Annotated in this window: 39 protein-coding genes (1 of these 39 only partly in view); 25 read left to right on the forward strand and 14 right to left on the reverse strand. The window is 40.2% G+C overall.

Translation table 11 applies throughout. The features are described from left to right. The 6 genes in view from ACWPKD_RS12060 to ACWPKD_RS12085 are tightly spaced (at most 12 nt apart) and all read right to left on the reverse strand, a layout consistent with a single transcriptional unit that may run on beyond the window. Positions 1–337, reverse strand: partial view of a DUF58 domain-containing protein gene (locus ACWPKD_RS12060; RefSeq protein WP_455412926.1) — the beginning only. It extends 995 nt beyond the left edge of the window; 337 of the gene's 1,332 nt are visible here — the first part of the coding sequence; its start codon is at positions 335–337; its stop codon lies off the left edge, out of view. Further along, positions 337–1,347 (reverse strand): AAA family ATPase, encoded by a 1,011-nt coding sequence (locus ACWPKD_RS12065; RefSeq protein ID WP_455412927.1) that lies wholly within the window; start codon positions 1,345–1,347, stop codon positions 337–339. Before ACWPKD_RS12065 ends, ACWPKD_RS12060 begins: the two co-directional genes overlap by 1 nt. Before the next feature lie 12 nt (positions 1,348–1,359). Next, positions 1,360–2,556, reverse strand: a complete 1,197-nt coding sequence (locus ACWPKD_RS12070) for a DUF4350 domain-containing protein (RefSeq protein ID WP_455412928.1) — start codon at positions 2,554–2,556, stop codon at positions 1,360–1,362. Next, the gene (locus ACWPKD_RS12075; RefSeq protein WP_455412929.1) at positions 2,557–3,297 is read right to left on the reverse strand and encodes a DUF4129 domain-containing protein; all 741 of its coding nucleotides are present in this window, start codon (positions 3,295–3,297) and stop codon (positions 2,557–2,559) included. It abuts the gene before it with no gap. After that, complete coding sequence (locus ACWPKD_RS12080; RefSeq protein ID WP_455412930.1) at positions 3,290–4,240, reverse strand: hypothetical protein; 951 nt, start codon at positions 4,238–4,240, stop codon at positions 3,290–3,292. Before ACWPKD_RS12080 ends, ACWPKD_RS12075 begins: the two co-directional genes overlap by 8 nt. After that, positions 4,224–5,204, reverse strand: a complete 981-nt coding sequence (locus ACWPKD_RS12085) for a stage II sporulation protein M (RefSeq protein ID WP_455412931.1) — start codon at positions 5,202–5,204, stop codon at positions 4,224–4,226. Before ACWPKD_RS12085 ends, ACWPKD_RS12080 begins: the two co-directional genes overlap by 17 nt. A gap of 21 nt (positions 5,205–5,225) precedes the next feature. Between ACWPKD_RS12085 and ACWPKD_RS12090 the strand changes: the two genes are divergently transcribed. Together ACWPKD_RS12090 and ACWPKD_RS12095 are read left to right on the forward strand one after the other, a co-directional pair. Beyond that, positions 5,226–5,969 carry an RDD family protein gene (locus tag ACWPKD_RS12090; RefSeq protein ID WP_455412932.1) on the forward strand — a complete coding sequence of 248 codons (744 nt, stop codon included), beginning with the start codon at positions 5,226–5,228 and terminating at the stop codon, positions 5,967–5,969. A 1-nt stretch (position 5,970) separates the two neighbouring features. Beyond that, positions 5,971–6,573, forward strand: coding sequence for a trimeric intracellular cation channel family protein (locus ACWPKD_RS12095; RefSeq protein WP_455412933.1), 603 nt, complete (start codon positions 5,971–5,973; stop codon positions 6,571–6,573). Positions 6,574–6,683: 110 nt separating this feature from the next. Here the strand turns inward: ACWPKD_RS12095 and ACWPKD_RS12100 are convergent, their stop codons facing one another. After that, positions 6,684–8,462, reverse strand: coding sequence for a T9SS type B sorting domain-containing protein (locus ACWPKD_RS12100; RefSeq protein ID WP_455412934.1), 1,779 nt, complete (start codon positions 8,460–8,462; stop codon positions 6,684–6,686). A gap of 127 nt (positions 8,463–8,589) precedes the next feature. Between ACWPKD_RS12100 and ACWPKD_RS12105 the strand changes: the two genes are divergently transcribed. The 6 genes from ACWPKD_RS12105 (at position 8,590) to ACWPKD_RS12130 (ending at position 16,039) form a co-directional block, all read left to right on the forward strand. After that, complete coding sequence (locus tag ACWPKD_RS12105) at positions 8,590–9,567, forward strand: GNAT family N-acetyltransferase (RefSeq protein ID WP_455412935.1); 978 nt, start codon at positions 8,590–8,592, stop codon at positions 9,565–9,567. Beyond that, positions 9,564–10,643, forward strand: a complete 1,080-nt coding sequence (locus ACWPKD_RS12110) for a DegT/DnrJ/EryC1/StrS family aminotransferase (RefSeq protein WP_455412936.1) — start codon at positions 9,564–9,566, stop codon at positions 10,641–10,643. The genes ACWPKD_RS12105 and ACWPKD_RS12110 overlap by 4 nt, the downstream gene beginning before the upstream one ends. Before the next feature lie 5 nt (positions 10,644–10,648). Continuing rightward, a complete protein-coding gene (locus ACWPKD_RS12115; protein WP_455412937.1) occupies positions 10,649–12,133 on the forward strand; it encodes an oligosaccharide flippase family protein in 1,485 nt (494 codons plus the stop codon). Beyond that, complete coding sequence (locus ACWPKD_RS12120; protein WP_455412938.1) at positions 12,126–12,881, forward strand: acyltransferase; 756 nt, start codon at positions 12,126–12,128, stop codon at positions 12,879–12,881. The genes ACWPKD_RS12115 and ACWPKD_RS12120 overlap by 8 nt, the downstream gene beginning before the upstream one ends. A gap of 112 nt (positions 12,882–12,993) precedes the next feature. Next, entirely contained in the window at positions 12,994–13,965 is a 972-nt protein-coding gene (locus ACWPKD_RS12125; RefSeq protein ID WP_455412939.1) for a hypothetical protein, read from the forward strand. 1 nt (position 13,966) lies between these two features. Beyond that, on the forward strand, positions 13,967–16,039 hold the full coding sequence (locus ACWPKD_RS12130; protein WP_455412940.1) for a S8 family serine peptidase: 2,073 nt from the start codon (positions 13,967–13,969) through the stop codon (positions 16,037–16,039). A gap of 30 nt (positions 16,040–16,069) precedes the next feature. Here the strand turns inward: ACWPKD_RS12130 and ACWPKD_RS12135 are convergent, their stop codons facing one another. Beyond that, positions 16,070–16,954, reverse strand: a complete 885-nt coding sequence (locus tag ACWPKD_RS12135) for a glycosyltransferase (protein ID WP_455412941.1) — start codon at positions 16,952–16,954, stop codon at positions 16,070–16,072. A 48-nt stretch (positions 16,955–17,002) separates the two neighbouring features. Between ACWPKD_RS12135 and ACWPKD_RS12140 the strand changes: the two genes are divergently transcribed. From ACWPKD_RS12140 to ACWPKD_RS12150, 3 genes are read left to right on the forward strand one after another with little or no spacing between them, the layout of a single operon-like run. Then, positions 17,003–18,097 carry a glycosyltransferase gene (locus ACWPKD_RS12140; protein WP_455412942.1) on the forward strand — a complete coding sequence of 365 codons (1,095 nt, stop codon included), beginning with the start codon at positions 17,003–17,005 and terminating at the stop codon, positions 18,095–18,097. 10 nt (positions 18,098–18,107) lie between these two features. Then, positions 18,108–18,509 (forward strand): sugar 3,4-ketoisomerase, encoded by a 402-nt coding sequence (locus ACWPKD_RS12145; RefSeq protein ID WP_455412943.1) that lies wholly within the window; start codon positions 18,108–18,110, stop codon positions 18,507–18,509. Further along, entirely contained in the window at positions 18,509–19,597 is a 1,089-nt protein-coding gene (locus tag ACWPKD_RS12150) for a glycosyltransferase (RefSeq protein WP_455412944.1), read from the forward strand. The genes ACWPKD_RS12145 and ACWPKD_RS12150 overlap by 1 nt, the downstream gene beginning before the upstream one ends. Here the strand turns inward: ACWPKD_RS12150 and ACWPKD_RS12155 are convergent. After that, on the reverse strand, positions 19,594–20,445 hold the full coding sequence (locus ACWPKD_RS12155; protein WP_455412945.1) for a hypothetical protein: 852 nt from the start codon (positions 20,443–20,445) through the stop codon (positions 19,594–19,596). The genes ACWPKD_RS12150 and ACWPKD_RS12155 overlap by 4 nt on opposite strands. A 70-nt stretch (positions 20,446–20,515) precedes the next feature. Between ACWPKD_RS12155 and ACWPKD_RS12160 the strand changes: the two genes are divergently transcribed. Beyond that, positions 20,516–21,640 (forward strand): hypothetical protein, encoded by a 1,125-nt coding sequence (locus ACWPKD_RS12160; RefSeq protein WP_455412946.1) that lies wholly within the window; start codon positions 20,516–20,518, stop codon positions 21,638–21,640. Further along, on the forward strand, positions 21,637–22,455 hold the full coding sequence (locus tag ACWPKD_RS12165) for a 2OG-Fe(II) oxygenase (RefSeq protein WP_455412947.1): 819 nt from the start codon (positions 21,637–21,639) through the stop codon (positions 22,453–22,455). The genes ACWPKD_RS12160 and ACWPKD_RS12165 overlap by 4 nt, the downstream gene beginning before the upstream one ends. Before the next feature lies 1 nt (position 22,456). On the opposite strand, the gene ACWPKD_RS12170 is transcribed toward ACWPKD_RS12165, so the two are convergent. Further along, the gene (locus ACWPKD_RS12170; RefSeq protein ID WP_455412948.1) at positions 22,457–23,140 is read right to left on the reverse strand and encodes a cell division ATP-binding protein FtsE; all 684 of its coding nucleotides are present in this window, start codon (positions 23,138–23,140) and stop codon (positions 22,457–22,459) included. Between the two features lie 230 nt (positions 23,141–23,370). Between ACWPKD_RS12170 and ACWPKD_RS12175 the strand changes: the two genes are divergently transcribed. The 10 genes from ACWPKD_RS12175 (at position 23,371) to secDF (ending at position 41,031) form a co-directional block, all read left to right on the forward strand. Further along, the gene (locus ACWPKD_RS12175) at positions 23,371–26,385 is read left to right on the forward strand and encodes a tetratricopeptide repeat protein (protein WP_455412949.1); all 3,015 of its coding nucleotides are present in this window, start codon (positions 23,371–23,373) and stop codon (positions 26,383–26,385) included. A 158-nt stretch (positions 26,386–26,543) separates the two neighbouring features. Next, entirely contained in the window at positions 26,544–28,286 is a 1,743-nt protein-coding gene (locus tag ACWPKD_RS12180; RefSeq protein ID WP_455412950.1) for a TonB-dependent receptor, read from the forward strand. Positions 28,287–28,367: 81 nt separating this feature from the next. Next, positions 28,368–29,408, forward strand: a complete 1,041-nt coding sequence (locus tag ACWPKD_RS12185) for a carboxypeptidase-like regulatory domain-containing protein (RefSeq protein ID WP_455412951.1) — start codon at positions 28,368–28,370, stop codon at positions 29,406–29,408. A gap of 14 nt (positions 29,409–29,422) precedes the next feature. Continuing rightward, positions 29,423–29,872 carry a hypothetical protein gene (locus ACWPKD_RS12190; RefSeq protein WP_455412952.1) on the forward strand — a complete coding sequence of 150 codons (450 nt, stop codon included), beginning with the start codon at positions 29,423–29,425 and terminating at the stop codon, positions 29,870–29,872. Between the two features lie 25 nt (positions 29,873–29,897). Then, positions 29,898–31,547 carry an amidohydrolase gene (locus ACWPKD_RS12195; RefSeq protein ID WP_455412953.1) on the forward strand — a complete coding sequence of 550 codons (1,650 nt, stop codon included), beginning with the start codon at positions 29,898–29,900 and terminating at the stop codon, positions 31,545–31,547. Positions 31,548–31,873: 326 nt separating this feature from the next. Beyond that, positions 31,874–33,505: an asparagine synthase B gene (gene asnB / locus ACWPKD_RS12200; RefSeq protein ID WP_455412954.1), complete on the forward strand. Its 1,632-nt coding sequence runs from the start codon at positions 31,874–31,876 to the stop codon at positions 33,503–33,505. A 503-nt stretch (positions 33,506–34,008) separates the two neighbouring features. After that, the gene (gene gyrB / locus ACWPKD_RS12205; RefSeq protein ID WP_455412955.1) at positions 34,009–35,949 is read left to right on the forward strand and encodes a DNA topoisomerase (ATP-hydrolyzing) subunit B; all 1,941 of its coding nucleotides are present in this window, start codon (positions 34,009–34,011) and stop codon (positions 35,947–35,949) included. Continuing rightward, positions 35,921–36,952, forward strand: a complete 1,032-nt coding sequence (locus ACWPKD_RS12210; RefSeq protein WP_455412956.1) for a DUF6588 family protein — start codon at positions 35,921–35,923, stop codon at positions 36,950–36,952. The genes gyrB and ACWPKD_RS12210 overlap by 29 nt, the downstream gene beginning before the upstream one ends. A gap of 49 nt (positions 36,953–37,001) precedes the next feature. Beyond that, on the forward strand, positions 37,002–37,937 hold the full coding sequence (locus ACWPKD_RS12215) for a malate dehydrogenase (protein ID WP_455412957.1): 936 nt from the start codon (positions 37,002–37,004) through the stop codon (positions 37,935–37,937). A 133-nt stretch (positions 37,938–38,070) separates the two neighbouring features. Beyond that, on the forward strand, positions 38,071–41,031 hold the full coding sequence (gene secDF / locus ACWPKD_RS12220; RefSeq protein ID WP_455412958.1) for a protein translocase subunit SecDF: 2,961 nt from the start codon (positions 38,071–38,073) through the stop codon (positions 41,029–41,031). Between the two features lie 342 nt (positions 41,032–41,373). Here secDF and lgt read toward each other — a convergent pair whose 3' ends face one another. The 4 genes from lgt to folE all read right to left on the reverse strand — a co-directional run bounded on the left by lgt (position 41,374) and on the right by folE (position 44,911). Further along, positions 41,374–42,294 carry a prolipoprotein diacylglyceryl transferase gene (gene lgt, locus ACWPKD_RS12225; protein ID WP_455412959.1) on the reverse strand — a complete coding sequence of 307 codons (921 nt, stop codon included), beginning with the start codon at positions 42,292–42,294 and terminating at the stop codon, positions 41,374–41,376. Between the two features lie 131 nt (positions 42,295–42,425). Next, positions 42,426–42,650 carry a membrane protein insertion efficiency factor YidD gene (gene yidD / locus ACWPKD_RS12230; RefSeq protein WP_455412960.1) on the reverse strand — a complete coding sequence of 75 codons (225 nt, stop codon included), beginning with the start codon at positions 42,648–42,650 and terminating at the stop codon, positions 42,426–42,428. Between the two features lie 63 nt (positions 42,651–42,713). Then, positions 42,714–44,195, reverse strand: a complete 1,482-nt coding sequence (gene cysS, locus ACWPKD_RS12235) for a cysteine--tRNA ligase (RefSeq protein WP_455412961.1) — start codon at positions 44,193–44,195, stop codon at positions 42,714–42,716. A gap of 44 nt (positions 44,196–44,239) precedes the next feature. Continuing rightward, positions 44,240–44,911 carry a GTP cyclohydrolase I FolE gene (folE, locus tag ACWPKD_RS12240; RefSeq protein WP_455412962.1) on the reverse strand — a complete coding sequence of 224 codons (672 nt, stop codon included), beginning with the start codon at positions 44,909–44,911 and terminating at the stop codon, positions 44,240–44,242. A gap of 440 nt (positions 44,912–45,351) precedes the next feature. On the opposite strand from folE, the gene ACWPKD_RS12245 reads away from it, so the two are divergent. Both ACWPKD_RS12245 and ACWPKD_RS12250 read left to right on the forward strand, forming a co-directional pair. Beyond that, positions 45,352–45,780 carry a hypothetical protein gene (locus ACWPKD_RS12245; protein WP_455412963.1) on the forward strand — a complete coding sequence of 143 codons (429 nt, stop codon included), beginning with the start codon at positions 45,352–45,354 and terminating at the stop codon, positions 45,778–45,780. 6 nt (positions 45,781–45,786) lie between these two features. Beyond that, positions 45,787–48,828: PKD-like domain-containing protein (locus ACWPKD_RS12250; RefSeq protein WP_455412964.1), on the forward strand; the 3,042-nt coding region annotated here is incomplete at its 3' end.

Consider the following 48,828-nt stretch of genomic DNA (forward strand, 5'->3'; position numbering starts at 1 on the left):
GTTTGATCTCAAAATTCCTCATTTGGAACTGGAACGGAATCTCATCAATCACCTTAGTGAAAATCTTAAACGAATACTGATTGCTGATTTTGACAAGAATAGTGTTCTCATCACCGTTGGAGAGTTTTTCAGGAGTAGTGCGCGAGGCTTTTATCTCTTGTTTTGTGGCAAATAAAAGTAAAATGTCGATAGCAGTAGCTGCTAAAAACATATATAAAATAAGCCAAATGACTTTGTAAAGGCTCGGGAAAAAATAAGCAAAAACAAATCCTGCCATGATGCCCATCAGCACATAGAAAAAGAAATTGTTTAAGTATAAGCGTTTAAAAAACTGCATTAGCGCGGAATTTCTACGGTATCGATAATCTGACGGATAATTTCTGTGGAGGTAATGCCTTCCATCTCTCTTTCCGGGGTTACTACAACACGGTGTTGTAAAACAGGAACTGCAGCGTCTTTAATGTCTTCCGGTGTTACAAAATCTCTTCCTCGTAAAGCGGCAAAACCTTTCGCAGCATTTAAAATGGCAATGGAGGCACGCGGTGAAGCTCCTAAATACAAGAAGGCATTTTCACGTGTATTCATTACAATTTTCGCGATATATTCCACCAAATGGCTTTCAATCATGATCTGTTTTACCAATTTCTGATAACTGCTGATTTCGGTTCTTGATAATATCTTACGGATGTTTTCCAGTTTGTTTTTGTCCTGAAGTGCATTTTCTTTCTGAAGGATGTTAATTTCTTCTTCAAGATTCGGATAACCGATACTGATTTTGAAAAGGAAACGATCCAACTGGGCTTCCGGTAAACGGTACGTTCCTTCCTGCTCAATAGGGTTTTGGGTTGCGATTACCAGGTATGGGGTTTCCATAGGATAAGCGTGACCGTCAACGGTAATCTGGCGTTCTTCCATTACTTCGAAAAGCGCAGCCTGTGTTTTGGCAGGAGCACGGTTGATTTCATCGATCAGGACGAAATTGGAAAAAACAGGACCTTTTTTGAATTCGAATTTCGATTTCGATAAATCAAAAACCGAGGTTCCGATAATGTCGGACGGCATCAGATCCGGTGTAAATTGAATTCTACTGAAATTCAGATCCAAAGTTTTAGACAATAATTTAGCGGTTATGGTTTTGGCCACACCGGGAACACCTTCCAAAAGTACGTGCCCGTTGGAAAGAACGGCCACCAAAAGCTGGTCGATCATTTTATGCTGTCCCACGATTACCGTGCTTAATTCGGCTTTGATTTCGTTCACGCTCTGTAAAAGCGGGCCAAGGTTGATTCTGGTTTCGAAGTTTACACTTTCGGTTTGTGGCTGATGGTTATTTTCAAAAGTATCCATATTACTTTAATTTTATTTCTGAACTAGTTTTTCAATTGCTTTACTGATCTCGATTACATCATTTTCTGAGCTTTGCAGGTTGTTCCTGTGTTTTTTGATCAGACGTACTGCGTTTTCAATATCGGTTTTGTCTTTTCCGGTTTTCTGATGTAAACGATTGACAAAGGTTTCATCAAGGTCAAATGTATCGATTAAATAATCGGTACGTATTTTTTCAAGGAAATAGATGATTTTTTTACCGATGATGTTATGATGGTCACCCTCCTGAAGGTATAAATTCCCAATGGTTTTGGTGAAATCTACCGTTGTGTTGGTGAGCGGTATTTTTATAGGGATGATGCGTTGGCGGCGTTTCGCATTAAAAATCATAAAGGTCAGCATGCCCAGCAGGAAAAGGTACCAGGCCCATTTTAAAGCCGGCTGGCTCAAAATGTAGCGCATCGGTGAGCTGGACACGGTTTCGTTATTGAAATTCTTTGCCTGCCAAAACAGTTTTCCTTTCGGCAGATGGGATAAAATGTTGGCGCAGTATTCCGGATTTTCTTTCTTAAGTAAATAGTAATTTGAAAACGCTGCCGGTTGGGTGTGAAGGTAAAAGTTACCGATACCCCGTGGGATTTTTATAAAATTGGCATGCTTGACCGTATCCATTTCCTGATGTCCTAAAACAGTAGTGGTCAAGGTGTCGATCTTATTAAAATAGGAAAGGCTGTATCCTTTTTCGAATATATATTTTTGGCCTTTAAATACGTTATCGGTTAAGGTGAAATGCACGCTGTCGCCCATATAATACTGGTTCGTGAAATCGAAACCGAGTGAGTCTCTTAAAGCTTCCGGGAAATCTTTCATGCTTAGGAAAACCGAATTTCCGTGTTCGGCAAACCAAATAAGTTCGTCGATGGAACTTTTGTCGAGTTCACTGTTTTCGGAAACCATCAGAATATTTCCTTTTACGGTATAAACCGAATCTTCATAATTGTATTTGTCCAGGAAGTATTCATAAGGCGTCTTTCCGAAACGAACAATGGAATCTTTCGGGAAAAGATGTTTAACCTCTTTATCAAAAACATAAAGCCCAAATGGGATTTTGTCTTTGGTGGCATAAGTTGGTGTCCAGTCAATCGGTTTGGGACGGTTGGCATCCACGACAATAATCCCGATAATGATCAGCACCAGAAAAGCGATATATATTTTCAGTGTTCTGTTCATTTATAGGGAATTAATGGTTTTAACAAAGGCAGTTTCGGCTTTTTCAAACAAAGCATCATCGATGGTAAATTCACCATACCAGCTGTAATCGTAGATATAGGACAGGTATTGGAATTCTTCTTTCAAAGAAAGCTTTTGTATTTCGTATAAATAATCGCTGTTGGTTTTTTCAATGTCCCATTCGATTACACCGTTATCTGACATTTTTTTCAACAACCATAAATAATAGTAGCGGATGGAAAGGCGGTAATTGTTAGCTTGTTTGCTTTTTTCGATAAAGGTTTTGAAATCGATATTGTGGATGTCTTCCTCGTGAACATCCGAACTGTGGATTTTCTTTTTGGACGATTTGCCGAAAATCCAACCTCCTTCTTTGTTGATGATCGCCTTTACGATGAGATAGACCACAAAACCTACCACCAAAAACGCAAGTATCCGTATAAAAATATTCAAAGCAGATCCAGTTCCATCGCCACCAAAAGAAAAAATACGGTCCAGCCAATGTGCGAGCCAAGCTTTAAAACGATCCCATTGCGTAGGATCTTTAACAACGGTTTCGTAAATAAATTCGTTGGAACGGTAATCGTTCTGGAAGTTTTCACGGAACTTTTTGGGCTGAATCGGTTCTTCCGAAGAAATATAGATTTCCTCGGTTTCAACCATATCCAATGAATCCTTTTCCGTTTGCGCGAAAACAGTTAAGGAAAAGAAAACCAGTATGTAAATTATAAACTTATTCACTTGGGGTACCTATCAAATCCATTTCGTTTCTATACGAGTTGTTTTCATTTTCTTCACGGATGCTGTAATAAATAATACCCTGGTTGACCAAAATGAAATTCTGAAAAATAAAATTCATCAGAAAAGATAAAACCATGGTAATGCTGAACATGATCATTAAAAATGAAATTTGTTCACTTCCGGGGCCAACACCATTCTGCGGATCCAAAGAGGTAAACATCGAAAAAATCCCAATCAGGTAAGGAATCATCGAAACAAACCCGACTACAATCTGAACGATCATATACATCACGGCAGTTGAGCCTACACTGGGCCAGAATTTCTGTTTAAGAAGCCTGAAACCGTTGCCTAAAGCATCAAAATAACCGTTATCTGTAGAAATATAATCGTAAAAACTCAATGAAAACCAACACATAAAGGCCGGAATTACGATCATCAGTAACGGAATACCAATGATAATAAAAACAAGGGCAACACTTAACATCATCACCAGAAACATCACAGGTAGCATCACAAAAAACGAAGCAATAAAGAAGATAATGATTTTACCGATTTTGCTTTTCATCACTTTGATGATGTCTGCGGTCTCAAAACTTGCGCTTTTTTCCAAAAGTTTTAGATAAGCCACCGGAAAGGTGAAACTTAAAAGACTTAGAAAAACCGCAACAATACCTGCTAAAATACATAATCCTATCAATACTGTAAGATTGTTGTTGATGTACTGATCTATATTTCCGGGATCGCCAACTCCACCATTGATATTAGAAAGCAAACCGTCGAAGATAATCTTCATCAGGAAGTAAACCAATACCAGTAATACCAGTAAAATGCCTCCGTTGATAATCAGGTAATTGCGAAAATAATGTTTACCATGCATCTTAAAAAATGCAAAGGTATCACCGACCAATTCACTGAAATTCCTTTTCTTAAAGAGTTGAAACATGGTTTTTACGGTATTTTCGGTTAACAATAAATGGATAAATCAAAAAATAATAGGAAATAAAAGCCAGAGTTCCCAAAATTATCGCAACGTTCAGTACACGCGGCATATCGATGGAATAGCGGGTGATAAACCCTTCCAGAAAACCCGCCGCTACCGTGAAAGGCATAGTGCTTAAAAATATTTTCATGCTGTTTTTAAAACCTATTTTAAAAGAATGCATGCGGGAAAAAGTTTTCGGGAACAGGATGCTGGCACCCAACATGAATCCGCAGCCTGCTTCGATTACCATACCGAATATTTCCATGGCTCCGTGAATCCAGATCCCGCGAACGCTTTCCCAAAATACGTTTTCTTTGTAGAAAAAGTATTGGAACGAGCCCAGCATGATGGAGTTTTGGATAAGGACGAAAAAAGTACCGATACCGGCGAAGATGCCATAAATGTAACATTTGGCGCCGACAATAAGGTTATTTAACGTAATACCGATAAAACTTCCCCAGTTGCTCCCGCTCTTGTAAACGGCCACCGGATTTCCTTTTTCGATGTTTTCCAAGGTCATGTTTACATAGGCATCGCCCATAATCAAACGTACGAAGGTAGCATCATTGTGTGCGGAAATCACTCCGATTCCCACGCACAGAAAAAACAACAAAAAGGCATAAAGTACATATCTTCGGTATTCATAAACCAAAAGCGGTACTTCGGTTTTAAAGAAATGAACCAATCGGTTGGTTTCCTCTCTTTTGGTTTTGTAAATTTTCTGGTAAATCTGAGAAGCCAGATAGTTCAGGTAGACAACTGTTTTGCTTTTCGGGTAGTACGTTTGTGCGTACGACAAATCATTCACCAAATGAATATACAAACTCGCTAATTCATCGGGATTTTTTTTAGCTTTGCCAAAAATAGCCTGTTCGAATTCAAGCCATTTTTCCTTATTTTGTTTTATAAACGCAACTTCTCTCATAAAGAGGCTAAAATATAAAATATGTCAGAATTATCGATAACCACAACCCAAAATGTGAATATAAATTTCACGGCAGCTTCCGTAGGCGACAGACTGGTGGCACAATTGCTTGATATAGTGATTAAAGCTGCGTATGTGATTGTGGTGTATTTTTTGTTTTTTTATCTGATGGGGTTGAATGAATTTATGGATAAAGCCGATGATTGGTCGGTGTTTGCTATCCTGATGCTTTTCGGATTGCCGTTGATTTTCTATTCATTAGTGCAGGAAAGCTTAATGGAAGGCCAGACATTCGGAAAAAAAATAATAAAAATCAAAGTGATCAAGCTGGACGGCTATCAGGCCGGTTTTGGTGATTATCTGATCCGTTGGTTGTTTAGGCTTATAGAAATCAGCATCGGTAGTGGGATTATCGGATTGATTGTCATGGCCGTAAGTAGTAAAAATCAGCGTTTAGGAGACATGGCTGCCGGTACTGCGGTTATTTCCCTGAAAAACAATATCAACATCAATCATACGATTCTTCAGGAAATACAAGACGATTATGTTCCGACTTATCCGTTGGTGATCCGTCTTTCCGATAACGATGCCAGAATCATTAAGGAAACCTTTGAATCGGCTTTGAAAAACAAAGATTTCAAACTTATCTATAAACTCGCGGAAAAAATCGAAGCGGTAACTGGAATAAAGCCCCGGCAATCCTATGATTCCGAGTTTATCAGAGTGGTTTTAAAAGATTACAACTACTACACCCGCAACATGTAATATGTTTGAACTGCTTGACATATTAGGTACTATGGCTTTTGCGGTTTCCGGAGCGCTTACGGCCATGAATAAAAAGCTCGATCCGTTTGGGGTTTTTATCATTGCCTTTGTAACTTCGGTAGGAGGCGGTACGCTTCGGGATACGCTCATCGGAAGGACTCCGGTAGGCTGGATGACCGATTTAAACTATGTTTACGTAATCATATTGGGCTATTTTCTTGCCGTTATTTTCAGAAAAAAGTTAGACCGCTTCCGAACGTCTATGTTTTTGTTTGACACTATTGGTTTGGGGGTTTTTACCCTTATCGGTTTGGAGAAGGGCCTGGCTATTAACCTGCATCCGGTTATCTGTATAGCTTTAGGTACCATGACGGCCTGTTTTGGAGGCGTTATACGGGATATATTGTGCAATGAAATTCCGGTGATCTTCCGTAAAGAGATTTATGCCACGATTTGTATAGTAGGCGGAGGGTTTTTCTTTTTGATGAAAGCGCTTAATCTGCCTCAGGATTTACTCTATCTGTTAACCTCGATTTTGATTATTGCCATCCGCTTAATGGCTGTGATTTTTCAGTGGTCACTCCCGACTCTCGATCGTAAATAAGATGTTGATTTGGTTATTGAGATTCAGCCTTTAGCTTGTGATTTTCGTAATTGAACTAGAAAAACCTTGATGCCGAAATTTTACGGTTTTATTATTTCGGTTAAACCGTTTTAATGGTTGAGGTACAAATACCCTGTCATGGCATCCGGATAATTCGGGTCGTTCAGTTTTAAAACATAGAAATAGGTCCCGTCCGGAGCCTGGTTATCCCCAACACCGTTTTTAACATAGCCGTCCCAGTCAGGGATGTTGTTGTTGCCTGTCCAGATATGTCTTCCCCAGCGGTTGTAAATCAATAATTCAAAATTAACGAATATGTCCCGTAAACCGGCAATAAAGAAGGTGTCGTTAAGGCCGTCACCATTAACGGATACGGCGTTGTAAACCGTTGGTGGGCAATTTTCGGTCAGCAATAAGAATGAAGTTGTAGCATAACAAAATTCGTTTTCAATGCGGACAAATATTTCATGAGGCGTAGTTGTTGCATAGTAATTGAAAATCGAAATAATGGCATTTTGATCCAGTTGAGCATCCTCAAGGCTTTCGTGGAAGGTTACCACATCTGCAGGATTTACTTTAATACTCTGTTCGTAAGCAGAAAAATCAAAATAAGCTGCTGTCAGACCCAGGTTACACATGGTAAGGTTTGCCGGCTGATTGAAAGCGGGGGATATATGAAGGCTTATGTTTTCAGTATCACGGTTATTGGTTTCGACAAGTTCTGTAATTAATCCGTTTGGATCGACAACAATAGTCAGGGTGAAATCAATCGGGATATGGCTTGGAATCGTGATGATTTGTGAAAGTGCCACACTTTCTCCGATCTGTAAAATAGCCGGAGTTAGGTTTTCGGCAATCAGCTCGCCGTCTGCATATATGGCAATTTGGGTTCCGGCAGGAAGCGGATCGGTACTGTTTACATTATAAACCGTATAGTTAAGCGGAATTTGCCGGCTATTGCATTCCAACTGATAATTGTCTATTGAAACCGTTGCATCCGGAAGCTGGCTGTTAAGTTTTGTCACTACAGTGTTGATCATGATGAAATCCTGCCAGGACGAAAGCGTTATGGTGGCGTTCGTATTCCCGACATCAATATAATCGTCTATGGCATAAATGTCCAGATCCATGTTGTACAATGTGGAAGAATTGGTAACGGAATTGGTTCCGTTGAACACATTGTCGGCAGGGTTTAAGGCATTACTCAGAATCTGACCGTTAACGGAAAATGTTTCGGTAGGTAAGCCAACGTCGCCTTCCCAGGCAATGAATCCGGCTCTGGCATCCTGGTTGTCCAATACGTACAAATTGGTCAAGTTGATTTCCAGTTCTTCCGGAACCCCCTGTAACCCGTCATATACATTAATTTGGTTTAAAGGCAGGCTGCTGTTTTCATAAATGATCAGTATCGCCCATCCAGCAAAATTGGTCTTTCTGGAAAAATGCAAGGCCTCAAACGCGGAAATATCTAAATTGGAAAGGGTGTAATCGCCGTTCCCGGTAGTCTGTACATAAGTTGTAATATCCTTAAAAGCACTGAAATACGTAAAAGTATTTGGCGGAAATTCTCTTGAATAGGAAAAAGTCCGGTCCGGTGTTGTGGGAATACCGTTAAGATCAACTTCAAAATCTCCGTCACCGCTACCGGCCCAATACAGATACGCTTTTAAAACGGTATTGCCCGGAGCCAGATTAAGGTTTGCCGTCGAAGAGGTATTGGTTACATAAGTCGGTGACGGATTGTTTTCACCGGTATTCATGGTGTTTCCCACGAAAGTGAAATCATAACGTCCTCCAAATTGACTGTATAGGGTTACATTCTGAGCGGATAAAGATTCAGAAACAAGGAGTAAAAGCAAGCTAAAAAAACAAAGTAATTTTGTCTTCACTTATAAAATAGTTTTTTTAAAAGTAACAAATTGTTTGATTATAAACATAATAAAACCAATTAAAAATCGATTTATTTTTGTGAAAATTGTGTCAAAATTAGTACTTTTCCAAAGTTTATAAGTGCCTGTGAAAAATTACACTGTCCGAAAATATCAAAAATCCGATTACGCGCTCTGGAACGATTTTATCAATCAGGCCAGAAATGCCACTTTCCTATTTCACCGTGATTTTATGGACTATCATGCTGACAGATTTGAGGATTTTTCCCTGCTGGTTTTTGAAGAGGATTCGTTACTGGCGGTTTTGCCGGCCAATAGTGCTGATGGCGCCGTTTTTTCTCATCAGGGCCTAACATATGGAGGTTTGGTGACTTCCGGAAAAACAAAGCTGAAAACCACACTTTCCCTTTTTAAAAAGATATTGGAATATCTGGAAGCGGCTCAGGTACAAAAACTGTACATGAAGGAATTTCCTTTTTTCTATACTGATAAACCGTCGGATGATTTGAAGTACCTGCTTTTCATAACCGAGGCAAAATTGTATCGGAGAGATCTGTTGACTGTTCTGGATTTGTCTCAGGAACTTAAATTATCGAAAGACCGAAAAGAAGGAGTGAAACGCGGGCAGAAAAACAATCTTGAAGTCAGGGAAACAAATGATTTTACAGAATTCTGGACTAAAATCCTTATTCCTAATCTTGCGCAGAAACACAACGTGTCACCGGTGCATTCCCTTGAAGAAATAACGCTTCTGAAAGAAAGGTTTCCTGAAAATATACATCAGTTTAATGTTTATCACGAAGGAAGTATTGTAGCCGGAACCACTATTTTTGAAACGAAAAGCACGGCACATTCACAATACATTTCTGCCGTTACCAATAAAAATGAATTGGGGAGCCTTGATTTTCTTCATCACAAGCTGCTTTCGGAGGTTTTTGCCGCTAAAAAGTATTTTGATTTCGGGATATCGAACGAAAATCAGGGAAGAAATATTAACGAAGGACTGCTGTACTGGAAGGAAACTTTCGGCAGCGGTTGGGTTAGTCAGGATTTTTACGAAGTGGAAACTGCTAATCATAAACTATTGGAAACCGTATTACTATGATTCCATTTTTGGACATAAAAGCAATAAATAAGCCTTATGAGAAAGCCTTTCATGAAAAAATGAACAGTTTTCTTGAAAAAGGTTGGTACATTTTAGGAGACGAAGTGACGGATTTCGAAAAGGAATTTGCAGCTTATTGCGGTTCAAATTTCTGTGTAGGGGTTGGAAATGGGCTGGATGCGATTACTCTGACCTTCAAGGCTTACATCGAAATGGGCAATCTTAGTGAAGGTGATGAAATTATCGTACCGGCCAATACCTACATCGCATCAATTTTGGGGATTCTTCATGCAGGTTTGGTGCCGGTTTTGGTTGAACCGGATACTACTACCTACAACATTGATCCTAAACGGATTGAAGAAAAGATTACTTCTAAGACCAAAGGGATGCTGATTGTTCATTTATATGGGCAACTTGCAGCTATGGAGGTAATTATGAAAATCGGCTACAAGCATGATTTATTGATTGTAGAAGATGCAGCGCAGGCACACGGACTTGTTTTTAAAGGCAGCCATACCCGAACGTTCAGTTTTTATCCGGGTAAAAATCTTGGTGCTTTAGGTGATGCTGGTGCTGTGATAACCAACGACGAAAAACTTGCCAAAACCATCAAATCGCTTTCGAATTACGGCTCCCAAAGAAAATACTATAATGACTATTTAGGATTTAATTCCCGTTTAGACGAACTTCAGGCCGCTTTTTTACGTGTGAAATTATCCGGTCTCGCAGATGAAAATGATAAACGAAGAGCTGTGGCAAAACGCTATCTGCTTGAAATCAAAAATGATAAGATTACGCTTCCCTATTGGGATGGAACGGATAATCATGTTTTTCACCTTTTTGTAATTCGAACCGAAAACCGTGAAGCCTTGCAAAACTATCTTTCCGAAAATGGTATACAAACCTTGATTCATTATCCGGTGGCGCCCCATAAACAGGTTGGAATGAAAGCCTTTCATCATTTGTCATTGCCGATAACGGAGAAAATACACAATGAGGTTTTAAGTATACCGATGAGCCCTGTTTTGACTGAGCCCGAAGTGAGTGCTGTAATTCAAGCTTTAAATGCATATTAATTTTAATGTCTGAAGCTAAATCATCATATCAGCAAATTCTAAAAGCAACTTCGCTTTTTGGAGGTGTTCAGTTTTTTTCAATATTGATTTCACTGGTGCGTTCAAAGATAGTAGCTGTCTTATTGGGCCCTTCGGGAATTGGAATTCTCACACTTTTGAATGCTACCTTAGGGTTATTAAGCGGATTTACCGGTTTTGGGCTTGAGTTAAGCGGTGTTAAAAGTATTTCGGAGGTTAATTCTCAAGACAACCCGGAACTAATAGCAAAAGAAGCCGGTATTTTAAATCGATTGTGCTGGATAACCGGTTTTGCAGGAATGCTATTGACCATAGTTTTTTCGCCATGGCTTAGCCGATTGATTTTCGATTCGGAACGTTATACAATTGCCGTTATCTGGATTGCCGTTGCCTTGTTGTTTAAACAGGTTACAGGTAGTCATTTGGCCGTTTTGCAAGGTCTTAGGAGGTTGAAATATTTAGCCGAAGCGAATCTACTGGGGAATTTGATTGGGCTTATTATCACAATTCCGCTTTATTATATCTGGAAAGAAGAAGCAATCGCGCCTTCGATTACTATTGCTACTGTGACCGGTTTTCTATTCGCCTGGTTTTATGCGTCAAAACTTAAGCTGAATAATATAACGTTTTCAAATAAAGATGCTTTCAAGGAAGGAAAAAGCTTGATCCGATTAGGTTTCATGCTTAGCTTGAGCAGTTTTATTACGCTGTTTTCAGGCTATCTTCTTCAATTGTTTATTAATTACAGGTCTGGTATTGAGGAAGTCGGGTTTTATAATGCAGGTTTTGCTATTTTAAATTCGTATGTCGGGTTGATTTTTACCGCGATGGGTACCGATTATTTTCCAAGGCTTTCCGCTGTAAGCACCAATAACGAAAAGGTAAAGGAAATTGTAAACCAACAGGCTTTTGTTGCGGTTTTTCTCATCACCCCGGTGATTATCTTTTTTCTGGCTTTTTCACCGGTTATTGTCCGTTTGCTTTATTCGGTTAAATTTTATTCGATCATCCCGATGCTTACCTGGGGTATTTTGGGAATGTTGTTTCGTGCTGTTTCCTGGTCAATGGGATTTATTTTATTAGCCAAAGGCGATTCAAGAATATTTATTAAAACAGCTGTTGGGTTTAATGCAATTCAGTTGATTTTGAATGTTTTGGGTTATGTCTGGTTGGGTTTGGAAGGTTTGGGGATCAGTTTCGCGCTCTATTTTTTCATTCATTTTGTAGGAATGAAAGCAATAACGGGCAACTATTACAGCTTTCAGTTTGAAAAGGACTTTATCAGGCTTTTTAGCATTTGTGCTTCCTTGTGTTTAATTACATTTTTTGCATCATTTATAGTTCTTGACTGGCTCAAATACGCCGTTATGGGAATGATGATAATTATTTCAGTTATATTTACTTTTACAGAATTGAACAAAAAAGTTGATTTGAAAGAGGTTTTCAATAAAATCCGAAAGAAAAATGATTGATACAGCCAGGAAAATATACAGAAAGCAACGGTCTTTTTACCACAGGATGAAGTTTTATTTTTCGATCAACTGGACGAAAACACTATATTTCAATTTTAAGATGTTTCCTTTTTCTACAGCAGTGAAATTCCCGGTATATTTTTACGGCAGGGTTAAATTCAGCAGTTTAAAAGGTAAAATTGAAATTGATGCTCCAATCAAAAGCGGGATGATCGGTTTCGGGCAGACTTATGAAATGACTACCGTTTCCAAAGGAACTGCCGAGATTTTTCTGGCAGGTACAGTAATATTCAGAGGACATGTCCAATTTGGAAAAGATTATTTTGTTTACGTAGCTCCTTCGGCTGTTTTTTCTATGGGCCATATGGCCTCTTTAGCTTCCAACGGAAAAATAATCTGTGTCCATTCGATTTATATGGGGGATTGGGCACGAATTGGTTCCGAATCACAGGTTATCGACACTAACTTTCATCAAATGATAAATACACAAACAGGCGAGCGTTATCCCGTGACAGGCTCTGTTATGATAGGAAGTTATAATTATATAGGAAACAGGGTTTCGGTTATGCAGGGTGCCAACACACCTTCTTTTTGTACCATAGCTTCAAATAGTTTATGCAACAAGGATTTTTCGGATTCCGGTGAAAACATCCTCATTGGCGGTATCCCGGCAAAACTCCTTCAGACTAACATTTCCCGCGACTGGGAGGGAGAACAGGAGGCTTTGAACAGCTTTCTTTTGGTCTAATTTTCAAATCATAACATTTAATAACATTTTTTTATTTTTTTTGTAATCTTTTTTTTATAATAAATTAAAGATGATTTCTACTTTTGTAGGAATTAACAAATAAAATATAAAAATGAAAAAAGTTTTAATTGTATGCTTTTTAGCAGTTTTTTTTAATGCCAATTCTCAAATCAGCACAGCTACCGGAGGTGCAGGGAATGTATTGCCAAACAACCCTACTTCTAATACCAATGTAGGTATCGGAACCGATAATCCACTTGAAAAATTGGATGTAAGAGGCTCTGTAAGAGGTGAAAAAGGGATTTTTGATGGTGCTTTACCTAACGGAACACCAAGAGTCAATAATGATGATTTCGTGGTTTTGGCAGCTGGAAGTAAAATTGGTTCCGGAATTGGTTATGAGAAGACAAGAATGTTAAATTTCTTTGATTTTCCGAGCCCAACTGCGGGTACAAACACAGGATCTATAGCTTATTTTGGAATTGAGGACAGAAATGATTTCGGACGATACAGAATGGTTGCCCATACAGGCGGAAGTACAATGATGTATTTGATGAATAAGACCCAACAGGAATTTTTCAAAGTAAATGACGACGGATCTGATAACATTTACATGCAAATGGGTAAACCGAATTCAAGATTCATTATCGGAGGATATGCAGATTATGTACCGGGGTTAAGCCATAAGTTGGTTGTTCAGAACGGTAGTGCTTTAATCGAAGGGAATGTGATAACGAATTCTAATATCGGAATCGGAACTTCAAGTTTTGTTGATGGAAATGACACTTACAGATTGTCTGTTGACGGTGCAGTAAGAGCGGAGAGAGTTAGAGTATATACAAGCTGGGCAGATTTCGTTTTTGAACCGCAGTATAAGTTGCCAACACTTAAAGAAGTTGAGGCACATATTAAAGAAAAAGGACATTTAAAAGATATTCCTTCAGCAGCCGAAGTTGAGAAAAACGGTATTGATTTGGGAGAAATGAACAAACGTTTACTTCAGAAAGTTGAAGAATTGACGTTGTACATGATTAAAATGAATGAAGAAATTGAATCTTTAAAAAAACAAGTAAATGAGAAGTAACATGAAAAAATTTTTAATTGTTTTCTGCTTACTTTTTGCTTTGCTTTCCTTTTCACAGAATAATGGGGTTTACTCTTATTACCTGACTTTAAACGATCATAAAAAGGCACCTCAATTTGAAAGAATCGACGGTATGTTGGTCTATCAGGGAACTGATGAAAGCGTAAGTAAAATTTTTTCCAAATATGAGCTAATCAATTTTGAGCAGGCATTTCCGTATGCAATTGACAGAGCGGTTTTAAACGTATTTTTTGTTGAAACCACAAGTGGGGAAATGGTTCCGGAATTGTTAAGCGAATTGAGTTCGGATTACAGAGCGGCAGAAGACATCAGTAAGAGAAAAATAGATTTTTTATACTATCCGAATGATTATGGTACAACCAGTATGGTTCCGAATTTAGGAGCTGATGTTTCCAGAAAAGAATTAGACTATCACAAAGCTCCTCAGGCATGGGACATTACAAAAGGAAGTCCGAAGATTAAACTGGGAATTTCCGATACACCGCTGCAGTACGGTTTTGATGATTTCGCTGGAAAAGTAACGTTAACCAGTTCATCAACACCTTATTCCTATTCGCCCACAGCTTATTATCATGCGACATCGGTGGCGGCTCTGGCTGCTGCAAGAGGGGATAATGCACACGGCTCTGTTGGGGTTTGTATGGACTGTGATATCGTAGAAGGCGGAATGTGGATCGGTTCCGGAAGTTATGTAAACGGTGAAATTGTTTCGATCAACTCAAATTTATATAATATGGCTCGAGCAGGTGCAAGGGTGATCAATATGAGTTGGACCAATTCCGGTTATACCAATTCCACAACCTACAGTACGGTTGAACAGGCTGTGATTAACGACCTTGTAAATAATTACCGGGTTACTTTGGTTGCCGCAGCAGGTAATAAGGCATCGTTATCAACACCTCAGTCTTTTCACAGCATGACGGGTGCTAATGGTGTTCCTAACGGTGTGAATGAAACGCCTTTTGGTACATTGTACGTTTTTCCGGCTTCTTATGATAATGTTATTTCAGTATCCAGTGTAAGCCATAAAAATCCAGGAACATTGCCTATCACAGATGAGAGTCCTTCTTATTGCTGTACTTCTTCATGGTTTCCGGTTCATCTTGATATTGAAGATGCTGCCATCCGATGTGTAGGGGCACTGGATCCGTATAACCCTATGGTGGCTCCAAGAAATGGTTATTACCAAAATCAGTACAACCCTGACGGTTTTCAAAGAAATTTCACTTTGAATGATAAAGTTGATATTCTTGCAACAGGATATGGTGTTTTTGGTTATTCGGAGTGGGTTAATAGTAATGGTGCAAACCCGGCTGGTTGGGGAACATCCTATTCTGCTCCAATAGTAACCGGAACGATTGGGTTAATGTTAACAGTAAATGACTGTTTGTTTCCGAAAGAGATTGAAAGTATTCTGAAATTAACATCGAAAGATATAGAATTCAGAACCACCATTAATCAAGGTTTGGAAGGGACGATAGGTTCAGGTAAGCTGGAAATCTATCCCGCAGTTGATTTTGTGGATGAAATGAGAAAGACAAACGGAAATGCGGTAATCGATAATCATGTTTTCAACAGGTTTGAATTCGAACTTTATAAAATTAATAACAGGCTTACTATTAATGATGTTGATTTTGTAGATGATGCGAAGGCTGATTTTAAGGCTAGAAATGTAATTGAAATCACCGTTAGATCTGATTTTAGACCGAATGAAAACGGATTTGTGGATTTAAGAATTGATGAGAATATCAGTATTGACTGTACTCCGGTAGTTTTTGAGAAGAACAGCTCCGCTCCGGTAAAAGCTTCAGAGAATCTTGTTAAATCTGTTTTGTATCCCAATCCAAATAATGGAGCCTTTACAATAAATATCAACAGAAATGCTGAAAATGTTTCGGTAACGGTTTATGATATTTACGGTAAAAAGGTTTATGATTCAAATGAGAAAGAGGCAATTTTTAATTTGAATTTAGGAAATCTTGCTTCGGGTATGTATATCGTGAAGCTGCAAGGTAAATCGTTTAATGAAACTTTAAAGTTTACCAAAAAATAATTATTGAAAAGGGGAGCTTGCTCCCCTTTATTATTTTAATTGTGCCTTTAGTTTAAGCAGCAAGAGTTTAACCAACAGCCAATAATTTTTTGTTTTAAGGTTAAGGGAGATTTCATAATGAATCCTCTTGAGCAACGCTTTGTTTTCTTCCTTGGTTTTGTTGAGGTCTAAAGCTTTTTTAAGGATAAGAAAAGTGGAATAGTTCATTTTTCGTGCCCGCTTGTCACTTTTGCGGTGAAAATCCTTCGTCATAGCCGTTTTGGTGATTCTTTTTTGCACCACTACCGCATCTATGAATTCAAAGTCATAGCTTCTGGAAGCCCGGACCCAAAAGTCGAAATCTTCATAAGCCAGCTTTTCATCATAGCCGCCCAATTGCTCAAAAACACTTCGTTTTGTCATGGAAGATACCGAGCACATGGTTTCTCCGGAAAGCACTTCTTTGTACACATCGCCCGATGTTCTTTTTTCAATCACTTTCCTCTGGGAATCTGTCGGATAATAGAACGAATCAAAACGCCCGTCTTCCTGAATATTTTCAACATTGCCGTAAACCACTCCCAAATTGGGCAAACGGCTGTTTTTGAAGGTGTCAATCTGTATGGAAATGCAATCCGGAAGTAAAATGTCATCAGCCGCCAAATCAATTAAAAAATCGCCCTTTGCATATTGAAACGCTTTGTTAAAGGTTTTGGTGTTGCCTAAGTTTTTGTCATTCTTGATAAACAGCACTTCCGGGTGTTCCGAAAGCCAGTTTTCGATTACTTCCACAGAATTATCGGTACTGAAATCATCGCCCACGATAAGCTCAATGTCAGGATAGGATTGGTTAAGTACCGAATTTAGCGTCTCAACAACAAAATCCGCATGGTTGTAACACAAACAAATTACGGTAACCAAAGGCGATTTTTGCATATTTTTCGGTTGAGAGTTTTATATTTGATACGAAAATAATCAAACCGGATGACAATTCAAGGGCAGCGACCTAAAATAGCTTTGATAGGGTATCGTTTAAGCGGCGGCGGCGGCGATAGGGTAATGGCGAACCTGTCGTTGTTTTTTGATGCTCAAGGGTTTGAAGTGCACAATATCATCGTTTTGAATGAGGTGACTTTTCCTTATGCAGGCAAACTTTTGAATCTCGGCCTTCTGAAAAACGAATCCAATGGGTTTTACAATAAATGGCTTCGTCTGAAAGCGATAAAAAAATACCTCGATCAGCACCAATTCGACTTTATCATCGATTTCCGTTTCAGGATTAAGCCGATTCAGGAGCTTTTGTTGTCCCGGTGGATTTACAAGTCCAAGACGATTTTTACCGTGCACAGTTACCTGATTGATCATTATATGCCGAATACTTCATGGCTAACCCGATTGATGTACGGTTCCTGTCTGGCCAATGTTGCGATAACGGAGCAGACTAAAAACCTGATTGAAAAAAAACACCGCCTGAAGAATGTTGTAACGATTTACAATCCGGTTCCCATTGAAGAAATCTGTCAAAAAGCCACAGAAGAACTTTCGGTTGCTTATGATTATATTGCGGCCGTAGGGCAATTTGAAAGCCCGGTAAAGCAGTTTGATGTATTGATTGACTGTTATGCGAATTCGATTTTACCAAAGAAGAATATCCATCTGATACTCATAGGCGACGGCGATTTAAAGCCGAAACTGATGCAACAGGTTCAGGCGCTGAATCTTTCAGAATTTGTTCATTTTGTCGGATATCAGACGAATCCGTTCAAATATCTTAAGCAGGCAAAATTTACGGTTTTAAGCAGTGCCAATGAAGGATTGCCGATGGTTTTGCTGGAATCCTTAGCCTGTGGGACCCCGGTTGTGGCTTTTGACTGTGATTCAGGCCCCAGAGAAATTATTATCGATAAGGAAAATGGTCTTTTGGTTGAAAATCAGAACAGCGAAAAACTCACAGAAGCGATGGGTCTGATGGTTACCGATGAAAAATTATATGTACATTGCAGGTCAAACGCATTAGCGTCTGTCCGGAAATTTTCTTTGGAGGAAATCGGGAAACAATGGCTCAGCTTGTTGAAATAATACCTAATGAATGACGACAATACAAGATTGTAATATTTTAGAACTTCCTGTTGTAAACGATGTCAGAGGAAATTTGACTTTTGTGCAGGAAGGTTTTCTGCCTTTTAATTTCAAAAGAGTGTATTATCTTTTTGATGTACCCAGCACTGCCTATAGAGGCGGTCATTCCCATAAAGAACAAAATGAGGTCCTGATAGCCTTGAGCGGAAGTTTCGAAGTGGTTTTAAACGACGGAAAATCATCAAAAACAGTAACGCTCAACAAACCTAACATCGGGTTGCATATTCAAACCGGTATCTGGCGGGAACTGCAGAACTTCTCTTCCGGGGCCGTTTGCCTGGTTTTGGCCGAAGATGTGTTTGAAGAATCCGATTACATTCGTGATTATCAGGAATTTTTAGCTTCCAAATAATGAAATTACTCTTCATTACTCCAACGGTGGCCAACTTTGGCGGTGTGCCTAAAATTGCTTTAACAAGAGCGGATTATTGTGCCAGGGTTTGGGGAGATGAAGTCCATTTTATATCGCAGAACGAAGCGGGGAGAAAACCTTTTTTTGATGTGGATACTTCCATAACGTTCCACAATATTCAATTGGGAAAGAAGGATTTTCGCTTTTTCAGCAATTATATCCAACAGGTTCAGGCTTTGACGGATTCGATTCAACCGGATATCATTTTGGTTTTTGATAATGGTCTGAAGGCATTTCTGCTTCCTTTTTTTCTGAAAACAACAGCAAAAACCGTTTTTGAATGCCATAGTGCTTTGGATGTTCAGGAGCGGAGCAATAGTTCTTGGTTTGAGTTGATTGGCTCGCCTTTGTATAAGTTTTTCAAAAGAAAGGCTGTTAAGCGTTACGACCTGTTTTTGACATTGTCAGAAGCCAGTGCCCGGGAATGGAAGGTTAAAAAGAACTACGTAATCGTTCCAAATTTTGTTCAGAATACAAGCGGAAAAATTTCCTCGCTCACTAATAAAACAGTTTTAGTTGTGGCCCGTAATGCTTATGAAAAAGGGTTTGACCGATTGTTGGACATCTGGGAAGCAGTCTGCGGTCAAAATCAGGATTGGAAGTTGCAGCTTATTACAAATGAAGACGGTTTTTTCGATCTAAAGAAAGCAATAACGGAAAGAAAACTGATTAATGTAGAAGTTATTCCGCCACAGCAAAACATCGATGAATTCTACTCTGAAGCTTCTGTTTACCTCATGACTTCCCGTTACGAAGGTTTTCCGTTGGTACTGCTTGAAGCAATGGCTTTCGGATTAGCGGTAATCGCCTATAACTGTCCGATCGGGCCTGGGGAAATAATCCGGAACAACGAAAACGGTCTCTTGGCAGCAAATGACAATCAGGCGGAATTCGTTTCAAAATTGAACCTCTTACTACAGGATTTCAGTCAACGGGAAATGTTTCAGCAAAATGCCATTGCAACAGCTTCTCAGTATTTGCTAGAAAAAATGATGGATGCCTTTAATTCGCAGGTAAGGTCGAGTTAAAGCTCTATAAAAGGCAAGTGTTTTATTTTTTCAAATTGCAGACTTTTTTCGGCTACGTATGGGCTGTTCAATGTGGTTTCCGCCGCAATTTCAGGTAATTCCTTTTCAGCTATACCGTTTTTTACGAAGAAAAGATTGTTTCCATACGCATTTGAGCCTACTAACCGGTAATTTTTCTCTTTTCCCAATTTCACCAGTGCCGAAGTGGAAGCTCCATAATACAAATCCTGATTCGGGTTTTTAGAACTGCCGTCCTGATAAGGCACGACAAGATTCCTGTTGCCGAAAGCGACTTGGCTTTCAATGACAACTATTTTAGGTTCAATGGTTTCTAAAGCCTTCCAGATCCAATAATCATTGCTGTCGATGTCGATGGAAAGCAATTCGATTTCACCCGAAAAGTTTTCACCTGAAATAATCTGGTTGATGTTTTGCGGCGTAACGACAGCTTGCTTGAATTTAGGCTTAAGCGTCCACGGATTAGGATATTTGGCATAAAATTTTTCACCGATGCTCAAAGCGGTTTTATCAGCATCGATAAAGAGCCCGTTCCAGCCGAAGTTAACGGCAAAATTGGCGCAATTGCTGTTGATACCGTCGTCTGAACCAATATCCACAAATCGTTTGTTGCCCATTCCGATCACTGAAAAAAGATACAGCAGTTTTCCGTCTTCTTCAAATTGAGAAAAAACCTTAAAACCAGTGGTGTTAAAGTCGATGGTTTTTCCGGATTCGATTTTTTCCCTGTACAACTGAAAAAGCTGTACCTGACCGATTTGCACAGCGGCTGAGAACTTATCTTTCAGCCAGAAAACATAGAAATACTTCTTAATAAATTGTTTGATCATCGGAATCGTCCTTTAGATGATTGCAGTTAATTGCCAATCGTAAATGTAAAAATAGTATTTTTGGGTTCAAATGAAAGAAACCAGGTTAAACATTATAAGTTTTGACAATCCATATCCGCCCAATTACGGGGGGATTATTGATGTTTTTTATAAAGTAAAAGCCTTGCATGAAATAGGTTATTCCATTTATTTTCATTGTTTTGCAAAGGAAATCCCCGAGCATTTCGAGGAGTTGAAAGCCATTACGACCGAAGTCTTTTTTTATAAGACCAATGAAAAACCACTTTATGTATTGGCCGGGCTCCCTTTTTCTGTTATTTCGAGAAGTGATGCAAAACTGGCGGAGAATCTTGCCAAAATAGAGGCGCCGATTCTGTATGAAGGGCTCAAAACAACTTGTCTGGTGAACGACATCCGTTTACGGAAACACAAAAAAATATTAAGGCTGCAAAATATAGAAGAGGATTATTTTGAAGGGATTGCCAGAAGCGAGCAATCGATTTTTAAAAAAATCCTTTTCAAGATGGAAGCCCGAAAATACAGGCGGTACAAAGATGTTTTTTCTTCATTTCAGGAAATCATTACACTTTCTAAATTCGAAAATGAAAGCATCCAAAGGCAGTTTGCCCATACGACTTATATTCCTGTTTTTCACGGAAATGAAAAGGTCGTGCCGCTGGAAGGCTTTGGTGAATATTCCCTTTATCATGGGGATTTAAATACTTCGGATAACCGGAAAAGTGTAGCCTTTCTGATAAATGTGTTTAAAAAGCTTCCGAATCATAAATTGGTAATTGCAGCCGGTTCGAATGAAGCGTTTGTTACGGATCTAATCGGAAATTCAGCTAATATTGAATTTGTTAAACTGAACGATTTCAGTCATTTAAAAGAATTATTGCAAAAGGCTCATACCAGTATCAGCTGGTCGTTTCAAAAGTCCGGAACTAAATTAAAAGCGATAAATTCGTTGTTCAACACAAGGTTTTGCATTATCAATGAAAACATTATTGACGATGAAACCGTGGCAGATTTGTGTGAACTGGCTAAAACAGAAGAAGAACTGATAGCAAAAATTGAAGGCATGGCCCAAAAACCATTTTCAGAATATCCAAAACGAAAAGAAATTCTGGAAAACTATATGAGTGATGTAAACAATGCCCGAAAAATTGAAGCGCTGATAAACCGTATCCCATGAAAAGAGCAGCAATAGCCGGCATTATTTTGAATAAACTGGAACAAAACCGAGCCTTTTTAAAAGAACAGTTCGATGCCAGTAAAGGACAAATCGGGTATTTCTTTTTAGATGATGTACTACCGGAAGATTTTGTCATGGAAATCTACTCGGCTTTCCCCAAGCCGGAACAAATGGTGCTGAAAAAAAGCCTAAGGGAAAACAAATACATTGCCGCCCAGATGGATCAGTATGCTCCGCTTCTAGAAGAAGTGATTTATGCTTTTCAGGACAAAAGGGTAGTGGAAATGATTGCCGGAATATGCGAAATCGAAAGTCCTGTGCCTGATGAAAATCTTTATGCCGGCGGTATTTCGTTAATGGCCCATAAACAATTCCTGAATCCGCATCTGGACAATTCGCACGATAAAGACAGGAATTTGTGGCGCGTTTTGAACCTGCTGTATTATGTGACCCCGAATTGGGAGGAAAGCTATGGCGGAAATTTAGAAATCTGGCCGAACGGTCTGGAAAAGGAGCAAATTACCATTCACAGTAAATTCAACCGCTTGGCGGTAATGGCAACGCACAATCAATCACTGCATTCGGTTTCACCGGTGGTTTTTGAAGGTGAAAGATGCTGTATTTCCAATTATTACTTTTCTGAAAAGCCGTTGTTGGCTACCGATGATTTTCATGTAACCTCTTTCCGTGGAAGACCGGAAAATAAATTCACCGATTTGCTACTGCAATGTGATACCTGGCTTCGTATGAATCTCCGAAAAATATTCAAAAAGGGAATCAAGGAAAACCCGCACGTTTACAAGAAAGACAAGTAGTTTATACCGTACGCTGTACTACTTCAAACAACTGCCCGTTTTCGCATTTAAGCGTTTTTGAAGGGAATTTCATCAGCAACGCATAATCGTGTGTGGCCATAATGATGGTCTTGCCGTTCTGGTTGATTTTTTTCAACACCTCCATAACTTCCACGCTGGTTTGCGGATCTAAGTTTCCGGTTGGTTCATCGGCTAAGATCAATTCCGGATCGTTTAACAAAGCTCTTGCAATGGCAACACGTTGTTGTTCCCCACCGGAAAGCTGGTGTGGCATTTTACCGGTCATCGATTTCATGCCTACTTTATCCAGTACTTCCTCGATTTTGGTCTGCATTTCTTCTTTTTCAGACCAGCCGGTAGCCTGTAAAACGAATTCTAGGTTGTCGTGTACGTTTCGGTCCGGCAACAACTTGAAATCCTGAAAAACGATACCCAATTTTCGTCTTAAAAACGGGATGTCGTTTTCTTTAAGTGTTCTTAAATCGTAGTCTACAATGGTGCCTTCACCGTTGGTTAAATCCAAATCGGCGTACAGCGTTTTCATCAAACTACTCTTTCCTGAACCGGTTTTACCAATGATGTATAGAAAATCCCCGTGTTTGATATCAAGATTTACATTCGATAAAATGGCGTTGCCTTCCTGGAATATAGTTACATCTTTAAGAGAAAGAATGGTTTGTGACATGTTGTAGCTTTTAATTTTGGTAAAAGTAAGAAGTAGAACGAACTTTTTCAAATAAAATTATTTTTGTTTCAAAACTTGGTTGTTTGTTGATTCGGTTATTTGGTTATGTGGTTGTCTGGAATTTCATTTCTGGCTCGAATTTTGTTGAAAACATATATAATAAACCCCGAAAATCCCACGTTATTAACCACGGGAATTTGATATATTTGAATCATTAAAAAGCCAAAATTATGCGAAAACTGAACAGGTTTATTTGTACCTCCCTCATTTTAAGTGCCTTAAATCTCTCTGCGCAACAATCCAATATCTATACTCACGAACTCACGGACTTCGACAAAGCTGTTGTGCTTTATAAAGACAAACAATATCAAGCGGCTCAGATTCTGTTTGACAAGGTGAAAAACAAGGCTTCCGATGAGGAAGTGAAGTCGGATTGTGCTTATTACAGTGCCAACTGTGCCATTCGTTTAGAGCAGTCCGGTGCCGATGCTATGATGGAAGATTTCGTAGAAAAATATCCTACTTCGTCTAAGCAAAACCAGGCGTTTATTGAAGTGGCGCATTACTATTTTGAAATGAGCAACTATCCGCAGGCTTTAAAATATTTCGACAGGGCAGATGAAGGTTCCATGACCAATGAGGAGCGCGAAAAGTTTAATTTCCAGAAAGGCTATTGTTATTTTTCCGCTAAGAATAAGAAGGAAGCCGAAAAGTATTTCAACAAAGTGGCCAATTCTCAGGAATACGGTTCACAGGCGAAGTATTATTTAGGCTACATGGCTTACGAAACCGATAACTACAAAGAAGCAACACAATATTTTGAACAGGTTCAGGATCAGGATAAATACAAAGAAAAAATGTCCTATTTCCAGGCAGATATGAACTTCAAATTGGGGAATTTCCAAAAGGCAATCGACCTGGGTGTTCCGCAATTGTCCAAATCCAATGCCGAAGAAAAATCCGAGCTGAACAAAATCATCGGGGAAAGTTATTTCAACCTGAAACAATACGATAAAGCACTGCCGTATTTAAAAGAATACCGCGGTAAAAAAGGCAAGTGGAACAACACCGATTTCTATCAGTTGGGCTACGCTTATTACAAAGCCGGCGATTATGAAAACGCCATCGGGGAATTCAATAAAATCATCAACGGACAGGACGGTGTGGCGCAAAATGCGTACTACCATTTAGGGGAAAGCTATCTGAAACTGAACAAGAAACAGGAAGCTTTAAACGCTTTCAAAAACGCTTCCGAAATGGAATTCGAGGCTAAAATCCAGGAAGACGCTCACCTGAATTACGCCAAATTGAGCTACGAAATCGGAAACCCATACCAAAGCGTACCGGAAGTGTTGATGGGCTACATGACCAAATACCCGAATACGCCTTACAAACAGGAAATCGAAAACCTGTTGATCAATTCTTATATCACTTCTAAAAATTATAAAGAAGCCTTGAGTTTATTGGAAAAAAACAAAAATCCGCAAAACCGTCAGGCGTATCAGAAAGTAGCGTTTTACAGAGGTTTGGAATTGTATACCGACGGGAATTATCAGGACGCTTTAGCCTTGTTCAAAAAATCGATTGCCGAGCCGAGAGATGCTAAATTTACCGCTCGTGCCACATTCTGGAAAGGTGAAACCGAATACAATCTGGATCAGTTTAATGAAGCGTTGATCAGCTTCAAGCAATTTTCAGGTTCAGCGGAAGCCAAAAATGTACCGGAAGCCAAAAATGCCGATTACAACATCGCTTATGCTTATTTCAAACTGAAAGAGTATGAAAATGCCGCCAAACATTTTCAGGATTATGTGGCTTCTGCCAAAGGCGATAATGTTCGTCTGACCGATGCTTATCTGCGTATGGCAGACAGTTATTTCGTGACCACAAAATACTGGCCGGCAATGGATGCCTACAACAAAGCCATTGAATTGCGCAGTGTGGATGCCGATTACGCGCATTTCCAAAAAGCGATGTCGTATGGTTTTGTGGGTAAAAACGATAAGAAAATTGAAGATCTGATTTCGTTCATGAAGTTACACGCTAAGTCTCAATATGCAGACGATGCCTTGTACGAATTAGGAAATACCTACGTGACCGAAAACAATGTAAACAAAGCGGTTGATACCTATGACCGCCTGAAAAACGAATACAAATCGAGTTCCTATATTTCGAAAGCGATCTTGCGTCAGGGATTGGTGTATTACAACAATGATAACGATCAGCAGGCGTTAACGAAATTCAAAGAAGTGGTGGCGAAATATCCAAGAACAGAAGAAGCCAATGAAGCGGTGGCAACAGCCCGTCTGATCTACATGGATAATAACAAAGTGGACGAATACGCGGCTTGGGTAAAAACGCTTGATTTCGTAGAAGTTTCCAACGCCGATCTAGATAATGATACGTACAACGCGGCCGAGAAACAATATTTGCAGAACAACGCGAAACAGGCCATTTCAGGTTTCAGCGGTTATTTGGCGAATTTCCCTAACGGATTGCACGCTCTGAAGGCCAATTTCTATCTGGCACAGTTGTATTTCGCAGACGGTTTGGCCAACAACGCTATTCCTAATTACGAATACGTGATCAGTAAGGCTAGAAACGAATATACGGAGCAGTCCTTAGCCCGTTTATGTGAAATTCATCTGAAAAACAAAACGTACGACAAAGCGATTCCGGTGTTGAAACGTTTGGAAACCGAAGCTGATTTTCCTCAGAACGTGACTTTCGCGCAATCTAACCTGATGAAATGTTACTATGAAGCTAAAGACTATGCAAATGCCGTAGTGTATGCGGATAAAGTATTAGTGAATTCAAAAGTAGAGGATCATATCAAGAGTGATGCACAAATCATTGTGGCGCGTTCGGCAATCAAAAGCAACGATGAGACAAAAGCGAAAGAAGCCTATGCAAAACTGCAGAAGATTGCCAAAGGGGAATTAGCAGCAGAAGCGTTGTATTACGATGCTTATTTCAAAAACAAAGAAGGGAAATTTGAAGCGTCCAACACCGTGGTTCAGAAGTTAGCCAAAGATTATTCCGGTTATAAATATTTCGGAGCTAAAGGTTTGATTGTGATGGCGAAAAATTTCTATGGTTTGAAAGACAGCTTCCAGGCGACGTACATTCTGGAAAGTGTTATTAAAAACTTCGCACAGTTTGAAGACGTAGTTGCAGAAGCCCAAACCGAGCTGGATTTCATTAAAGGGGAAGAAGCGAAACGTAATTCATCAATCACTAATTAGAAAAAAGAGACAAGAGACAAGAAATAAGAAACAAGAGCAAAGAACCAAGAAACAAGAGCAAAGAACCAAGAAACAAGGGCCAGGAATAGTTAAGGATTAGTTTTTGAGTTACTCAACTTAATCTTTCTTCTTGTTTCTTTCTTCTAAAAATCTAAAATATGAGCAAGACTTTCAGATATATCACAGTTGTAATTTTGTTAACAGGATTGCAAACCTTCGCCCAGAAGAGGGACGAGAACATCGGAACGGAAGTAGTAAATGTGGTTAAACCGTATACGCCAACTATTTCCGATGCTTTTAAGGTGAAAGAAACCCCGGTTATCGAAGACGAGACCAATACGGACAAAGAAGAGATCAAATACAATATTTTTTCTTTTCCGGTAGCTTCGACTTTTACACCGGCTAAGGGTAAAGCAGCATCGGTTGATAAATCCGCTAAAGAGAAAATCTTTAAAAACTATGCTACGTTAGGCGTTGGTAATTACGGAACCATCAATGGGGAATTGTTTGTCACCGAAAACATCAGCGGTACAGACTATGTGGGTGGAATGCTTCGCCATTTATCCTCGCAAGGTGGTATTGAAGGTGTAAAACTTGACGACAAATACTACGACACGTCTTTGGATTTAACTTACGGAAGCAGAACCCGTGAGATGGATTGGAGTGCGGATTTAGGGTATAAGCATCAAATCTATAACTGGTATGGTTTGCCAACAGAATTTGTGGATTTTACAGACGATGCCATCAAACTTATTGACGAGCAGCAAACCTATCACACCCTTACCTTAGGCGCTAAATTAGGGATGAAAGACAGTCCTTTGGAGGAAACCTCTTTGCAGTTCAAACGTTTTTGGGATGCGCTAGGTTCCCAGGAAAACAGATTTTTCGTTAAGCCTGCGATCAATTTTGAAGTGGATAATTTCAAATTCAAATCCGGTTTCGTAGTGGATTACGTGGGCGGAAGCTTTGATACAGATTATTTTGCTACCGGAGACATTTCGTATTCCTATTTGAATTTTGGTGCCCAACCGTCAATCTTATTGCAACAGGACGACTTATCGGTTCAGGCCGGAGCAGGTTTTTTCTATAGTGTTGGGAAATACAATGAAGCCAGCGATAATAAATTCTACATTTTTCCACAGGTGAAAGCGTCTTACAAATTAGTGGGAGACATTATGATAGCCTACGCGGGAGCAGAAGGAACGCTGAAACAAAATACCTTTGCCGATTTTGCCGGAGAAAACAAATTTGTATCGCCAACATTGGCCATCGCGCCTACCAATCAGCAATATGATGTGTATGTGGGGATGAAAGGGAAACTAGCCAATACGGTAACGTTCAATGTAAGAGGTTCTTATATGGCGGAAGACGACAAAGCCTTTTTTGTGGCAAATCAATATGAAACGGCAAATACAAATAAAGAAGGCTATACCTACGGTAATTCCTTTGGTGTGGTGTATGATAATTTGACCACCATCAGTGTTTTTGGGGAATTGAAAATGGATTTCTCTAAGAATGCTTCTTTCGGAATCAACGGAACCTTCAACAGTTTTACCACCGATCAGGCTGAAGCATGGAACCTGCCGAGTTTGAAGATTGGTGCGAACCTTGATGTGAACATCACTAAAAAATGGTACGCCGGAACCACTGTTTTCTTCGTGGGAGAGCGTAAAGACCAGTTCTATTACAATGATATTTCGTTAACAGAGCCGTTGTTCAAAACCGTAACTTTAGACAGTTATTTCGATTTGAATGCCCATTTAGGCTACAAATACAACGAGCGTTTAACCGGTTTCTTAAAACTGAACAACATTGCCAACCAGCAATACGAACGATGGATGAACTATCCGGTACAAGGCTTCCAGTTTCTAATTGGTGCCAATTACAAATTTGACTTTTAGTTCCCATAAATACGTTAAAATTTAAGAGTGTAGGAATAATCCACACTCTTTTTTGTTTATCATTGTGCTTAATTTTATGGTATGTATCGATTATTTCTTTTAGTATTTTTTTGTGCAACTGCAGGTTATTCGCAAACGATAACCGGTCATGTTTTTGACGAAAACAAAACCCCGATGCAAGGTGTTTCGGTTTATTTGGACGGAACGACCATCGGAACAACCACAGACCAGGACGGAAAGTATGAATTAACAGCTGCTAATGCAGTCAATACGTATTTGATTGTCAGCATTATCGGGTACGAAACGGTTATCATTGCCAATCCTTTTTCAATCGCTGACCGGAAGTTTAATCTTACTCCGAAACCGACATCGCTTCAGGAATTGGTAATTGCCAAAGATCCTTTTACAAGAGCCCAGAAATTAGCGGTTTTCAGGGAACAGTTTTTGGGGAAGACCAAAGCCGGTAAAACCTGTAAAATCTTAAACGAAAATGCTATTAATTTTGAATACGATTTTTCAACAAATACCCTGAGAGCCACTTCGGAAGTGCCTTTGATCGTTGAAAATCCTTATTTGGGTTACCAGATCGATTTTGAAATACACGATTGCCATGTGAAGTTTTACAAAAAGAGTATCAAAAGCAGTGATGTTACGGCGAGTGCATCATTAGGAACCACAAAATACACCAATCTGGATGTTTCCTCAAAAGAAATCAAGAACAGGGATAAGTTGTACTTCGGTTCACAAAAACATTTTTTTAAAAATTTGGCCGATAATATTTGGGGAGCTAAGGAGTTCTTATTGTTCAATGGCTCTTATCAGGATGATCCCAACCATTTTTTCTCCGTCACACCGCAGGGATCCCTGAAAAAAGTAACGATCATCGGTAAAACCACTAATTCGATGTTTATTGGTAATACAGGGTCAAAATATGTTTGTACGTTTAATTTGCTGTATGATAAAAAGAGACAGTCAAAAGTTGATTTTCTTACCAATGAATTTTATGTAGACCAATTCGGTAACACCACTGAAGTTGATAAAATACAATTCGGAGGCGATATCGGTTCCCAGCGAATTGGGGATTTACTTCCGGTGAATTTTGTACCTTCGGCAAAGTTATAGTGCAAGACTGAGTAATGACATTCAAACAGAAAATAATACACCACCACCTGACGTTGCTTCAGGATAAAATCGATGTGTACCGCGATATGATTTCCGGTTTGGCCGATGATGCCCAAAACGACGCCAAAAGTTCCGCAGGCGATAAACATGAAACCGCGCTCTCGATGATGCATCTGGAGCAGGAAAAACTAAGCGCTAAATTGCAGGAAGCGATTCATCTGAAAGAGATTCTGAGCAAAATTGATGTTTTGGTTGACAGTAAAAAAGTGGTTCTGGGAAGTTTGGTTCAGGCTAACGGTTTGCAGCTGTTTATCAGTGCGGCGCTGCCTAAAATTACCATTGAAGGCGTTTCGGTTTTGTCCTTGTCGCCACAATCGCCATTGGGGAGCCAACTGTTGGGGAAAGAAACCGGAGCTGTTGTGGAAGTTAACGGTTCAAAATTCACCATCGCCGGTGTTGCGTAAATCATTTTAAACGCTTTAGAAGACCATGAAATTAAAATACCTTTTTCTGCTTTTACTCTCCGTTTCTGTTTTGGCACAGAAGAAAAAAAACACTGAATTGCCCAAAAAGAAGCGCGGCGTAGACCTTATCGTTAAAAATGCCAAAGTTTATACCGTAAACAAAGGCTTTGAAATAGTCGAAGCTTTTGCGGTGCATAACGGACGAATTGTGTCCATGGGGAAATCATCCACCTTTAACGATTGGTATGTAGCGGATCAGACCATTGATGCTAAAGGCAAATTTGTTTACCCCGGTTTTTACGATGCACATGCACACTTTTACAGCTACGGCTTAAACCTGCAACGCGTCGATTTGAGAGGGACCAAAAGTTTTGATGAGGTAGTTGGGAAAATAATCGCTTTTCAGAAAGAGCATAATCTTGACTATATACAGGGTAGAGGTTGGGATCAGAACGATTGGGACGTGAAAGAATTCCCTTCTAAAGAACTTTTAGATAAATATTTCCCGAATACACCGGTTGCCATCACCCGAATTGACGGGCATGCTTTATTGGCCAACTCAAAAGCATTGCAAATGGCGGGAATCACCACAAAAACCAAAGTGGAAGGCGGTGAAATCGAAGTGAAAAACGGTCAGCTTACCGGAATCATAATCGATAATCCCATGGAACTGGTCTACAGCAGTATTCCGAAGCCCTCAAAACAAATGCAGATAAATGCCTTAAAAGCGGCGGAAAAGGTAATGTTTGATTACGGTCTGACCACCATAAACGAGGCCGGCCTGGAGCGCGAAACCATTGAATTAATCGACGGCCTTCAGCAAGCGGATCAGCTGGATATTAATATTTATGCGATGGCCGCCGCAACAAAAGAAAACCTTGATTATTACACACAACTGGGGATTTATACCACTGATAAATTAAATGTACGTTCTTTTAAATTTATGGGTGATGGTGCTTTGGGTTCTCGTGGCGCCTGTCTGCATGCAGCCTATTCCGATAAGCCAAAACACTTTGGTGCGTTATTGTCCCCAATCAAAGAAATAAGAAAGATTGCCCAACAGATTGCGGATTCCGAGTATCAGATGAATTCCCACGCCATCGGAGATTCCACCAATACGGTTTTGCTGAAAATCTACCAGGAAGTTTTAGCTGATAAGCCCAATAGACGCTGGAAAATTGAACACGCCCAAATCATGCGGGAACAGGATTTCGATTATTTCAAATCAGGGATTATTCCTTCGGTTCAGCCAACACACGCCACCTCCGATATGTATTGGGCACAGGACAGGGTTGGGAAAGGCCGCATCAAAAATTCCTACGCATACAAAAAAATACTGCAGCATGCCGGATTGATCGCCTTAGGAACTGATTTTCCCATTGAAGAAGTTAACCCGATGTATACCTTTTACGCTGCCGTAGCGCGCAAAGATCTTAAAAACTATCCTCAAGGTGGTTTCCAGTCTGAAAATGCCTTAACGCGCGAAGAAACGCTGAAAGGGATGACGATATGGGCCGCCTATTCCAACTTTGAAGAAGACCATAAAGGGAGTCTTGAAGTAGGCAAATGGGCCGATTTTACCATTTTCGATGTCGATATTATGACCATGGATATAGACGGGATTCCTTATGTGAAACCGGTTAACACGTTTGTTAAAGGGAAACAGGTTAAATAGATAAAATTCCAAGCAAAGTTTTTTTGAGCGAAGGGTTTGAGCATTCTAGTGATCCTTGTTCCTGCTGTCTGCTTTATCTCTTCGCTGCACTGCGAGGATGCCGCTCTCATCAGGGCTAATGAGTAATCCATATTACTTTTTGCAGTGTTTTTTTCTGAAAATTACAATCTGTAATCCAAAACTGCTATTTTGATATTTGAAAATTACACTTCTATTACTAAAATTGATTTTAATGTTTTAAAATGTAATCAAAAAACGTTTTAAGATTTCAATGTTAAACTTTAAAGCGCAATTTTGTTTCATAATAAAACTTAAAAGAAACGATTATGTGCGGAATTTTAGGAATCATAGGAACCGAGAAAAAAATAGATACAGCATTAGTGCAACAACTTTCAAAAAGAATGTCCCATCGCGGACCAGACGAAAGCGATTTGCATATCAACGAAAAAGGACATTATCTCTGTCATGAGCGTTTGTCGATTGTGGATCTGCAAACCGGAAAACAACCTATTCAGGGCACTACTTCGGCCTGGATGGTGCACAATGGGGAAATTTACAACCATCAGAAATTGCGTGATACGGTTTTAAAACACCATACCTTCCGTACTACTTCGGATTCAGAAGTGATTGTACACCTGTATGAAGAATTCGGTTATGATTTTTGTGATATGCTGGACGGGATTTTTGCCTTCATGGTAATCGATGGGGATGATTTTATTGCCGGTCGTGATCCGCTTGGGGTAAAACCATTGTACTATGGAAAAGATGCGGAAGGCCGTTTGTATTTTGCTTCTGAAATGAAAGCAATTGCAGGCCAATGTGAAACTTTTGAAGCATTTCCACCCGGACATTTTTATACGCCAAAAACCGGTTTTGTGAAATACTATCAGCCTAAATGGGAAGAGGAATCCTTAGCGGTTGAAAAACTTGATTTGAGTGCAATCCGTGAAACCTTAACCGAAGCTGTTCGTAAACGTTTAATGAGCGACGTGCCGATTGGCGTTTTGCTTTCCGGCGGACTTGATTCTTCCTTAATTTCTTCCATCGCTTCCCGCTTATTGAAAGATGTTGATGGTTATAAACTGCGCTCATTTTCCATCGGTTTGGATAAAGACGCCCCGGATGCTGTAGCGGCAAGAGCTGTGGCGGAGTTTTTAGGGACGGACCACCATGAAATCCATTTCACCATTGAAGAAGGAATCGAAATACTTGATAAATTAATCTGGCATTTGGAAACGTATGATGTGACTTCCATCCGCGCCAGCACGCCTATGTATTTCCTGTCAAAAGCCATTACGGATATGGGCATCAAAGTAGTGCTTTCCGGGGAAGGTTCCGATGAGATTTTCGGAGGTTATCTGTACTTCAGAAACGCACCAAGTGTGGCCGATTTTCAAAAAGAAACCATCGAACGCGTACAACGTCTTTCAACTGCAGATTTGTTACGTGCGGATAAATCAACAATGGCGCATGGTTTAGAAGCCCGGGTTCCGTTTTTGGATAAAGCGTTTTTAGAATTAGCCATCAAAATCCAACCGGAAGAAAAAATGCCGAAAACCTACGACGGAATTGAAAAATACATCCTCAGAAAAGCGTTTGATACACCGGAACAGCCTTATTTGCCGGAAGCGATTTTATGGCGTCAGAAAGAGCAGTTTTCAGACGGAGTGGGGTACAACTGGATTGATACGTTGATTGAATATTGTACTTCGCAGGTTTCCGATGAAGCTTTTGCACAAGCCGAGGTTTTGTTCCCTTACAACACGCCGGCTACCAAAGAAGCGTTCTTCTACCGAACAGTTTTCCATAAACATTTCCCTCAGGACAACGCTGCCAAAACGGTCCGAAAATGGATTCCGAAATGGCAAACCAACCAAGATCCAAGCGGCCGTGCCAATGCTGCACACGTTAAGGCTGATACCACTATAGCGGCAACCGCAGAAAAAGCAATTGTATAATTTACAATGTGATTAGTTTGTTTGTAAAGGCGTCGGATTTTTTCCGGCGCTTTTTTTATTCCCCTTCTTTGGAGGGGTGCCCGAAGGGTGGGGTGGTTTTATCCAAATTGTTGGATATTGGTTTTTAGTGGATTAGTTGCCAAATACATCACATAGAATTCCTTTTTAGCCCTGATGAGGGCCGAACGTTAAGAAACAGTCCAGTGGACTGTTTTAGTGTAGGAGCCAGGTGGCATGGTGGCAAATCGCGTTTAGTGCAGACAGCAGGAAAATGGCTTCCCGGAAATCCTGAACCTTTCGCTTTAAATCCCAGTCTTGAAATTTAAATTTTCACAGCCTTTCAAATCCTGATATAACAAATTGTCAGGTTTTGAATCAGGTTAATAAATTGATGTTTTTTGTTAATAACTTACGGTTTCAAGTCGCTTATTTGTGTGGAATATCATCTTCGTTTTTATATATTTGCTCGTTAGACAAAAATTATACATTCAGAAGAATAAATTATGAGCGAAGAAGTAAAAAAGAGCAGTTATTCGGCAGACAGTATTCAGGCGCTTGAGGGAATGGAGCACGTAAGGATGCGTCCTTCAATGTACATTGGTGATACGGGTGTGCGAGGGCTTCACCACTTGGTTTACGAGGTTGTGGACAACTCGATTGACGAGGCGTTGGCCGGACACTGTGATACTATTTTTGTAAGCATTAACGAAGATAATTCCATTACGGTTGAAGACAACGGTCGTGGAATCCCGGTAGATATTCACAAGAAAGAAGGAGTTTCCGCACTTGAGGTTGTAATGACCAAAATCGGTGCCGGAGGTAAATTCGACAAAGATTCCTATAAGGTTTCCGGAGGTTTGCACGGGGTTGGGGTATCGTGTGTTAACGCGTTGTCCGATCACTTAAAAGCTACGGTTTTCAGAGAAGGAAAAGTATACGAGCAGGAATACGAAAGAGGTAAAGCGATGTATCCGGTTAAGCAGGTTGGCGAAACCGACAAGCGCGGAACAACGGTTTGGTTCAAGCCGGACGGAACTATTTTTACGCAAACGTTAGAGTATTCTTATGATACCTTGGCGGCTCGTATGCGTGAGTTGGCTTTCCTTAACAAGGGAATCACTATCACGTTGACAGATAGAAGGGAAACAGATAAAGACGGAAATTTTGCCGGTGAAACTTTCCATTCCAAAGAAGGTTTGAAAGAGTTCGTTAAGTTCCTGGATGGTAACCGTGTGCCTATTATCGGTCACGTAATCAGTATGGAAAACGAGAAAGGTGAGGTTCCGGTTGAAGTGGCGTTGATTTATAACGACAGTTACTCGGAAAACATTTTCTCTTACGTAAATAACATTAATACACACGAAGGAGGTACGCATTTGCAAGGTTTCCGTATGGGATTAACCCGTACGCTTAAAAAGTATGCCGATGCTTCCGGATTGTTGGATAAACTGAAATTCGAGATTTCCGGAGACGACTTCCGTGAAGGTTTGACTGCGATTATTTCGGTAAAAGTGGCAGAACCTCAGTTTGAAGGACAGACCAAAACCAAATTAGGAAACAGAGAGGTGGTTTCACCAGTTTCTCAGGCAGTAGCCGAGATGTTGGAAAACTATCTTGAGGAAAATCCAAACGATGCTAAAATCATTGTTCAGAAAGTAATCTTAGCAGCTCAGGCACGTCACGCGGCGAAAAAAGCCCGTGAAATGGTACAGCGTAAAACCGTTATGGGCGGTGGTGGCTTACCGGGTAAACTTTCCGATTGTTCTGAGCAGGATCCGGCAAAATGTGAGGTGTTCCTTGTCGAGGGAGACTCGGCGGGCGGAACGGCTAAACAAGGTCGTGACCGTGCTTTCCAGGCAATTTTGCCATTACGTGGTAAGATTTTGAACGTGGAAAAAGCAATGCACCACAAAGTATTCGAAAACGAAGAAATCCGTAATATTTTCACGGCGTTAGGAGTTACTATCGGAACAGAAGAAGACAGTAAAGCGCTTAATCTTGAAAAACTGCGTTACCACAAAGTGGTTATCATGTGTGATGCCGACGTGGATGGTAGCCACATTTCAACATTGATTTTGACATTCTTCTTCCGTTATATGAAGGAATTGATCGAGAACGGTTATGTGTACATTGCCACTCCGCCTTTATATATGGTGAAAAAAGGGAATAAGAAAGAGTACGCCTGGAACGATACGCAGCGTGATGAAATCTCGGAAAGAATGGGCGGTGGAACAGGTATCCAGCGTTATAAAGGTCTTGGAGAGATGAACGCGGAACAGTTGTGGGAAACTACCATGAATCCTGAGTTCAGAACTTTACGTCAGGTATCTATTGACAGCCTTGCAGAAGCAGACCGAATCTTCTCGATGTTGATGGGGGATGAGGTTCCGCCTCGTAGAGAATTTATTGAGAAAAATGCTGCTTACGCTAAAATTGATGCGTAATTGGTTTAAAATACTGGGATTGCTGTTGACTTCTTTGTTTTTTACAAACGAGTCAATGGCGCAGTCCGACCAAACATTGGAAGAATTAGGGTATCTTATAAATGATGCCCTTTTCTTTTCGGACCAATACATAACACCGGCCACCGATGCAGCGGTATATCAGTCGGCTTCGGGATGGGTAACTTCCCCTAAAAAAAGGAAATTATGGGATGTGACTTTAGGGTTGCATACCAATTTGTTTTTTGTGCCGAAACGCGACCGAAGTTTTCATATTCAAAACAGCGATTTCAACTTTTTTCAGATTGAGGGTGCAACTTCTGCAACAGTACCGACTTCTTTGGGTGATGATGCCCAGATATATTTGGTCGGGGACTTGGATGGGGAAGAGGTTCGTCTGAAAACACCGGAAGGGGTAAATCAGGAGACTATTTTTTATCCTTTTCTGCAAGGCTCTTTGGGTCTTTGGTACGGTACCGAAGTATTGGTGCGTTTTTCGCCTAAAACCAAGCTTAAAAAAGGGGATTATCAGGTGTATGGTTTCGGATTGAAGCATAATTTTAGTCAGTATTTCAAAACGCTTGAAGCAAAAAAAATACATTTGGCGGCCTCGCTGGTTTATTCTAAAGAAGATATCAGTTTTGATTTTATTACCGTGCCCACGCAATATGGTAGTTTGGGTATTAATCAGTTGAACGGTTTGGTCGATACCTGGCAATTTCAGGTGAATGGATCGAAAGAGTTTAAGAACTTTGAACTGATGGCCGGAATTATCGCTACTACCAGTGATTTTAAGTACGTTGTAGGGGGAGAAAGAGGTGAGATTGAGGATGTGATTCCACTGCAGCAACTCTTGAATAAAAAACTTGAGGAGATTTATAAAACCAAAACCAATTTGATGGGTGAAGTCTCCGGCCGCTACCAGATTAAAAGATTTTATCTGCAACCGATAATCGCCTTTGGTAAATTTGTTAATACCAATTTTTCTGTTCAATATGAATTTTAATTCCTATATTTAGAACCTAAAATTAACCAACCCAAAAAATATTTAAATCATGAAAGTAACTATAGTTGGTGCCGGAAATGTAGGTGCCACTTGTGCAGATGTTATCTCGTACAGAGGTATTGCAAGTGAAGTAGTTTTATTGGATATCAAAGAAGGTTTTGCCGAAGGTAAAGCCATGGATATTTCACAATGTGCCACTACAACAGGTTTTAACACCCGTTTAGTTGGTTCAACGAATGATTACACTAAAACTGCAGGCAGTAATGTAGTGGTAATCACTTCCGGGATTCCAAGAAAGCCGGGAATGACACGTGAGGAATTAATCGGAATCAATGCCGGAATCGTAAAAGGTGTGGCTGAAAATGTGTTGAAACATTCGCCAAATGCTATTATTGTTGTGGTTTCCAATCCAATGGATACAATGACGTATTTAACGTTAAAAGCAACAGGATTGCCTAAAAACCGTATCATCGGAATGGGTGGTGCGTTAGACAGTTCCCGTTTTAAATACTATTTGTCAAAGGCGTTGAACAAACCTTCAAACGATGTGGACGGTATGGTAATCGGAGGTCACGGGGATACTACCATGATTCCTTTAACCCGTTTAGCGTCGTACTGCGGTACACCGGTTTCAACGTATCTTTCTCAGGAAGAAATGGATAAAGTTGCTGCTGATACTATGGTAGGAGGAGCAACGTTGACTGGTTTATTAGGGACTTCTGCTTGGTACGCGCCGGGAGCTTCAGTAGCGTATTTGGTGGACAGTATCTTAAACGATCAGCGTAAAATGATCCCTTGTTCTGTTCTTTTGGAAGGAGAATATGGTCAGGAAGATATCTGTTTGGGAGTACCATGTATCATCGGTAAAAACGGAATCGAATCCATCGTAGACATCAAATTAAACGATGCTGAAAAAGCGTTGTTCGCTAAAAGTGCGGATGCAGTTCGTGCCATGAACGGCGATTTAAAGTCTGTTTTAGTGTAATCGAAATTGAATATAAAAAGAGGACTGCTTCAGGCAGTCTTTTTTTTGATATAATTAAGAAATAAATTGGTAAATAGTATTGTAAAGTATATATTTGCTCGTTTTTGAAAAAAATAATTAATTTTTAGTAATAATGCAGAATAAAGGACTCATTAAATTTTTCGCAATTTTATTTGCATTGGTAAGTATTTACCAGCTATCCTTCACATTTGTTACCAATAATATAGAGAGTAAAGCGAAAGCTTTAGCCAATGGCGATTCCAAAAAAGAATTGGCGTATTTGGATTCTATGAGCAGGGAAAAAGTGTTTTTGGGAATGACTTTTCAGGATGTCAGATCAAAACAAATCAACAAAGGTCTTGACCTTGAAGGAGGTATCAACGTAACACTTCAAATCTCCATTAAAGATGTGTTGAAGGGATTGGCGAACAATTCCAAAAATCCTGTTTTCAATCAGGCTTTAGCAGAAGCAACCAAAAACAGAGAAGGTAATCAGGATTATCTGGATGCTTTTTTCATTGCTTTTGACAACGTATCAAATGGTTCGGTTAAATTATCCTCTCCGGAAATTTTCTCTAACAAGAACTTGACAGAGATTAATTTCAAGATGTCGGATAACGAAGTTAAACCAATCCTTAAAAGGAAAGTTGCTGAGTCTGTAGAGAGTGCATTCAACGTTTTAAGAGAGCGTATCGACAAATTTGGTGTAACACAACCGAATATCCAGAAAATTGGTGAATCAGGAAGAATCTTAGTTGAGCTTCCGGGCGCAAAAGATGTTGACCGTATTACTAAATTATTACAGAGTACAGCTCAGTTAGAATTCTGGGAAACGTATAAAGTAGAAGAGATCGGAAACTTCTTATTGGCGGCTAACGAAACTTTGAAGAAAACGGAAAAGCCGGTAGCAGTTAAAGAAGCTCCTAAAACTTCTCAAATTGATTCGTTATTAACCGGAAATGCTGCAAAAGATACTACTGCTGCAGGTGCTGCTGCCAACAACCCATTATTAGGTTTGGTTAAAGGTGGCGGACAGCAGGGAAGTCCTGTTTTGGCGTATTTTAATCCAAAAGATACCGCAAAAGTTAACTCCTATTTAAAAAGAGCAGACATCCGTGCGTTGTTATCAGGAGATCAGCGTTTCGCGCGTTTTGTTTGGGGTAAAGTAAACCCTAAAACTCCGGATGCGGTTGAATTATATGCTATCAAAACTAACCGTGACGGTGTGCCGCCTTTGAGTGGTGGTGTGATTACCGATGCGGCTGAATCTTTCGACCAGATGGGAAGACCGTCTGTTACGATGCAGATGAATGCTACAGGAGCCAGAATCTGGGAAGAGTTAACAGGTAATGCTTTTAAACAAAGAAGTAATATTGCGATTGTTCTTGATAATATTGTTTACTCTGCACCGGGAGTATCTTCCGGACCTATTGCAGGAGGACGTTCTGAAATTTCAGGTGTATTTGATGTAACAGAGACTAAAGACTTAGCAAACATCTTAAGAGCAGGTAAATTACCGGCTTCTGCAGAAATCGTACAAAAAGAAGTTGTAGGTCCGTCACTGGGTCAGCAGGCTATTGATAACGGTATCATGTCGTCTATCGTAGGTTTGGCTTTAGTGTGTATGTGGATGGTATTCTACTACGGAAGAGCAGGTTGGTATGCTAACGTTGCTTTGATTGTTAACTTATTGTTCTTGTTCGGAATCTTAGCAAGCTTAGGTGCGGTATTGACTTTACCGGGTATTGCGGGTATCGTATTGACAATGGGTACGGCAGTAGATGCGAACATCATTATTTACGAACGAGCGAAGGAAGAATTGCGTCACGGTAAATCACTTGCGGATTCAGTAGTGACTTCTTACAGTTGGCATGGTGCGATGCGTTCTATTATCGATGCGAACGTTACGCATATCTTAACCGGTTTAATCTTATTCGTTTTCGGAACAGGACCAATCAAAGGTTTCGCGACTACATTGTTGATCGGTATTTTCACTTCATTGTTCACGGCAATCTTCATCGCAAGAATGTTTATCGACCGTGATATAGCAGCAGGAAGATCATTAATGTTCTGTACTAACACTACTAAAAACTGGTTTACAGGATTCAACTTCGATTTTATTAAGGCTAAGAAATTCACTTATATCTTCTCTTCATTGGTTGTGATTGTAAGTTGTATTTCATTTGCTATCAATGGATTGGATGAAGGTGTTGATTTTGTAGGAGGTAGAACGTTCCAGGTGAAATTCGAAAAGCCGGTAACGCCTTCTGAAATTTCAGAGGAATTAACAAAAGAATTCGGTGTAAACGTAGAGGTAAAAGAGTTTGGTAACCCAAGCCAGATGCGTATCATCACTAAATATAAAGTATTAGAAGACGGAGTAGGTGTTGACAAAGAAGTAAATGAGAAATTATACAACGGCTTAAAGAAACATTATGCCAGCAATATTTCTTACGATGATTTCATCAATACAGCTGAAGGTAAAACTTTAGGGGTTGTACAATCGTCTAAAGTAAGTGCTACGGTTTCTGATGATATCAAAACGAACTCGTTATGGGCGGTTATCGGAGCGATGTTGGTAGTAGGATTGTACTTAGTGGTTTCTTTCCGTAAGTGGCAGTACTCTTTAGGAGCTATCGCTGCTGTGGCACACGACGTTATCTTCGTATTGGGAACTTACTCGTTATTGTACAAATTCATGCCGTTCCACATGGAAATGGATCAGCACTTCATTGCGGCTATTCTTACCGTAATCGGTTACTCCATGAATGATACCGTAATTGTATTCGACCGTATCCGTGAGTTCATCGCAGGTAATACTAAAGGTGATTTCAACAAGATTGTAAACGACTCGGTTAATACTACGTTATCAAGAACCATCAATACATCATTAACAATGCTTGTTGTATTGTTGATCATGTTCATTTTCGGTGGTGAGTCCATCAGAGGATTTATCTTCGCGATGTTGATCGGTATTGGAATCGGTACGTATTCTTCCTTATTCTTGGCAACTCCGGTATTAGTAGACACTATGCCTAAGTCGGACAAGAAAGAAGTAGAAAGACTTCACGAAGAAGCTAATCAAGTAGCATAAGCTATCTTATAAATAATGGAAAAGCCACTCAGCGATGAGTGGCTTTTTTGTTTTTGGACAGTGATGGTTTGGGTGTTTTTGGTATCGTATTTCCTGCCATGCGCTGCAACCTTTTCCTTGCCTGCTTTCCGGGCCTGCAAGGAAAAGGGTTTCCACTGCTGTCAGGAGTAGGAATTGGCTGTTTGAGTGTCAGGATACCGGGTTGTTCTTTACGGGATTTTCATTGTAGTTATATAGCTTTAATTCTAGTTGCAGGAGAGTTTTAAAGACTAATGAATAGAATTGCGAGTAATAAAAAAGCCAGCACAAGGCTGGCTTTAAAATTGTATGGTGAAAAGGTCTTTAAGAAGTCTTTTTAACTGCTTTTGAGACCAAATAAGCGCCTATCGCGATAAAAGGGATACTTAGCCACTGTCCGGTAGAAAAAAGCGTATTATCGCCAAAACCACCCTGACTTTCTTTTACAAACTCCACAAAGAAACGAACGGTCCAGAGCATGATCAGGAACAATCCGAAAAGGAAGCCTTGTTTTTCTCTGGCGTTGGTCTTCCAGTACAGATAAAGCAGTATGAAAAATACGAAAATGTAACAGAAGGCTTCAAAAAGCTGGGCCGGGTATTTAGGCACCACCGCCGCTAACTGATCTGCAAAATGAGGATCGGTTTCGATGGCTTTGTAGGCTTGTTCCACATTGTTTATACCGGTTTCCTGTATGGCTTCTTTATCCGAATACCTGTCGCGCACAAAACGGATTCCCAGTGAAGAAGTGGTTACATCTCCAACAATTTCCGAGTTGAAAAAGTTGCCCAAACGAACAAAGATCGCGCCGCTGGCCACGGGGATTACAATTCGGTCTAAAATCCATAAAATAGGGCGTTGGATGATCTTTTTGCTGTAATAATACATTACTACAATGATCACGATGGCAGCACCATGACTGGCTAAGCCCGCAAAACCAGTAAATTCAAATTCCGGTTCGAAACGGAACGGTAATAAGATTTCCAGTTTGTGGTCTTTGAAATAGTCCCAGTCGTAAAAGAAAACCTGTCCCAATCGCGCGCCCAAAAGGGTGGCAAATACGGTGTAAATGAATAAGGAGTCCAGTTTTTCAAGGGTTTCTCCCTCTCTTTCGTAAATTTTTTTCATCAGGTACCAGCCTAAACCGAAGGCGATGATAAACATCAGGCTGTAATAGCGGATCATGAAAAAACCTAAATCGATACCCGGAGGGGAGTTCCAGATCATGTGTAATGCGTGTGTCATAGGTAAGTGTATACTTGGTAACGGTAAATATAATTATAATTGGTAAAATGCGAAATTAAATTCCTGGCTCAGATGTCCTTTCTCTATTTTCTATGTTCTTTTCTCTTGTCTTTTGTCCCTTTTTTATGAGACTAAGGCACCGGATCATACCCGCTTCCGCCCCAGGGATGACAACTCCCGATTCGCTTTGCGGCCAGCCATCCGCCTTTGAACAGGCCATGTTTTTTGAGGGCCTCAACGGCATATTGCGAGCAGGTAGGCGAGTAGCGGCAGACCCCCGGCGTATATGGGGAGATGGCTGCCTGGTAAAACCGGACTAATAGTACAAACGGAAAAATCAGAATCTGTTTCAGCATGTTTCAAAAAAAATGATGAAGTAAAGATACTCCATCATTTGTAAAATTATTGTGATATTCGATTTATTGTACTGTGAACGATGTGCCTTCTTTGCCATCCTTCAACTGTATACCTAAGGCTAACAGTTTGTCGCGGATTTCATCAGAAAGTCCCCAGTTTTTGTTGGCTCTGGCTTCTTCACGCATTCCGATCAGCATGTTGACCACACCGTCCAGTTTGTCGCTGTTCGCGGCAGTTTCTTTTTCGTTTCTTAGTCCTAAAACGTCAAAAACAAAAGCGTGAATTGCTTTTTTGAACAGCTCAAGATCAGTAGTAATTAGGGTTTCTTTTCCTTCTCTTAACAGGTTGATGTAACGAACCGCTTCAAACAACTGTGCAATCAGAATTGGGCTGTTGAAATCATCGTTCATGGCATCATAACAGGTTTGTTTCCATGTTTTTACATCAAAAGAAGACGTTTGTCCTGCTTCCACATTGTTTAAATTTTCGATGGCTTCCATCAATCGGTTGTATCCTTTTTCAGAAGCTAAGATAGCATCGTCTGAAAAATCCAGAATACTACGGTAATGTGCCTGTAAAACAAAGAAACGTGCCACAGAAGCCGAAAAAGCTTTACTTAACACCGAGTTGTTTCCGGTAAACAATTCTCTCGGAAGAATATTGTTTCCGGTCGATTTGGCCATTTTCTTTCCGTTAAGGGTAAGCATATTGGCGTGCATCCAGTAATTTACAGGTGTTTGACCCGTACAGGCTTCGTTTTGTGCGATTTCACATTCGTGGTGCGGGAATTTTAAATCCATTCCGCCGCCGTGAATGTCAAATTGTTTGCCCAGATATTTTGTGCTCATCGCAGTACATTCCAAATGCCATCCCGGGAATCCGTCGCCCCAAGGCGAAGGCCAGCGCATAATGTGCTGTGGTTCAGCATTTTTCCATAAAGCGAAATCCAACGGGTTTAATTTGTCTGATTGTCCGTCTAAGTCACGGGTGTTGGAAATCATATCCTCGATGTTGCGCCCGCTTAATTTTCCGTAATTGTGATGCTCGTTGTATTTATTCACATCAAAATATACCGAACCGTTGGACACATAGGCAAAACCATTGTCAACAATTTGTTTGATAATTTCGATCTGCTCAATAATATGTCCCGTTGCTGTTGGTTCAATGCTTGGCGCATGGTTGTTGAACAGTTCCATGATCTGATGAAAATCCACGGAATATTTCTGTACAACTTCCATCGGTTCAATCTGTTCCACGCGTGCTTTTTTGGCGATTTTGTCTTCTCCTTCATCTTCATCGTCCACAATATGGCCAACATCGGTAATATTACGCACATAACGCACTTTGAAACCTAAATGTTTTAGGTATCGGTACACCAAATCGAAAGAAATGAAAGTTCTACAGTTCCCCAAGTGAACATTGCTGTAAACCGTTGGTCCACAAACATACATCCCCACATGTCCTTCATGGATGGGTTTGAATAGTTCTTTTTCTCCTGAAAGGGAATTGTAAATCTTTAAATTCTGATGTTGGTATAAGTGCATATATATCTATTGATTAAAGTATTCAATAATATTAAGAAGGAGATTTAAAACTTGGTGTCTAATTTTATGTAATCCAAAAACTCTCTTCGAATTTTATCTTCTTTGAATTTTCCTCCGAATTCAGCGGTTACCGTACTGCTTTCAATGTCGCGGATTCCTCTTGAGTTCACGCAAAGGTGTTTTGCATCGATAACGCAGGCTACATCCTGTGTGTTCAATACTCTTTGTAATTCCTGAACAATTTGGATTGTTAAACGCTCCTGTACCTGAGGGCGTTTAGCGAAATAATCCACGATTCGGTTCATTTTGGATAAACCTACAACGGTTCCGTTGGAAATATAAGCAACATGGGCGCGTCCTACGATAGGTAACAAGTGGTGTTCGCAAGTGGAATAAACCGTAATGTTTTTTTCCACAAGCATTTCGCCGTATTTGTATTTGTTCTCGAAAGTTGAAGAACCCGGTTTTTTATGAGGATGTAATCCACCAAAAATTTCTTTTACGAACATTTTGGCCACACGGTTCGGAGTGCCTTTCAGACTGTCATCGGTAAGGTCAAGCCCCAATGTGTTAAGGATATTTTCGACATCTTTTTTGATAGAGTTGATTTTCTCTTCATCGGACATTTCAAAAGCATCAGAACGTAAAGGAGTTTGTGCGCTTGTTCCAACATGGTCGTCTCCTAATTGATCGTTCAAATCGTCGTTATGAATCATTATGGGTGAAATTGTTTTTAATATGTTATAACGCAAAGATAATTAATTAATATGAAATGCCTATTATCGGCAAAATGTTTAATAAAACGGATGAAATGTATTACATATTACGGTTGAATTATAACAAAAAAAAGGTTTTTTGTAAGGGGCTTATTTTTACGAGGTATCGTGTTTGCTGGGATTTTTGGTGAATTTCGATGAATTTTATAATATTTTTAGTAATACGTTTTTTTTATTCACAAAGTTTTGCATATTTGTGAATTAACAAAAAATTAGTATTTAACTTAAAGCCAAAAAACTATAGACAAAAAATTACTTTTACTTTTCAATTTTACTTCTCTTCAGAATTTACTTGTCAGTAAAGAGTTTTTCTTGTGTTTTTTTGGGTTTGAGTTATTAGGGTTGCCAACAAACTATTAATATCAAATTACCAAACCATTATGGGAAATTTTTTAGCTAGACATGAAAGGCCGCTGGTAAAGCAATTGGGTTTCTTCAAGAAAATCGGATTTACATTTTGTATTATTTTGATTTTTTCCTCAACTGCTTATTCGCAAAAGTATCAGGTTGTCGAACAAGGCCTTGTTCCTGAAAATCTTGATCAGATGAACAAGACTCAAAAAGCGGGATCGACAATAGTGGATTTGTTTAAAAAAGTTGAGGGAACTTATCAGGTTCAATGCTTTAAAAAAGATTACACCATTTTGCAGTCTGAAGCTCTTTATCAGAAAATTGTTTCTTTAAGAAAAGAGGATCAGGACGTTTACATCGATCTTGATGTGAATTCACGTCTGTTTTTACCATCGAATGCCAGTGTTAAGGCAATCGGGTTTAAAAAATTAGAGACTATTTTATACACTTCTAAATAATTCGGTATGCCAAAAAGAATTACTTTTTATAAATTTTTCCTTGCAGCTTTAGTTTTTTTCTTAGGAAATTCTCTTTTTGCTCAGGAAACGTGTGCAACAGCAACTACTGTAACCGATTTGACCGGAGCTACCTGCGCAACTTCTGCCGTAGGTACGGTGAACGATATTGGTTCAGGAGGTTGTGAAGAAGGTGTTTTGGATACTTGGTTTTCTTTTGTTGCACAAGGAGGAACGGCAACCATCAATGTTTCCGCAACTGCAGCAGGTTTCAGGCCTGAAGTTGTTGTAGCATCTTCCAGCAATGGTACCTGCGCAGGAACTTTTTCAGTTGAAGGCTGTTTTGATGGCGCTGGTAACTATACAGTTCTAAACGGAAGCGTTGTTAACGGACTTACTCCGGGAGTAAGATACTGGATTATCGTTTCCAGTAACGGAGATGTTTCAACAGGAACATTATCGGTGTGTGTTAACAATCCGGTCGTTTCGGCTTCATGTACCAATAATCAAACTTGTGGAACTGCTACCGCTATTCCGCTTAATGCTCCTGGTGGTGGTGCGGCATGTGTAACCGATTGTAACAACGGCGCAAATGTAGGGCCTGATTTCACTGGAAACAACTGTTATGATTTGCCTAATCCTACCGTTTGGTATTCTATTACAACAGGCGCAAGTACCGCTTCACTTAATGTAAGTGTGACAAGTGCAACAATGACCACTCCTGAATTTTCGGTTTTTACTAACAATTGTGTACTGTTTACCAATGTAGGTTGTGTCGAGGGTTCTGGGGGTACTGCAACAGGTAATAATATTCCTGTGGCCGCAAATACTACCTATTTAATTGCTGTATCTAACGTTTCTGGAAGTCAAGGTACTTTTGATTTATGTATTACCCAGAACGCTGATGCGAGTGCTTGTAATACTACTGATGCATTAACTGTAACCGCCACTTCAATGGGTTCGCCATTAGGAGGTCCATACCAACCGGGAGAGCAGGTTACTTTTCAGTACACTGTAACAAATTGGCAGCAGATTAACTGTAACTATATTGGTGCTTTTGTCCCGACTTTTGGTAATTGTTGGGCTGCTTCATCTTTCAACGCACAGGGAATGCCTGTGAATATAATTACTCCTTTGAACGTGAACGGAACAATTCAGCCATGTCCTCCGGGGCCACCTTGTGCGTGGAGTGGATGTGTTGGATCTCCATCGGGTTCATGGAACTGGTTTCCTGCAGGTTCAGTCACTTATAATGTTAATGGATATTATCCAGCAGGAACACCTATGCCTGCCGGTTGGTATTTTTTATCGTCTTATAGTCCGGCTACAGGTGCCTGTATTGGAGATCCTACTGATCCTGATAATACGTATGGGGATGGAAATTTCCCTGCCTGTGGTACTAACACATTCGATTACACAATTAGGTTCGTTCTAACAGCTGGCGGCGCAGCAAATTGTACTGCAGGTACAACAGATTGTACGGTTTCTATCAAAACATTTGGCGATGGAGAATTTGGTACGTGGAACAATATTGGTTGTACTGTTGATTTACCTTCAACAGCTCCGGCAAGTTTGTTATGCTGTACTCCTCCTGTAATGACGAGTTTGACATCAACTGCTATTTGTAACAACACCAATGTTAATTTTGCTTTGACGGCTGATGTTCCCTCGACATTTTCCTGGGTTGCTACCGCCAATGCTAATGTTACCGGAGAAAGTACAACTGCCCAAGCTGGAGCAACCATAACAGATGTTTTAGTAAATATAACTGCAATTCCTCAAATAGTTACTTATACAGTAACTCCAACTTCAAATCCTGGAGGATGTGTTGGAACTCCACAAACAGTTAGTGTAACTGTTAATCCACCATCAATAATCACATTAACTTCTGCTGCAGCTACTGCTAACCAAACAGTATGTGTAAATAATGCTATTACAAATATTACCTATAGTATTAGTGGAAGTGCTACCGGAGCAGGTGTTGTAGGATTACCTGCGGGAGTAACCGGAAGTTTTGCGGCCGGAGTGTTCACGATCAGTGGAACACCAACAGCTTCAGGAACGTTCAATTATACTGTGACCACTACCGGAGGTTGTGTACCGGCAGTTACGGCTACAGGTACTATTACGGTAAATCTATTAAATACCATTGCTGCAGGTGTTAACAGAACACTTTGTATTAACACTGCAATGACCAATATAACGTTAGCTACCACAGGTGCAACGGGTGCTACATTTGCAGGACTTCCTGCGGGTGTAACCGGTTCATGGGCAGCTAATGTCGCTACGATAAGCGGAACGCCAACGGCATCAGGTACGTTCAACTATACGGTAACTACTACCGGAGGATGTCCACCGGCAACGGCTACGGGCACTATCACGGTAAATCCACTAAATACGATTGTAGCGGGAACGAGCCAAACGGTTTGTATCAACACGGCAATCACAACGATTAACCTTGCTACTACAGGAGCTACAGGTGCTACTTTTGCAGGACTTCCTGCGGGGGTAACCGGATCATGGGCCGCGAACACAGCGACCATCAGCGGAACGCCAACGGCGGCTGGAACGTTCAACTATACGGTAACTACTACCGGAGGTTGTCCACCGGCTACGGCTACGGGCACTATAACGGTAAATCCACAAAATACAATAGCAGCGGGAACGAGCCAGACGGTTTGTATCAATACTGCAATCACTACGATTAACCTTGCTACTACAGGTGCTACAGGTGCTACATTTGCAGGACTTCCTGCAGGGGTAACCGGATCATGGGCCGCTAACACAGCGACTATCAGCGGAACGCCAACAGCGGTTGGAACGTTCAACTATACGGTAACTACTACGGGCGGATGTCCACCGGCAACGGCTACGGGCACCATCACGGTAAATCCACAAAATACCATTGCAGCGGGAACAAGCCAGACGGTTTGTATCAATACTGCAATTACAACAATCAATTTAGCTACTACAGGCGCTACAGGTGCTACATTTGCAGGACTACCAGCGGGTGTAACCGGATCATGGGCAGCGAATACAGCTACGATAAGC

This window comes from Flavobacterium pedocola, from assembly GCF_053764385.1.

Bases quoted from the DNA above. Each gene is read 5' to 3' on its own strand.
- ACWPKD_RS12130 (WP_455412940.1), top strand. From the start codon at position 13,967: ATGAAAAAATTTTTAATTGTTTTCTGCTTACTTTTTGCTTTGCTTTCC.
- ACWPKD_RS12210 (WP_455412956.1), top strand. From the start codon at position 35,921: ATGCTGCTTACGCTAAAATTGATGCGTAATTGGTTTAAAATACTGGGA.
- ACWPKD_RS12135 (WP_455412941.1), bottom strand. From the start codon at position 16,954: ATGCAAAAATCGCCTTTGGTTACCGTAATTTGTTTGTGTTACAACCAT.
- ACWPKD_RS12115 (WP_455412937.1), top strand. From the start codon at position 10,649: ATGTCTGAAGCTAAATCATCATATCAGCAAATTCTAAAAGCAACTTCG.
- lgt (WP_455412959.1), bottom strand. From the start codon at position 42,294: ATGACACACGCATTACACATGATCTGGAACTCCCCTCCGGGTATCGAT.
- ACWPKD_RS12085 (WP_455412931.1), bottom strand. From the start codon at position 5,204: ATGAGAGAAGTTGCGTTTATAAAACAAAATAAGGAAAAATGGCTTGAA.
- ACWPKD_RS12170 (WP_455412948.1), bottom strand. From the start codon at position 23,140: ATGTCACAAACCATTCTTTCTCTTAAAGATGTAACTATATTCCAGGAA.
- ACWPKD_RS12195 (WP_455412953.1), top strand. From the start codon at position 29,898: ATGAAATTAAAATACCTTTTTCTGCTTTTACTCTCCGTTTCTGTTTTG.
- ACWPKD_RS12245 (WP_455412963.1), top strand. From the start codon at position 45,352: ATGGGAAATTTTTTAGCTAGACATGAAAGGCCGCTGGTAAAGCAATTG.
- ACWPKD_RS12145 (WP_455412943.1), top strand. From the start codon at position 18,108: ATGACGACAATACAAGATTGTAATATTTTAGAACTTCCTGTTGTAAAC.
- ACWPKD_RS12185 (WP_455412951.1), top strand. From the start codon at position 28,368: ATGTATCGATTATTTCTTTTAGTATTTTTTTGTGCAACTGCAGGTTAT.
- ACWPKD_RS12125 (WP_455412939.1), top strand. From the start codon at position 12,994: ATGAAAAAAGTTTTAATTGTATGCTTTTTAGCAGTTTTTTTTAATGCC.
- cysS (WP_455412961.1), bottom strand. From the start codon at position 44,195: ATGCACTTATACCAACATCAGAATTTAAAGATTTACAATTCCCTTTCA.
- gyrB (WP_455412955.1), top strand. From the start codon at position 34,009: ATGAGCGAAGAAGTAAAAAAGAGCAGTTATTCGGCAGACAGTATTCAG.
- ACWPKD_RS12150 (WP_455412944.1), top strand. From the start codon at position 18,509: ATGAAATTACTCTTCATTACTCCAACGGTGGCCAACTTTGGCGGTGTG.
- ACWPKD_RS12165 (WP_455412947.1), top strand. From the start codon at position 21,637: ATGAAAAGAGCAGCAATAGCCGGCATTATTTTGAATAAACTGGAACAA.
- yidD (WP_455412960.1), bottom strand. From the start codon at position 42,650: ATGCTGAAACAGATTCTGATTTTTCCGTTTGTACTATTAGTCCGGTTT.
- ACWPKD_RS12065 (WP_455412927.1), bottom strand. From the start codon at position 1,347: ATGGATACTTTTGAAAATAACCATCAGCCACAAACCGAAAGTGTAAAC.
- ACWPKD_RS12215 (WP_455412957.1), top strand. From the start codon at position 37,002: ATGAAAGTAACTATAGTTGGTGCCGGAAATGTAGGTGCCACTTGTGCA.
- ACWPKD_RS12160 (WP_455412946.1), top strand. From the start codon at position 20,516: ATGAAAGAAACCAGGTTAAACATTATAAGTTTTGACAATCCATATCCG.
- ACWPKD_RS12070 (WP_455412928.1), bottom strand. From the start codon at position 2,556: ATGAACAGAACACTGAAAATATATATCGCTTTTCTGGTGCTGATCATT.
- ACWPKD_RS12080 (WP_455412930.1), bottom strand. From the start codon at position 4,240: ATGTTTCAACTCTTTAAGAAAAGGAATTTCAGTGAATTGGTCGGTGAT.
- ACWPKD_RS12180 (WP_455412950.1), top strand. From the start codon at position 26,544: ATGAGCAAGACTTTCAGATATATCACAGTTGTAATTTTGTTAACAGGA.
- ACWPKD_RS12095 (WP_455412933.1), top strand. From the start codon at position 5,971: ATGTTTGAACTGCTTGACATATTAGGTACTATGGCTTTTGCGGTTTCC.
- ACWPKD_RS12090 (WP_455412932.1), top strand. From the start codon at position 5,226: ATGTCAGAATTATCGATAACCACAACCCAAAATGTGAATATAAATTTC.
- ACWPKD_RS12190 (WP_455412952.1), top strand. From the start codon at position 29,423: ATGACATTCAAACAGAAAATAATACACCACCACCTGACGTTGCTTCAG.
- ACWPKD_RS12110 (WP_455412936.1), top strand. From the start codon at position 9,564: ATGATTCCATTTTTGGACATAAAAGCAATAAATAAGCCTTATGAGAAA.
- folE (WP_455412962.1), bottom strand. From the start codon at position 44,911: ATGATTCATAACGACGATTTGAACGATCAATTAGGAGACGACCATGTT.
- ACWPKD_RS12155 (WP_455412945.1), bottom strand. From the start codon at position 20,445: ATGATCAAACAATTTATTAAGAAGTATTTCTATGTTTTCTGGCTGAAA.
- ACWPKD_RS12175 (WP_455412949.1), top strand. From the start codon at position 23,371: ATGCGAAAACTGAACAGGTTTATTTGTACCTCCCTCATTTTAAGTGCC.
- secDF (WP_455412958.1), top strand. From the start codon at position 38,071: ATGCAGAATAAAGGACTCATTAAATTTTTCGCAATTTTATTTGCATTG.
- asnB (WP_455412954.1), top strand. From the start codon at position 31,874: ATGTGCGGAATTTTAGGAATCATAGGAACCGAGAAAAAAATAGATACA.
- ACWPKD_RS12140 (WP_455412942.1), top strand. From the start codon at position 17,003: ATGACAATTCAAGGGCAGCGACCTAAAATAGCTTTGATAGGGTATCGT.
- ACWPKD_RS12120 (WP_455412938.1), top strand. From the start codon at position 12,126: ATGATTGATACAGCCAGGAAAATATACAGAAAGCAACGGTCTTTTTAC.